Source organism: Virgisporangium aliadipatigenens (assembly GCF_016863615.1).
Taxonomy (GTDB): domain Bacteria; phylum Actinomycetota; class Actinomycetes; order Mycobacteriales; family Micromonosporaceae; genus Virgisporangium; species Virgisporangium aliadipatigenens.
The window spans coordinates 1-56,225 of sequence record NZ_BOPF01000002.1; the positions used below are offsets into that span (position 1 = coordinate 1).

General features: G+C 71.8%; 56 protein-coding genes (1 of these 56 running past the window's edge). 20 read left to right on the plus strand and 36 right to left on the minus strand.

The genetic code is table 11. The features are described 5' to 3' along the window. Positions 1-250 (minus strand): hypothetical protein (locus tag Val02_RS00575; protein WP_203896837.1); only part of this gene is annotated, 250 nt, incomplete at its 3' end. A gap of 1,287 nt (positions 251-1,537) precedes the next feature. Between Val02_RS00575 and Val02_RS00580 the strand changes: the two genes are divergently transcribed. After that, on the plus strand, positions 1,538-2,656 hold the full coding sequence (locus tag Val02_RS00580; protein ID WP_203896838.1) for a Kelch repeat-containing protein: 1,119 nt from the start codon (positions 1,538-1,540) through the stop codon (positions 2,654-2,656). 69 nt (positions 2,657-2,725) lie between these two features. On the opposite strand, the gene Val02_RS00585 is transcribed toward Val02_RS00580, so the two are convergent. Continuing rightward, a complete protein-coding gene (locus Val02_RS00585) occupies positions 2,726-4,183 on the minus strand; it encodes a dynamin family protein (protein WP_203896839.1) in 1,458 nt (485 codons plus the stop codon). Continuing rightward, positions 4,180-6,009, minus strand: coding sequence for a dynamin family protein (locus Val02_RS00590; protein WP_203896840.1), 1,830 nt, complete (start codon positions 6,007-6,009; stop codon positions 4,180-4,182). The genes Val02_RS00585 and Val02_RS00590 overlap by 4 nt, the downstream gene beginning before the upstream one ends. Positions 6,010-6,081: 72 nt before the next feature. Here Val02_RS00590 and Val02_RS00595 point away from each other — a divergent pair, with 72 nt between their 5' ends. Continuing rightward, positions 6,082-6,573, plus strand: a complete 492-nt coding sequence (locus Val02_RS00595; protein ID WP_239151148.1) for a DinB family protein — start codon at positions 6,082-6,084, stop codon at positions 6,571-6,573. Positions 6,574-6,581: 8 nt separating this feature from the next. Here Val02_RS00595 and Val02_RS00600 read toward each other — a convergent pair whose 3' ends face one another. Genes Val02_RS00600 through Val02_RS00610 form a run of 3 tightly spaced genes read right to left on the minus strand, consistent with a single transcriptional unit; the run spans position 6,582 to position 9,503 of the window. Continuing rightward, complete coding sequence (locus Val02_RS00600; RefSeq protein ID WP_203896841.1) at positions 6,582-7,682, minus strand: winged helix DNA-binding domain-containing protein; 1,101 nt, start codon at positions 7,680-7,682, stop codon at positions 6,582-6,584. Between the two features lie 10 nt (positions 7,683-7,692). Continuing rightward, positions 7,693-8,034 (minus strand): DUF1330 domain-containing protein, encoded by a 342-nt coding sequence (locus tag Val02_RS00605; RefSeq protein WP_203896842.1) that lies wholly within the window; start codon positions 8,032-8,034, stop codon positions 7,693-7,695. Further along, on the minus strand, positions 8,031-9,503 hold the full coding sequence (locus tag Val02_RS00610; protein ID WP_203896843.1) for a glycosyltransferase 87 family protein: 1,473 nt from the start codon (positions 9,501-9,503) through the stop codon (positions 8,031-8,033). The genes Val02_RS00605 and Val02_RS00610 overlap by 4 nt, the downstream gene beginning before the upstream one ends. 87 nt (positions 9,504-9,590) lie before the next feature. Here Val02_RS00610 and Val02_RS00615 point away from each other — a divergent pair, with 87 nt between their 5' ends. Further along, positions 9,591-9,950: a VOC family protein gene (locus tag Val02_RS00615; RefSeq protein ID WP_203896844.1), complete on the plus strand. Its 360-nt coding sequence runs from the start codon at positions 9,591-9,593 to the stop codon at positions 9,948-9,950. A gap of 82 nt (positions 9,951-10,032) precedes the next feature. On the opposite strand, the gene Val02_RS00620 is transcribed toward Val02_RS00615, so the two are convergent. Further along, the gene (locus Val02_RS00620) at positions 10,033-10,437 is read right to left on the minus strand and encodes a MerR family transcriptional regulator (RefSeq protein ID WP_203896845.1); all 405 of its coding nucleotides are present in this window, start codon (positions 10,435-10,437) and stop codon (positions 10,033-10,035) included. A 186-nt stretch (positions 10,438-10,623) separates the two neighbouring features. After that, on the minus strand, positions 10,624-12,219 hold the full coding sequence (locus tag Val02_RS00625; RefSeq protein ID WP_203896846.1) for a S8 family serine peptidase: 1,596 nt from the start codon (positions 12,217-12,219) through the stop codon (positions 10,624-10,626). A gap of 286 nt (positions 12,220-12,505) precedes the next feature. Between Val02_RS00625 and Val02_RS00630 the strand changes: the two genes are divergently transcribed. Further along, positions 12,506-12,955, plus strand: a complete 450-nt coding sequence (locus Val02_RS00630; protein WP_203896847.1) for a hypothetical protein — start codon at positions 12,506-12,508, stop codon at positions 12,953-12,955. On the opposite strand, the gene Val02_RS00635 is transcribed toward Val02_RS00630, so the two are convergent. Genes Val02_RS00635 through Val02_RS00655 form a run of 5 tightly spaced genes read right to left on the minus strand, consistent with a single transcriptional unit; the run spans position 12,936 to position 18,583 of the window. Continuing rightward, positions 12,936-13,886 (minus strand): ABC transporter ATP-binding protein, encoded by a 951-nt coding sequence (locus Val02_RS00635; protein ID WP_203896848.1) that lies wholly within the window; start codon positions 13,884-13,886, stop codon positions 12,936-12,938. The two genes, Val02_RS00630 and Val02_RS00635, sit on opposite strands and share 20 nt — an antisense overlap. Before the next feature lie 7 nt (positions 13,887-13,893). After that, entirely contained in the window at positions 13,894-14,874 is a 981-nt protein-coding gene (locus Val02_RS00640) for an ABC transporter ATP-binding protein (RefSeq protein ID WP_203896849.1), read from the minus strand. Then, a complete protein-coding gene (locus Val02_RS00645; protein WP_308439976.1) occupies positions 14,871-15,869 on the minus strand; it encodes an ABC transporter permease in 999 nt (332 codons plus the stop codon). The genes Val02_RS00640 and Val02_RS00645 overlap by 4 nt, the downstream gene beginning before the upstream one ends. Before the next feature lie 18 nt (positions 15,870-15,887). Then, on the minus strand, positions 15,888-17,624 hold the full coding sequence (locus Val02_RS00650; RefSeq protein WP_239151151.1) for an ABC transporter substrate-binding protein: 1,737 nt from the start codon (positions 17,622-17,624) through the stop codon (positions 15,888-15,890). 5 nt (positions 17,625-17,629) lie between these two features. Then, the gene (locus tag Val02_RS00655; protein ID WP_239151155.1) at positions 17,630-18,583 is read right to left on the minus strand and encodes an ABC transporter permease; all 954 of its coding nucleotides are present in this window, start codon (positions 18,581-18,583) and stop codon (positions 17,630-17,632) included. Between the two features lie 111 nt (positions 18,584-18,694). On the opposite strand from Val02_RS00655, the gene Val02_RS00660 reads away from it, so the two are divergent. Then, positions 18,695-18,943, plus strand: coding sequence for a LuxR C-terminal-related transcriptional regulator (locus Val02_RS00660; RefSeq protein ID WP_239151158.1), 249 nt, complete (start codon positions 18,695-18,697; stop codon positions 18,941-18,943). Here the strand turns inward: Val02_RS00660 and Val02_RS00665 are convergent. The 5 genes from Val02_RS00665 to Val02_RS00685 all read right to left on the minus strand — a co-directional run bounded on the left by Val02_RS00665 (position 18,940) and on the right by Val02_RS00685 (position 24,248). Beyond that, complete coding sequence (locus Val02_RS00665) at positions 18,940-19,839, minus strand: hypothetical protein (protein ID WP_203896853.1); 900 nt, start codon at positions 19,837-19,839, stop codon at positions 18,940-18,942. The genes Val02_RS00660 and Val02_RS00665 overlap by 4 nt on opposite strands. A gap of 169 nt (positions 19,840-20,008) precedes the next feature. Beyond that, on the minus strand, positions 20,009-21,031 hold the full coding sequence (locus tag Val02_RS00670; protein ID WP_239151163.1) for a glycerophosphodiester phosphodiesterase family protein: 1,023 nt from the start codon (positions 21,029-21,031) through the stop codon (positions 20,009-20,011). Between the two features lie 76 nt (positions 21,032-21,107). Then, complete coding sequence (gsmA, locus tag Val02_RS00675) at positions 21,108-22,121, minus strand: sporangiospore maturation cell wall hydrolase GsmA (protein ID WP_239151166.1); 1,014 nt, start codon at positions 22,119-22,121, stop codon at positions 21,108-21,110. Positions 22,122-22,204: 83 nt separating this feature from the next. Beyond that, positions 22,205-23,416 carry an erythromycin esterase family protein gene (locus tag Val02_RS00680; RefSeq protein WP_203896855.1) on the minus strand — a complete coding sequence of 404 codons (1,212 nt, stop codon included), beginning with the start codon at positions 23,414-23,416 and terminating at the stop codon, positions 22,205-22,207. Between the two features lie 13 nt (positions 23,417-23,429). Further along, positions 23,430-24,248, minus strand: coding sequence for a hypothetical protein (locus Val02_RS00685; RefSeq protein WP_203896856.1), 819 nt, complete (start codon positions 24,246-24,248; stop codon positions 23,430-23,432). Positions 24,249-24,381: 133 nt separating this feature from the next. On the opposite strand from Val02_RS00685, the gene Val02_RS00690 reads away from it, so the two are divergent. From Val02_RS00690 to Val02_RS00700, 3 genes are all read left to right on the plus strand, one after another. Then, positions 24,382-25,107, plus strand: a complete 726-nt coding sequence (locus Val02_RS00690) for an AAA family ATPase (RefSeq protein ID WP_203896857.1) — start codon at positions 24,382-24,384, stop codon at positions 25,105-25,107. Between the two features lie 174 nt (positions 25,108-25,281). Then, entirely contained in the window at positions 25,282-28,209 is a 2,928-nt protein-coding gene (locus tag Val02_RS00695) for a ricin-type beta-trefoil lectin domain protein (RefSeq protein WP_203896858.1), read from the plus strand. A gap of 138 nt (positions 28,210-28,347) precedes the next feature. Further along, on the plus strand, positions 28,348-28,752 hold the full coding sequence (locus Val02_RS00700; RefSeq protein WP_203896859.1) for an AfsR/SARP family transcriptional regulator: 405 nt from the start codon (positions 28,348-28,350) through the stop codon (positions 28,750-28,752). A gap of 159 nt (positions 28,753-28,911) precedes the next feature. Here Val02_RS00700 and Val02_RS00705 read toward each other — a convergent pair whose 3' ends face one another. After that, positions 28,912-29,601 (minus strand): NUDIX hydrolase, encoded by a 690-nt coding sequence (locus Val02_RS00705; RefSeq protein ID WP_203896860.1) that lies wholly within the window; start codon positions 29,599-29,601, stop codon positions 28,912-28,914. Positions 29,602-29,692: 91 nt separating this feature from the next. Between Val02_RS00705 and Val02_RS00710 the strand changes: the two genes are divergently transcribed. Then, positions 29,693-30,544, plus strand: coding sequence for a 5'-methylthioadenosine/S-adenosylhomocysteine nucleosidase family protein (locus Val02_RS00710; protein ID WP_203896861.1), 852 nt, complete (start codon positions 29,693-29,695; stop codon positions 30,542-30,544). Positions 30,545-30,584: 40 nt separating this feature from the next. Here the strand turns inward: Val02_RS00710 and Val02_RS00715 are convergent, their stop codons facing one another. Both Val02_RS00715 and Val02_RS00720 read right to left on the minus strand, forming a co-directional pair. Continuing rightward, positions 30,585-31,967, minus strand: coding sequence for a glycoside hydrolase family 43 protein (locus tag Val02_RS00715; protein WP_239151168.1), 1,383 nt, complete (start codon positions 31,965-31,967; stop codon positions 30,585-30,587). Between the two features lie 91 nt (positions 31,968-32,058). After that, positions 32,059-32,640, minus strand: coding sequence for a hypothetical protein (locus Val02_RS00720; RefSeq protein WP_203896863.1), 582 nt, complete (start codon positions 32,638-32,640; stop codon positions 32,059-32,061). A gap of 451 nt (positions 32,641-33,091) precedes the next feature. On the opposite strand from Val02_RS00720, the gene Val02_RS00725 reads away from it, so the two are divergent. Next, entirely contained in the window at positions 33,092-34,990 is a 1,899-nt protein-coding gene (locus Val02_RS00725) for a hypothetical protein (protein WP_203896864.1), read from the plus strand. 70 nt (positions 34,991-35,060) lie between these two features. Here the strand turns inward: Val02_RS00725 and Val02_RS00730 are convergent, their stop codons facing one another. Next, positions 35,061-35,651: an NIPSNAP family protein gene (locus tag Val02_RS00730; RefSeq protein ID WP_203896865.1), complete on the minus strand. Its 591-nt coding sequence runs from the start codon at positions 35,649-35,651 to the stop codon at positions 35,061-35,063. Between the two features lie 20 nt (positions 35,652-35,671). Further along, on the minus strand, positions 35,672-36,109 hold the full coding sequence (locus Val02_RS00735) for an Rrf2 family transcriptional regulator (protein WP_203896866.1): 438 nt from the start codon (positions 36,107-36,109) through the stop codon (positions 35,672-35,674). A gap of 118 nt (positions 36,110-36,227) precedes the next feature. Between Val02_RS00735 and Val02_RS00740 the strand changes: the two genes are divergently transcribed. Beyond that, positions 36,228-37,208: a helix-turn-helix transcriptional regulator gene (locus Val02_RS00740; protein ID WP_203896867.1), complete on the plus strand. Its 981-nt coding sequence runs from the start codon at positions 36,228-36,230 to the stop codon at positions 37,206-37,208. A gap of 111 nt (positions 37,209-37,319) precedes the next feature. After that, positions 37,320-39,062: an alpha/beta hydrolase gene (locus tag Val02_RS00745; protein ID WP_203896868.1), complete on the plus strand. Its 1,743-nt coding sequence runs from the start codon at positions 37,320-37,322 to the stop codon at positions 39,060-39,062. On the opposite strand, the gene Val02_RS00750 is transcribed toward Val02_RS00745, so the two are convergent. The 8 genes from Val02_RS00750 to Val02_RS00785 form a co-directional block, all read right to left on the minus strand. Further along, positions 39,049-40,041, minus strand: a complete 993-nt coding sequence (locus Val02_RS00750; protein ID WP_203896869.1) for a hypothetical protein — start codon at positions 40,039-40,041, stop codon at positions 39,049-39,051. The two genes, Val02_RS00745 and Val02_RS00750, sit on opposite strands and share 14 nt — an antisense overlap. Continuing rightward, entirely contained in the window at positions 40,038-40,349 is a 312-nt protein-coding gene (locus Val02_RS00755; protein ID WP_373317844.1) for a PadR family transcriptional regulator, read from the minus strand. Before Val02_RS00755 ends, Val02_RS00750 begins: the two co-directional genes overlap by 4 nt. Positions 40,350-40,441: 92 nt before the next feature. After that, positions 40,442-41,095 carry a VHL beta domain-containing protein gene (locus Val02_RS00760; RefSeq protein WP_203896870.1) on the minus strand — a complete coding sequence of 218 codons (654 nt, stop codon included), beginning with the start codon at positions 41,093-41,095 and terminating at the stop codon, positions 40,442-40,444. Positions 41,096-41,191: 96 nt separating this feature from the next. Beyond that, complete coding sequence (locus Val02_RS00765; RefSeq protein ID WP_203896871.1) at positions 41,192-42,331, minus strand: MFS transporter; 1,140 nt, start codon at positions 42,329-42,331, stop codon at positions 41,192-41,194. Beyond that, positions 42,328-43,119, minus strand: coding sequence for an ABC transporter ATP-binding protein (locus tag Val02_RS00770; protein ID WP_203896872.1), 792 nt, complete (start codon positions 43,117-43,119; stop codon positions 42,328-42,330). The genes Val02_RS00765 and Val02_RS00770 overlap by 4 nt, the downstream gene beginning before the upstream one ends. A gap of 10 nt (positions 43,120-43,129) precedes the next feature. Further along, entirely contained in the window at positions 43,130-43,885 is a 756-nt protein-coding gene (locus Val02_RS00775) for an ABC transporter permease (protein ID WP_203896873.1), read from the minus strand. Next, complete coding sequence (locus Val02_RS00780) at positions 43,882-44,649, minus strand: ABC transporter permease (protein ID WP_203896874.1); 768 nt, start codon at positions 44,647-44,649, stop codon at positions 43,882-43,884. Before Val02_RS00780 ends, Val02_RS00775 begins: the two co-directional genes overlap by 4 nt. After that, on the minus strand, positions 44,646-45,614 hold the full coding sequence (locus Val02_RS00785) for an ABC transporter substrate-binding protein (RefSeq protein ID WP_203896875.1): 969 nt from the start codon (positions 45,612-45,614) through the stop codon (positions 44,646-44,648). Before Val02_RS00785 ends, Val02_RS00780 begins: the two co-directional genes overlap by 4 nt. A 106-nt stretch (positions 45,615-45,720) precedes the next feature. Between Val02_RS00785 and Val02_RS00790 the strand changes: the two genes are divergently transcribed. Genes Val02_RS00790 through Val02_RS00805 form a run of 4 tightly spaced genes read left to right on the plus strand, consistent with a single transcriptional unit; the run spans position 45,721 to position 49,490 of the window. After that, a complete protein-coding gene (locus Val02_RS00790; protein WP_239151169.1) occupies positions 45,721-46,509 on the plus strand; it encodes an IclR family transcriptional regulator domain-containing protein in 789 nt (262 codons plus the stop codon). A gap of 19 nt (positions 46,510-46,528) precedes the next feature. Next, entirely contained in the window at positions 46,529-47,749 is a 1,221-nt protein-coding gene (locus tag Val02_RS00795) for a LolA-like protein (RefSeq protein WP_203896877.1), read from the plus strand. Further along, positions 47,746-48,654 (plus strand): ABC transporter ATP-binding protein, encoded by a 909-nt coding sequence (locus Val02_RS00800; protein ID WP_203896878.1) that lies wholly within the window; start codon positions 47,746-47,748, stop codon positions 48,652-48,654. Before Val02_RS00795 ends, Val02_RS00800 begins: the two co-directional genes overlap by 4 nt. Beyond that, positions 48,651-49,490 (plus strand): ABC transporter permease, encoded by an 840-nt coding sequence (locus Val02_RS00805; RefSeq protein ID WP_203896879.1) that lies wholly within the window; start codon positions 48,651-48,653, stop codon positions 49,488-49,490. The genes Val02_RS00800 and Val02_RS00805 overlap by 4 nt, the downstream gene beginning before the upstream one ends. 6 nt (positions 49,491-49,496) lie before the next feature. On the opposite strand, the gene Val02_RS00810 is transcribed toward Val02_RS00805, so the two are convergent. Together Val02_RS00810 and Val02_RS00815 are read right to left on the minus strand one after the other, a co-directional pair. Continuing rightward, complete coding sequence (locus Val02_RS00810) at positions 49,497-50,276, minus strand: esterase/lipase family protein (protein WP_239151172.1); 780 nt, start codon at positions 50,274-50,276, stop codon at positions 49,497-49,499. A 36-nt stretch (positions 50,277-50,312) separates the two neighbouring features. Then, positions 50,313-51,068 (minus strand): DUF4253 domain-containing protein, encoded by a 756-nt coding sequence (locus tag Val02_RS00815; RefSeq protein ID WP_203896880.1) that lies wholly within the window; start codon positions 51,066-51,068, stop codon positions 50,313-50,315. A gap of 48 nt (positions 51,069-51,116) precedes the next feature. Here Val02_RS00815 and Val02_RS00820 point away from each other — a divergent pair, with 48 nt between their 5' ends. Next, a complete protein-coding gene (locus tag Val02_RS00820; protein WP_203896881.1) occupies positions 51,117-51,662 on the plus strand; it encodes a GNAT family N-acetyltransferase in 546 nt (181 codons plus the stop codon). On the opposite strand, the gene Val02_RS00825 is transcribed toward Val02_RS00820, so the two are convergent. Continuing rightward, the gene (locus Val02_RS00825) at positions 51,635-52,090 is read right to left on the minus strand and encodes a hypothetical protein (RefSeq protein WP_203896882.1); all 456 of its coding nucleotides are present in this window, start codon (positions 52,088-52,090) and stop codon (positions 51,635-51,637) included. The two genes, Val02_RS00820 and Val02_RS00825, sit on opposite strands and share 28 nt — an antisense overlap. Then, complete coding sequence (locus Val02_RS00830) at positions 52,090-53,283, minus strand: pyridoxal phosphate-dependent aminotransferase (RefSeq protein WP_239151182.1); 1,194 nt, start codon at positions 53,281-53,283, stop codon at positions 52,090-52,092. The genes Val02_RS00825 and Val02_RS00830 overlap by 1 nt, the downstream gene beginning before the upstream one ends. A 247-nt stretch (positions 53,284-53,530) precedes the next feature. Between Val02_RS00830 and Val02_RS00835 the strand changes: the two genes are divergently transcribed. From Val02_RS00835 to Val02_RS48085, 3 genes are all read left to right on the plus strand, one after another. Further along, positions 53,531-54,844, plus strand: a complete 1,314-nt coding sequence (locus Val02_RS00835) for a glycoside hydrolase family 16 protein (protein WP_203896883.1) — start codon at positions 53,531-53,533, stop codon at positions 54,842-54,844. Positions 54,845-54,946: 102 nt separating this feature from the next. Further along, positions 54,947-55,075: a hypothetical protein gene (locus tag Val02_RS48080; protein WP_275415526.1), complete on the plus strand. Its 129-nt coding sequence runs from the start codon at positions 54,947-54,949 to the stop codon at positions 55,073-55,075. Then, positions 55,072-55,905, plus strand: coding sequence for a tetratricopeptide repeat protein (locus Val02_RS48085; protein ID WP_203896884.1), 834 nt, complete (start codon positions 55,072-55,074; stop codon positions 55,903-55,905). The genes Val02_RS48080 and Val02_RS48085 overlap by 4 nt, the downstream gene beginning before the upstream one ends. A gap of 81 nt (positions 55,906-55,986) precedes the next feature. Here Val02_RS48085 and Val02_RS00845 read toward each other — a convergent pair whose 3' ends face one another. Further along, a protein-coding gene (locus Val02_RS00845; RefSeq protein ID WP_203896885.1) for a glycosyl hydrolase crosses the window boundary here: on the minus strand, positions 55,987-56,225 show its final stretch. 961 nt of this gene lie beyond the right edge of the window; 239 of the gene's 1,200 nt are visible here — the last part of the coding sequence; the start codon falls outside the window, past its right edge; the stop codon is at positions 55,987-55,989.

The following is a 56,225-nucleotide window of genomic DNA, read 5'->3' on the forward strand; positions in this document are numbered from 1 at the left end:
GGACCAGCGCGGCCAGCAGCCACCCGTCCCGGACCAGCGCGGCCAGCAGCCACCCGTCCCGGACCAGCGCGGCCAGCAGCCGCCCGTCCCGGGCCGGTCCGCCTTCCAGCCGCCTGCTCCGGGACAGCGCGACCCGCGTTCGCAGGCGCCCGGCGGGTCCGGTCAGCAGCCGCCCGTGCCGGGCCGGCCTGACCTTCAGCCGCCGGTGCCCGGTCAGCCCGGCTTCGGACAGCCGGGGGCGCAGGAACAACAGACGTCCTGGCTGCCGACCGCCGGCCCTACGCCACCCGGGCGCACGCCACCCGAGCCGTCCGCGACCTGGCTCCCACCCGTCTCCGAGGCGCCGACGTCACCGACCTGGCTCCCCGTCGGTGCGCAGGACGCGCAGGACGCACCCGTGTGGCTTCCCACCGGCAGGCCGGCCACTCCCGGCACCCCGCCGGCGCCCCTCCCGCCCGCACCGGGCACACCGCCGCAAGCGCCGCCCGCCCAAGCGCCGCCCGCCCAAGCGCCGCCCGCCCAAGCGCCGCCCGCGCACGGGCCGGCCGCCCAAGCGCCGGCCACACAAGGTCCGTCCGCTCACACGCCGCCCGCACCAGGGCCGTCCGCCCACGCGCCAGCCGCGCCGGCGCCTTCCGCCCAAGGGCCAGCTGCACAAGGTCCGTCCGGCCATACGCCGTCCGTGCAGGGGCCGTCCGGCCAAGGGCCGTCGGCGCAGGGCCGCGCATCGGAGTCGGCGCCGCCGACGGGGCCGGTCCAGGCCCGCACCCCGCAGGTCCCCACCGCATCGCAGGGCCGCGCATCGGAGTCGGCGCCGCCGACGGGGCCGGTCCAGGCCCGCACCCCGCAGACCCCTGCCGGATCCCCACCGCCGCCGGAGGAGTTCCCGACCCAACTCCTGACGCCACCCGCGACAGCCCCGATCTCCGCCCCGCCGGCCGCCCGGCCTCCGGCGCAGGACGTGTCCGGATCCCGGCCGACGTCAGGCGTTCCGACGGGCCGACACCCGACCTCCGGGCCGCCGAACGACGGGAACGTGCCGACGGTGCAGTTCCCCACGTCGGCGCCGCCGGGGCCGCAGGGCGGTGGCCGGGTCACGGAGCCGCCGACGGTGCAGTTCCCGACGTCGGCCCCGCCGAGCGGGCAGGCCGCGACGGAGTTCGTGTCGGGGCAACGGGTGGCCGGGCGACCGCTTCCGCCGCCGCCCCAGCAGCAGGCCGCACCGCCGCCTCCCGGCGAGCGACCGCCGCCCCGGGCCGAACGTCCGGCCCCGCCACCCCCTGGTGAGCGTCCGGCGTCTCCGTTGCCCGGCGAGCGACCCGCGCCGCCGCCGGTTCGGGACGAGCGCGGGAATGATTCTGAGAGTGCCGCGCCGCCGAGCGGCGTGCGGGGCAGCGCGCCGGTCGGGCGGTCCGGCGCCACGAGTGTCCACAATGGAGAGAGCCGGGGCAACGATCCGCCCGGGCGGTGGGAAGGCGTTCCGGTGTCGAGTGCGCCGGCGAGTCCGCCCCGGCCGTCCGTCACCTCAGGTGCGCCGATGCTCGTGTGGCCGGTCGCCAACCTTCAGCAGAGCCAGCCGCAGCCGGCCCGGTTCGGGGCCGTTCTCCCGCCGGACCCGTGGGCGCCGCCGCAGCGGTCGCGGGTGAAGAAGACGCTCGTGTGGCTGCTGCTGATCGCCGGCATTCTCATGGTGGTCGGTGCGGCAGCGGTGATCGTCTATGAGAGTTCGACCGGATCCAAGCTCTTTGGCAGTGCGGAACCGACCCGAGCGGCCGCGACCGCGACCTCGCCCTGGACGCGGGTCGCGGATCTTCCGGTCGAACTGGAAAGTGCCGCCGTCACCGCCTACCGCGACCGGGTCTGGGTGGCCGGCGGGGTGGCCAACGACGCCGAGCACACCACGTTGAAGTCCGTGTACGTGCTGGATCCCGTCGCCGGCACCTGGTCGAAGGGGCCGGACCTGCCCGGACCGGTCAGCCATGCGGCGCTGGTGCCCACCCCGTGGGGCCTGTACCTGATCGGCGGCCGGGAGGGCGACACGGTCTCGCAGAAGCTGTTGCGCCTCGACGAGAAGAACGGCGCCTGGCACCGCGAGGCGCAGCTGCCCGCGCCACGGGCCGGCGGCGCGGCGGGATACGACGGCAGCAGCGTCGTGTACGCCGGCGGCGTCGGGCCGGACGGCACCGCGTCGGCGGACGTGTGGGCGTTGCGCGGCAGCAGTTGGACGACGCTGAAGTCGCTGACCCGTGCGCGCGAACGCATGGCGTCGGTGACCGATCCGACCGGCCGGGTGCTGTTCCTCGGCGGGCGGGACCAGACCGGCACGGCGTTCGGTGAGATCGACCGCTACTCCGGCGGCGCACCCGCACCCGCCGCCTCCGGAACGTCCACTGTGGTCGATCCGCCCGTGCACGGCGCCGGCGGTGTCCGGCTGGACGGCATCGGCGTGTGCGTGGTCGGCGGCGAGCGCAACGGCGGGGCGTTCGGCGACTGGTGGTGCGAACGGCCCGGTGCGGCGGCCGCGCTGCCGAAGCTCGACCCGCCGCGGGCCGGCCTGGGCGCCGCGCGGGTCGGCAACACGGTGTACGTGGTCGGCGGCTACGGCCCCGGTTTCACGGGTTCCAGCCGGGTGGAGTCCTTCACGCCGGCACGGTGAAGTTCGGTGCCTCTCCTGTGACGCGACACGCCGATCAGGCCGTCACGGGAGGAGCAACGATCATGAGGGTCAGTACCTGAGCGCGATGACGATCGCTTCGCAGCTGCGGACGGCCGCCCGCGCGGCGTTGCGGAGTTCGCGCTGCGACAGCGGGTGCTCGGCGAGGCGGTTGCACCGGGCGATCGCCTCCCGCGCCGCGTCGGCCAACCGGTGCGGGTGCGCGTCCGGCGGCAGGCCCAGCCGTGCGGAGTGTTCGGCGCCGCTGCCGCCGAGGAGGCGTTCGAGGTCGGCGAGGTGCTCGGCCTTGCCCGGGATCCGGCCGGAACGCAGCAGGTGCAGCAGCCGCACCTCGACGAACTCGTGCGCCGCCGAACGGATCTCCTCGGCCCACGACACCAGCTCCGTCAGGGCGCCGTACTTCCCGGAGCGCACCACGAGGTCCAATGTGGACAGTGCCGAACGGGCCTTCAGCACCTGCCCCCGCGAGACGAACTGCGCCGTGAGCACCTCGTTGAGCCGGTCGAGTCCACTGTGGGCGGTCAGCGCCGCGGCGAGCGCCTGCGCGTTCGGCGCCTGCTTGCCACGGATCAGCTGGACGCTGTGCCGCACGCCGAAGAGCCCGAGGCGGGCGAGGACCGCGCGCCGCGCGGCGACCGGCACCTTGACCGTGGCGTCGGGCGAACCGAACCGGTCGGCCGTCAGCATCAGGTCGATCGCGTCCTCGGTCGGCGCGGCGGCCACGGCGGCCAGCGTGCGGTACTCGTCCTCGCGCAGCGTGGCACCGGCGACGGCGAGCAGCCCGGCGACCGGCACGACGACCGGGCAGAGCCGGCGCATCCGTTCGTCGGACTGGTAGCGGGCGGCCACCCGCGCGGCCGTCTCCATCGAGTCCGGCCGGCAGCTGCCGATCTCGTCGGCGCGCGAGAGCACCCCGACGGTGTTGACCGGCGAGCCCTGCACGATGTCGTCCCCGTGGAACGCCTCCAGGAACCGCACGTCGCCGCTGTGCATGTGCCGCAGCAGGTAGATGACGGCGTCGGCCTGGGCGGCCCGGTCCTGCGCCGCCTCCAGGAACGTCATCGTGCGCAACGACACGTCGGCCGAGATGGAGCCGATTCCCGGGGTGTCGATCAGGGTGCTGGTGCGCAGCCGGCGGCTCGGCACCCGCACCTCGATGTGGTCGACGTCCTTCGCGGGACGGCCGAGGGTGATCCGCAGCGCACCCTGCACCCGGTCGAACGGCCGCGGCTCGACGTTGCCGTCCTCGAGGTGCAGCAGCGCCTCGTAGCGCTGGCCGTCCCGATACCAGGTGACGAGGCGGGTGCACTCGCCGGCGTCCGTGGGGGCCAGCTCCTCGCCGACCATCGCGTTGAGCAGCGTCGACTTGCCGGCCTTCACCTTGCCGGCGATGGCCACGCGCAGCGGCTCGTCCAACCGCTCCAGCGCCAGCGTCAGGGCGGGATCGTCCACAGTGGACACCGCACGCATGAGCAGCCGGCGCACCTGGGTCAGGATGTGATCGCTCATGCGCTGCGTCGTTCCGGGCGGGCCGCCATCTGCGCCGCGAACCGGTCCAGCTCCTGCCACTGCTGATCCAGCACGGCGGTGCGCTGGCGGCGTTCGTGCTCGGGCGCCTCGGCGGCCTCGCGGATCGCCGCGATGGTGAGATTGGCCGAGCGCTCCACCTGCTGCGCCCGCGCCGCGAACTCGTCGCGCAGGAAGCGCTGCGTGCGCCGCACCGCGTCCCGGCAGTCCTTGCCCACCACGAACGCCACCTCGTCGATGTAGCGCCGCAGCTCCGCCTTGGCCTGGTTGCGGCGGTACTCGGCCTGCCGCTGGCGTTCGGTGCCGACGAGCTTGCGGCCCACCACGAGCCCGACCGCCAGCCCGATCGGCGCGGCGAGCGTGAGCCCCAGCAGCGACCCGAACGCCCCGAACATCACGAGGCCACCGAAGGTCATCCGCGCGGCGGTGAACGCGTTGAGGAACTGCTGCATCGACGGCCGGTCGAACTTGGCGTCCAACCCGTGGATGCGCGCCAGCACCAGCTCCGGCGCGGGCAGGTCGACGTCGAGGCCCTCGTAGTCGAGGTCGAAGCGTTCGGCCACGTCGCGGGCCAGCTCCTCGGTGCGCTGCACCAGCTGGAACAGGTTGTCGACCGCCGCCGACGTCGCCTCGCGGGTCACCCACGCCGAGAAGTCGCGCCAGTTGTTCTTCGGGTCGTCCTCGTCCAGCAGGGCTTCGCCGCGGCGCAGCAGCCCACGGAGACGTTCCCGCAAATCGTGGTCGATGTCGGCGGACAGGTCCTGGATCCCGTCGTTGAGGACGGTCTGCCAGCCGGCGCCGGAGGCGGCGAGGGCCTGGCTGCGGCGGCTCTTCTCGGCGACCTGGTCGGCGATCGCCCAGCCGGTGCGCGGGTCGTGCCCGGCCGCGCGGGCGGCGCCCACCTGCTCGCGCAGCTGGCTGAGGACGAAGGCGACCTCCTGGCCGGCCGCCCGGGCCGCGAGCGTGTCGGCCTCCGCGAGGATGTCGCGGCGCAGCATGGTCAGCAGTCGGGGGAACCCGGACTCGGCGTTGAGCGCGTCACTGTTGCGCGCGGCGGCCCGCAGCCGCAGGAACGACGACACCGGCACCATCGGCACCTGCAACCCCGCCTGCGCCAGGTGGGTCTGGTTGAGGCGCACGATGCGCCGCCACTCCGGATACAGGTCGGTCTTGGTGACCACGATGATGACGTGCTCGCAGCGCGCCGCCGTCTTGTTGAGGAACTCCAGCTCCGGCCCGGCCAGCTCCTGCGCGGCATCGGTGACGAACAGCGCCGCGCGGGCCAGCGTCAGCGCGCCGAGCGTGAGATTGCCGTGCGCCGAGTCGAGCCCACCGACCCCGGGAGTGTCCACAAAGGACAGCCCACCGCGCAGCAGCTGCCGGTCGAGCCGCACCTCGACGGCCCGAACGGGCACCTCGTCCCCGGTGCGTTCGGCCACGTAGTCGTGCAGCCGCTTGAACGGCACCGCGACCTCGTCGTCGTTTTCCAGCCGGGCGGTCACCGACGGCGGCTTGCCCCAGCGCACCACGGTCGGCACGGCGGTCACGATGTCCGAGTCGACGGGGCAGACCTCGGTGCGCAGCAGGGCGTTGACCAGAGTGCTCTTGCCCTGCTTGAACTCGCCCACCACGGCCACCGGCACGTCGTCGGAACCCAGGCGGGCGGTGGCCTCGTCGATGCGGGTCATCAGGTCGATGCGGCCGGCCTGCCCGCTCAGGCGCCGCGCCTCGGCGAGGTCGAGCACGGCCCGCGCCACGGCGGCGCTGCGGCCGGCCCGCTGCTGGGCCGGGGAACTCGGATCGGTCACAACGTCCCTACGTCTTTCGGGGGCGATCGAGGCGCCTCAAACATAGTGGGTGCGCGCACGTAGGTTGATGGCATGACGCCGCCGCTCGCACCGGACGAAATGGTCGCCAACGGGAGTGAACGGGATGTTCTAGAGACGTTTCTGGACCTGTACCGCGATATTGCCGTACGCAAAGTCTCCGGCCTCGATGCGAGCCTGGCCCATCGGGAACTGTTGCCGTCCCGCACGACCCTCGCGCGCCTGATCGCCCACCTCGCCTCGGTCGAACGCGAGTGGTTCGCCGGGGTGCTCGCCGGGGACCCCGATCCGGGTACCCGCGCCGACGGCGGGTGGGGCGCCGACGAGAGTCTCGACGCGCTCGTGGCGGACTACCGGGCGGCGTGCGCGCAGTCGCGTGCGGTGGCGGCCCGGTTCGCGCTCGAGGACACCGTGCCGTCGGAACGGCTGGGCCGGGTGTCGCTGCGCTGGATCTACGTGCACCTGATCGAGGAGACGGCCCGCCACGCCGGCCACGCCGACATCCTCCGCGAACTCACCGACGGCGCGACCGGCTTCGACGGCTGACCCGCCGGTCAGGGCCAGCGGAACTCCAGCGGCGCCTCGACGAAGCGGGCGTAACCCTCGAACGCCGCCTCGACCGCCCCGCGCTCCCGCGCCGACACCGGCGCCAGCGGGAAGACGTCGATGCGGGTGCGGCGGGCGCCGGTGACGCGCTTCCAGGTCGCCAGCACCCGGCCGCCACGGGAGATCGTGGACTGGAAGACGCCGTTGCCGCCGGGGATGATCGCCTGCTTGTGCTCCGGCGCCACCATCAGCGACCGGTCCTTGAACCCGAGCAGGAACTCGTCGAAGCCGGGCAACGCGCGCACGGAGTCGTCGGACCCCACGTCGGAGAGCAGCGCGGCGGCCACCACCATCTCCGTGCCGTCCACGGAAACCGTGCTCAACGCGTCCCCGCAGGCCGCGATGCCGCGTTTGACCTCCGCGGCGGTGAGCCCCGCCCAGCCGGCGAAGTCCTTGCGGGTGGCCGGCCCCCGGCCGCGGAAGAAGCGCAGCGTCAGCGTCGCCAGCGCCTCCTCGGGTTCGAGTCGCACCGGGTCGGGCACCCACTCGTCGAGCAGCACGAACGACTGTTCCTTGCCGATCAGCGGCGCGATGCAGGTGACGCTCTTCTGCGCGGAGTACCAGAGCAGGTGGTAGCCGAGCTTGTCCGCGCCGGGAATGCCGCCGTCGACCAGCACCCGCACGCACTCGGTGCGGGTGAGCCGCTTGCCGCCGGCCAGCGCGCTGCCCAGGAGATCGACCGCGCGATCCGCGTCGGCGGAGGACAGGCCCAGGTACTCCCGGCGTTTGGCCGCGCCGGCCAGGGCCCGCACGCCGGTGAACGCCAGCATCCAGTGCGCGTCCCGGGACGGCACCAGGTGCACCGTGCCGCGCATGGGCCAGGTGCGCAGGGCCTCACGGCGTTCGAGCGAGTCATGCACGCCGGAGACGGTCAGGTCGGGCAGGCGGACGCCGAGGGACCACATGGCGCTGGCGTTGTCCTGGGCCTGCATGGCCCCGAGCCAGGTGACCACCCCGGCCACGTCCTTGGGCCGGTCCACGGCGGGGTGGTCGCGCAGCAGCAGGCTCGTCATCCGCAGGGTCAGGGCCTCGGCCGTGGTCAGCTCCATCCCGCGAACGTTACCGGCGGGCGCGCAGCGCGGCGGCCATCGCGGCCGAGTCGTGCGTGTCGGGATCGACGCCCTCGATCATGATGACGTCGCCGTCGAGGTGCTTCGTGCGCAGCGGCAGGATCGCCCGGTACGCGGGGGAGTCGTACCACTCGCGCACCTGTGTCATCGACGGGAACGCGATCGCCACGAGCGTGCCGGGCCAGCTGCCCTCGACCACCGTGACGGGGCCGCCGTGGATGACGAAGCGTCCGCCGTACGGATCGAGCGTGGCCTGGATCCGCTCCAGGTACTCGAGGATGTCGTCGTGCTCGGAGGTGGTCCTGAGGTGGGCGATGCCGTATGCGGTCATGTCCCCGAGTCTGCGGGCTCCAGGGGAGGCGAGTCGATTACGTCGGAGGTAACGGGATCCTCCGCCTTGTCCTCGTCCTTGTCCTCGTCTTGGTCTTCGTCGGAGGAGGAGTCGGAGGAGGGCGGCGAGGCGTCGATCAGCGTGGTCGGCCACAGCAGCGTCCCGGCCGGGAAGTCGGGCATCGGCTCGTCCCCGCCGGCCACCGGCCACGTCGCCGAGACGACCAGATAGCGGCTCAGGAGCAGCCACACCGCCGCGGTCACCAGTGCGGTCAGGCCGGTCAGCGAGTAGACCTCCCCGGCGAGCTTCTCCCCGAGCGAACGCGCCGCCGGGTCCGCCTTGACCGTGCCGAAGTCCGGCCCGATGAGGAAGATCCCGCGCGGCAGCAGCGGCGCCCCCTCGACGAACGTCACCGGCCACGCCACGAACACCGCCACCAGCGCGGTCGGCACCCCGGCGGCCAGCACCTGCAGCGCCCCGCGGTGCCGACGGGTCAGGTCCCCGGCGTACACCAGGGCCGGCACGCACCACACCCAGTGGTGGGTCCACGCGATCGGCGAGATCAACAGGGCGGTGCACGCGCACAGGAGCAGACCCAACGGGTCGCCGCCGCGGCGGTGGCCGGCGCGGGCCAGGGCCATCCCGCCGACCGCCACGCACACCGTCAGCAGCAGGCGGGCGGTGCCGGCCCCGCCGTCGGAGAAGAGCCGCACCGACAGGCCGTGCAACGACTGGTTGTAGATGTAGGTGGGGACGCCCACGCGCTCCGAGCGCAGGAACATCCCGTCGATCCAGTAGTCGACCGAGCCGCCGAAGTCGACGATCCACCCCAGCACCAGCAGCGCCACGAACACGGCGATCGCCGTCAGCGCCGCCCGCAGCCGCCGCGTCAGCACCAGGTACACCACGAAGATCGCCGGCACCAGTTTGATCGCCGCGGCGAGCCCGATCAGCGCGCCGGCGTAGCGGGTGCGCCGCAGCAGCGCGATGTCGGTGACGACGAGGAGCATGAGGAAGGCGTTCACCTGGCCGAGGCTCATCGACATGTAGACCGGCTCCAGCCAGAGGGCCAGGGCCGTGACGCCGGCCGTCAGGCCGACCCGCCCGGCGAGGCCGCGGTAGCCGAGCATGCCGAGGTAGAGGTTCGCCGTGAGGCCGACCGCGGCGCCGATCAGCACGGCGAACACCGGGGTCGCCGTCGCGTGCGGGATCAGCGACAGCAGCGCCATCGGCAGCAGGGTCACCGGCGGGTAGGTGTACTGCAGGTAGGCCCAGGTGTACGTGAGGCGGTACACCTCCTGGTTGTCCCGCCAGGCGCGGCCGCCGGCCTGGTACACCTCCAGGTCGAGGCCGCCGAGGACGGCGCCGCCGTGCGCGTGGACGAGCTGCGCGTAGCAGAGGACCGACGCCACCAGCAGGGCGATACCGGGCAGGAGCAGCCACGGCGGGGTTCTTACTGGCGGGGTCATCGTTCCTGGTCCTCCGGTCGGCTCGCCCGACACGGTACCGGGCGATCGCACCGATGAGTCCGGGCCGGCCGCCCGGTCATAGCGGGTATGACCTCGATCCAACCCATTGTGAGCACGCCGGACCTGCCGCGCCTGCGGGCGTTCTACGCGCAGGTGCTGGGCGCGGAGCAGACCATGCGGGTCCCCGCGGAGGGGCCGGAGTTCTACGTCGAGCTACGGATCGGCGACACGGCGCTCGGTGTCGTGCATCGGGCGGACACGGAGGTGGGTGCGCCGGTGCGGATCATCCTCAGCGCCGCCGTCGACGACGTCGACGCGCTGCTCCCGGTGGTCGAGGCGGCCGGCGGCAAGGCCCCGGACCGGCCCAACGACATGCCGTGGGGGGAGCGGGTGGCGCACGTCCTCGACCCGGACGGCAACATGCTCAACCTCACTCACCGGATCTAGGGCGCGTTTCGTAGACGTCGATGCTGGTTCCCAGCCGTACCGCTGCGCTGCCGCGTCCGCGTGCAGTTCTCAGGTGCCGGTCTCAGGTGCCGGGAGGCGGGAGGGTCGCGGCGATGTCCAGGGCCGTGGTGATCAGGTTGTGGGCTCGCGCGGTGATCGCGGCGAGCAGGCCGTGGGCGTCGCCGGAGGACGTGGCCGCCGCTTCCTGGAGGGCGGCGAGGTCCTCGTTGAGCTTGCCGAGCTGGGTGGACAGGCTGGGGGCGGCCTTGTCGCCGAACGCCTTGGCGATCTCGTCGAGGCTGACGCCCTGGGCCTCCAACTGGCGGATCAGGGCGATGCGGTCGACCGTCGCGGGGGAGTAGAGGCGGAAGTTGCCCGCGGTGCGACCGGCCGGCTCGATCAGGCCGAGCGATGTGTAGAAGTCGACGGTGCGCGGGCTGACGCCCGCCTTCGTGGCGACCTCACCGATCCGCAGCAGCTTTTCCATCGCCGCCTACCGTACAGTGGTACGTGCCGGTGGCGACAGTGCCGTCGTTGCCGGCGATGGAGCGGTCACCTCCCGGTGTCCCGCAGTGCCGCCGTTCGGGGCCTGTGCCCCGCAATGGCGTCGGCGCCGGTACCCCTGGGTCGAGGGGTACCGGCGCCTTCGCGCACCGGGGAGGTGAGGAGTGCTCTAGAGGGTCAGCGTCCAGGAGTTCAGCGTGCCGGTGTCGCCGGTGTAGGCGTCGCTGACCTGGAGCTTCCACACGCCGGCGCGGGCCTCGGCCGACAGGTTCACGGTGTAGGTCGCGCTCAGGTTGGCGACGTTGTCACCGGTGACGGCCTTGCGCAGCGGGTACGTGGTGCCGTCCGGGGCGACCAGGGTCAGGGCGATGTCACCGCGGTCGGCGTGCGTGAGCTTGACGGCGACGGTGCTCGTGGCCGAGGCGGTGCCGGTGCAGGCGACGGTCAGCTTCGACTCGATGGTGGTCTTGTCGGCGACCGGGCGGGCGTAGGAGTTCGTGGTGGTGCACGCCGCCGGGGCCGGGGTGGTCGGCGTGGTGGGGGCGGGCGCCGGCGTGGTGGGAGCCGGCGTGGTCGGGGCCGGGGCGCCGCCGATGAAGCCGATGTTGAGGAGCTTGTTCGCCGAACCCTTCGGGTCGGTCACCTTGTTCGCCACGGCGCCGCCGACGAAGGCTTCGCGCACCTGGGCCGGGGTGGCGGCCGGGTTCGCCGACAGGTACAGGGCGATCGCGCCGGCGACGTGCGGGGTGGCCATCGAGGTGCCGGACATCTTGCCGGTCGAGGTGTTGGAGTTCTTGGTCGAGGAGAGGATGCCCACGCCGGGCGCGAAGATGTCCAGGCAGGCGCCGTAGTTGGAGAAGCTCGCGCGGGCGTCCTTGCTGTCCGTGGCGCCGACGGTGATCGCCTCCGCGGTGCGGGCCGGCGAGACGTTGCAGGCGTCCTTGTTCTCGTTGCCGGCCGCGACGGCGTAGGTGACGCCGGCCGCGATCGACTTCTTCACGGCCGCGTCGAGCGCCGCCGACGTGGTGCCGCCGAGGGACATGTTCACGACGGCGGGCTTCGCGGCGTTCTTCGTGACCCAGTCGACGCCGGCGATGATGCCGCTGTACGAGCCCGAACCGTCGCAGCCGAGCACGCGCACCGAGACGAGGTTGGCGGCCTTCGCGACACCGTAGGTCTTGCCGCCGATCGTTCCGGCGACGTGGGTGCCGTGGCCCTGGCAGTCGCCGGCATCGGCGTCCTTGTCGACGAAGTCGTAGCCGCTGGTGGCCCGGCCGGCGAACTCGCCGTGGGTCAGGCGCACGCCGGTGTCGAGGATGTACGCGGTGACGTTCGCGGCGGTGTTGGGGTAGGTGTAGGCGCCGCTCAGCGGGAGGGCCGGCTGGTCCAGCCGGTCGAGGCCCCACTCCGCTGCGGACTGCGTGCCCTCGGCGAGCGCCACCTTCCGGTCCTGCTCCACACCGGCGACCGTGGGGTCGGCGGCGAGGCGCTTCGCGGCGGCCTCCGACAGCTTTGCGGTGAACCCGGTCGTCAGTTCGGTGTCGACGGTGCCGCCGTAGCGGGCGGCGAGCGCCTTGCCGTTCACGCCGTCCTTGAGCGTCACGATGTACGAACCGGTGATGGCGCCGGCTGCGTTCGCACCCGCGATCGTGCCCTCGGCGGGGGCGGCCTGCGCGGCGCCGGCACCCAGGAAGAGCGCGGCGATCGCGGCGGTGCCGGCGACGATGGTGGACTTGACGGCGAGGTGTGCAGCAGCAGTACGCATGCCAAGAAAGATCCGGGCCGGCCGTGGCACGTCCGGGACCCGTCGCGGTGCCGACCGGTTGCGCGCCCTCCCGGACCCCACGAAACACGCCTGACCTGGGAAAACAACTTTGTTGCGGGCCGGGTGCGGGCGTCCGGTCGCCGTGTTGGTTGTCCGCCGCGCGGGTGAACCCTTCCTGTGCGTAGGTTCGCCCGATCGGCTGGTTCAACCGGAAAGCGCACACACGTGGTTGTGGCAGACTTCTACGGATTGCGAGCAATCTTCGTTCCCCCATAGAGGAAGCGCCATGAGCGGATACACCGTCACGATCGCCCCGCACGAAGGTTCCTCCGGCGCACACACCACCATCGAGGTGGACACCGCCGGTGGACAGCCCCGCGTCACCGAGGTCCGGATCCGGGCCACCGGCACCGACGGGCTCAGCGCACAGCAGCTTCCGGTGTTGGATCTGGTGGCGCTGCTCTCCGCGCTCGGCCCCGCCGGCACTCCCGCACTGCCCGCGCCGCAGCCGGCTCCGGTGAAGGCCGCGCCGCGGCGCGCACGACGTTCGACCAAGGCTCCGGAGAAGAAGGGGCGCGCCTACCGCAAGATGCCCGATCAGGACGAGGTCGTCGCGGCCTGGAACGAGACCGGAAAGGTCTCGGCGGTCGCCGAGCACTTCGGCGTGCCGCGCCACACGGCGACCGGCTGGCTGCGCCGGCTGCGCGGCCTGGGGGTCATTCCGGCCGCTCGTTGACCTCCACCGGGAAGTGACACGCCACGCCGTCCGCCAACGGCGGCTCCTTCTCGGCACACAGATCCCGGGCCTTCCAACAGCGGGTGCGGAAACGGCACCCCGACGGCGGGTCGACCGGGCTCGGCACGTCGCCGCGCAGCAGCACCCGGCCGCGCCGCGCCCGGTCCCGCCGGCCGGGATCGGGGACCGGCACCGCCGACATCAGCGCGACCGTGTACGGATGCCGGGGGTTCGCGTAGAGGGTGTCGCGGTCGGCGATCTCCACGATCCGGCCGAGATACATCACCGCGACCCGGTCGCTGATGTGCCGCACCACCGACAGGTCGTGCGCGATGAACAGATACGCCAGGTTCAGTTCGGTCTGCAGGTCGTCGAGAAGATTCACCACCTGCGCCTGGATCGACACGTCCAGGGCGGAGACGGGTTCGTCGGCGACGACCAGGCGCGGGCGCAGCGCGAGGGCGCGGGCGATGCCGATGCGCTGCCGCTGCCCGCCGGAGAACTCGTGCGGGTAGCGGTTGTAGTGCTCCGGGTTGAGACCCACCAGTTCCAGCAGATCCTGCACCGCGCGGCGCAGCCCGTGGGGCGTCGGTTCCTTCTGGATGCGCAGCGGCGCGGCGACGATGGTGCCGACGGTGTGGCGCGGGTTCAGCGACGAGTACGGGTCCTGGAAGATCATGGCCAGGTCGCGGCGGTACGGGCGGAGCCGACGCGTCGACAGGTGACCGATGTCCGTCCCCTCGAACTCGATGCGCCCGTCGGTGGGTTCGAGGAGGCGCGCCACGAGGCGTCCCGTCGTGGTCTTTCCGCACCCGGACTCGCCGACCAGGCCCAGCGTCTCGCCGGGCGCGATGGTGAAGTCGAGCCCGTCGACCGCTCTGACTCCGCGGAAGTGTTTCTTCAGGCCGGTGACGCGCAGGAGGGGTTCCACGGCGCTCCTACAGGGTGGGTGCGAGGCGGACGCGTTCCGGGTGGGGCAGATGGCACGCGATGGTGCCGGACGGGACCTCTGTGGCGCACGGGATTCCGCCGCGCCCGTTGTAGGGGCAGCGCGGGTGGAACGCGCAGCCGGGCGGGACCCGGATCAGGCTCGGCGGGGTGCCCTTGATGGGTTGCAGCCGGTCGCGCACCGCGCGGTCCAGCCGGGGCATCGAGCCGAGCAGTCCCCAGGTGTAGGGGTGCTCCGGTTTCCGGAAGACCGTCTCGGCGGCCCCGTACTCCACCGCCCGGCCGGCGTACATGACCAGGATGTCGTCGGCGATCTCGGCCACCACCCCGAGGTCGTGCGTGATCAGCACGACCGCCGTGTGGAACTCCTCCTGCAGGTCGCGGATCAGGTCCAGGATCTGCGCCTGCACGGTGACGTCCAGGGCGGTGGTGGGTTCGTCGGCGATGAGCAGCTGCGGGTCGTTGGCGAGCGCCATCGCGATCATCGCCCGCTGCCGCATCCCGCCGGAGAACTGGTGCGGATAGTCGTCCACCCGCTTCGCCGGATGCGGAATGCCCACCCGTGCCAGGAGATCGATCGCGTGCGCCCTGGCGGCCTTGCGGGATACCGGATTGTGCACCCGGTACGCCTCCACGATCTGCCGGCCGACGGTGTACAGCGGATGCATCGCCGACAGCGGATCCTGGAAGATCATCGCCATGGTGCGCCCGCGCAACCGGCGCACCTCCTCGGGATCGGCGTGCAGCAGTTCGGTGCCGTCGAGCAGGACCTCGCCGGACAGCCGCACCGCGGAACGCCGGTGCAGCCCCATCACCGACAGGCTCGTGACGCTCTTGCCGGAGCCCGACTCGCCCACGATGCCGAGCGTCCGTCCCCTGTGGACGGTGAACGACAGCCCGTCGACCGCCTTCACCACGCCGTCGTCGGTGGGGAAGTGCACGTGGAGATCTCTGACGTCGAGGAAGGTCATCCCAGCCGCACCCTCGGGTCGGTCACCGCGTACAGCACGTCGACGATCAGGTTCGCGACGATGATGAAGCAGGCGCCCAGCATCGTCACCCCGAGCACCTTCGGCAGGTCGTTGTTGGTGACGGCGTCGATCGCGTACTTGCCGATGCCCGGCAGCGAGTACGTGCTCTCCGTCAGCACGGCCCCGCCCAGCAACAGCCCCAGATCCAGCCCGAACAGCGTCAGCACCGGCGTCATCGTGGCGCGCAGCCCGTGCGTGACGACGACCGTGCGCTCCGGCAGTCCCTTCGCCCGCGCGGTGCGGATGAAGTCCTCGTTCATCGTCTCCAGCATCCCGGCCCGGGTCAGCCGCGCATATCCCGCCGCGTACAGGAACGCCAACGTGATCCACGGCAGCGTCAGGTCGTACGCCCACGTCGCCGGGTTCTCGGTGAACGGCGTGAACGAACCGCCCGGCGGGAACCAGTGCAGCGTGTACGAGAAGACCGACAGCGACAGCAGCCCGGTGAAGAAGATCGGCAGCGACACGCCCGCCAACGCCGTCGCCATGGCCACCCGGTCGAACACCGTGCCCCGCCGCAGCGCCGACAGCACGCCCACGGCCACCCCGCCGACCAGCCAGATGACCGCCGCGCCGAGCGCCAGCGACAAGGTCACCTGCATCCGGTCCACGAGGTCCGGCCAGACCGGATTGTGCGTGATGAACGAGTACCCGAAGCACGGCGCCGGACAGTGTTCCGTCGTGGGGCCGGTGCTGTAGTCGGCACCGAGCACGAGCCCCTTGGCGAAGCGGCCGTACTGCACGTACAGCGGGTCGTAGAACCCCAGCTTCTCGGTCAGCTCACGGATCTGCTGCTGATCCGCCGTCCGGCCGGCGTACCGGGAGGCGAGATCCTCCGGTGTCGCGCCGGCCAGACGGGGAACCAGGAAGAAGATCGCGAACGTCACCATGCTCACCACGACGAGCATCAGCACGGCCGCGACCAGTCGACGCAACAGGTATCCCAGCAACGGCTACTTCACGCCGATCTGCACGAAGTCGTAGTAGCCGCCGAGGCCCTCGTTGACGTAGATGTTCTTCAGGTGGGCCGGGCGGTACAGCAGCACCTTGGCCCACACGCCGGGCAGGATCAGCGCCTCGTCCATCACCGTCCGGTCGATCTGGCCCCACAGGTCGTTGCGCTTAGCGGTGTCGGTCTCCAGCAGCGCCTGGTCGAGCAGCGCGTCGACCTTCGGCAGCGCGACGCCGAGGTTGTTGTTGCCGCCCGTCGCGCGGATCACCCGGCTGTCGACGATCTGCTGCAGGAAGCCGAAGCCGTCGACCCAGTCCGCCTGCCAGCCGCCGGCCAGCAGGCCGAGGCCCTCCTGCTTCACGAAGTCCGGCTTGCCGGCGTAGAGCTTGAAGTAGTCGCCCTGGGGGTAGCCCTTGAGCGTCAGCTTGATGCCGACCTTGCCGAGCGACTGCTGCATCGCCTCCGCGAGCGCCTTCTCCTTCGGGCGTTCGGTGCGGTAGGACATGTTCGTCTCGAAGCCGCCCGGTTTTCCGCACTCGGCCAGTTCCTTCTTGGCCGCCTCGACGTCGCCGTTCTTCTTCGCCTTGAAGCTGTACGGGTCGTTCTTGGGCGCGCCGGGTACCTGCGGCGGCATGATCGAGGTGGCGATCTCGCCTCCGGCGTCGCCGCCGTAGGCCCGCAGATAGCTGTCATGGTCGGCCGCGAGCAGGACCGCCTTGCGGCAGTGGATGTTGTCGAACGGCGCCACGGACGTGCTCAGGTGCGTGTACCAGAGCCGGGGGAGGGCGGCGCTGTCGGTGTATTTCTTCTGCGCCGGATCGGCGAGCACCTTCCCCTGGGTGGCCGCCTGCACGCCGGTGTTCGCCACGTCGATGTCGAGGTCGCCGGAGAGCAGCCGGGCGTCGATGTCGTCGGCGCTGACGTTCAGCGACACCTCGATGCGATCGGGGAGCGCCTTGCGGTGCGGGTCGTTCGCGGCGCTCCAGTTGTCGTTGCGCACCAACGTGAACCGCTTGCCCAGCTCGTTCGTCTCGAACTTGTACGGGCCGGTGGAGACCGGGTGTTCCTTGTACTTCGTGCCGGTGTCCTTCGCGCGCGGCACCGGGATCGTCGCCGGTTGCATCGCCAGATAGTCGAACGCGGAGAACGGCACCTTCAGCTTGAACACGACCGTGCGCTCGTCCGGTGTCTCGATCGCCTTGAGGCCCAGCTTCTCCGGATCGCTGTCCTGGTACGGGCTGGTGTATCCCTGGGTGTCGAGCACGTCGCCGAAGTACGTCGGCCCGCTCGGGAACGTCTTCTTGTCCAGCGACCGTTCGACCGCGTACTTGACGTCCTTGGACGTGACCGGTGTGCCGTCCTCGAACTTCACGCCGGCCTTGAGCTTGTACGTCCACGTCTTCGCGCCGTCGCTCGGCACACCCAGCGTCTCGGCCAGGTCCGGCACGAGTTTCGTGCCCGCCTCACCCGGCTGCGTGTCGAACATGACGAGCGCCCGGCCGTAGAAGCGCACGAAGTCCCACGAGTAGCCGTAGTACGTGTCGCCGGGGTCGAGGGAGTACCAGTCCCCGGAGTTCGCCATGCGCAGCGTGCCGCCCTTGGTGTCGGACGGGTTGTGCACCTTGCCGACGCCGCCGTTGGCCACGGAGTCGGTGCCGTCGGCGGGATCTACCGCGCCGCAGCCGGACGTCACGAGCGCCAGCGCGATGCCGGCGGCCAGCAGACCTTTCCTGCGCATACCGTTCACCCCTTGAGACGTGGATCGAGCGCGTCGCGCAGGCCGTCACCGAAGAGGTTGAAGGCGAGCACGGTCACGAAAATGGCCAGGCCGGGGAAGAGCATGAAGTGCGGTGCGATCTGGTAGAAGTGCGTGGCGTCCGAGAGCATCGCGCCCCAGCTGGGCGTGGGCGCGCGGATGCCCACGCCGAGGAACGACAGCGCCGCCTCGAACAGGATGTTCGTCGGGATGAGCAGGGTGGCGTAGACGAGGACGGGCGCCACGAGGTTGGGCAGCAGCTCGGTCACGATGATGCGCGCGTGGCCGGCGCCGAGACTGCGGGCGGCGTCGACGAACTCCCGTTCCCGTAAGGAAAGCGTCTGGCCGCGGACGATGCGGCCGATGTACGGCCAGCTGAAGAAGCCGATGATGAAGACCAGCACCGCGATCCGCAGACCGTTGCCGCGCAGGCCGAAGCCGCGGTCCGGGATGACGCCGGCGAGCGCGATGGCGAACAGCAGCAACGGGAACGCGAGGAACACGTCCATGAGCCGGCTGACGACGGCGTCGATCCACCCGCCGAAGTAGCCGGAGACGACGCCGAGCACGGTGCCGATCAGCACCGAGAGCCCGGTGGCCAGGAACGCGATCACCAGCGAGACCCGCGACCCGTAGACGATGCGGCTGAAGAGGTCCCGCCCGTTGACCGGCTCGAGCCCGAAGAGGAAGTCGCCGCTCATCCCGCCGAACCGGCCGGTCGGGATCTGTAACGACGAGTCGATCCGGTCCTGGTGGAACTCGTTGGGCGGATGGCCCAGCAGCGCCACGATCAGCGGTGCGGCGGCCGACACCAGCACGAGCAGCACGACCACGACCCCGCCGCCGAGGGCGATCCGGTCGCGCCGCAGGCGCCGCCACGCGATGCGCCACGGCGACCGGCCGACGATCTCGGGTGCCGTCTGCGCCGGTGCGATCGTCACGGTGATCAGGCTGAGGTTTTCCGGTCATCAAGTCAAGGGGATCAATATCTTCCGCGGCAGGTTGCGGCCAGCTCCATGGTCGTCGGCCGTCGCGCGCGTTCTGATGTGGCCATGGAACGACTGAACGCGCCGTGCCTCTCCGAACGGGAGCGCGCGGCGCTGTTGTGGTGGTTGGCGTCGATGTCGAAGGCCTCGGTGGCCCGCCGCATGGGCATCTCCACGCACACCGTGGACATGTACATCCGGCGGGCCCGGGCCAAGTACGCCCGGGTGGGCCGGCCGGCCCCGACAAAGGCCGACCTGCTGCTGCGGGCGATCGAGGACGGCCTGCTGCCGCTCGCCGTCGGGCGTGTGCGCTAGCGGACCGGGAAGTCCTCCACGCCCACCGTTGCCAGCTCGGTGCCGGGCTGCGCGGTCGGGGGCACGCGCACCGACCGGTTGCCCCCGTTGGCGGTGAGCTCCTGCGCCTTCTCGAACTTCCACAGCCGGCAGTTCGACGTGAAGCCCGCACCGGCCTCGTCCCAATCCGTGCCGGATGCGAGGAACATCCGGTACGTCCCGAACGGCAGCTTCTCGATCTTCGCGCTCGCGCCCGCCTGGACGAACACGCCCGCCGTCGCCACCTTCGGGTCTTCCGCGGCCAGCAGGACCATGAGGTCCTCGGTGCCCCCGTTGCGCACCTCGAGCACCCGCGTGCCCGGTTTCGCGGCCGGCTTCAGCACGGTCCCGTTGGCGGGGCGCGCCGCCGGCGGCGTCACCTTCTCCGGCAGGAACCCGCCGACCACGTAGCCCCGGGACGGGTCGACGGTGCGCAGCGCCGCCGACGCGGTGCGGATCTGCTCGGCCGACGCCGCCCGGCTCAACGCGACGACCCCGGCCGAGTTGGCGCAGATCGGACTCGTCGCCACCGTGCTCAGGTCGCCGGCCAGCTGCGCCAGCCCCTCGGTGAACTGCTTGTGCGCCTCGGCCACCGGGCCCGGTGGGGTCACGCCGGCCAGCTTCTCGCCCGCGGCGCGGGTCGCCTCCGCGGCCGCCAGGGAGGACTGCTTGACGGCGAGCGGCTGGCCGGCCTGGCCGAGCTTGGCGAACAGCGGGCCCAGGTTGGAGTCGACCGCGGCCAGGGTCTCCTGGTAGACGACCTCCGCCGGGGGTGCGGGAGGGCCGGGCTTGTCCGGTTTGTTGGGCTCGACGGAGAGCCACAGGATCCCGCCGACGGGGACGGCGAGCAGGAGCGCCATGACCGCCCCGGTGACCACCCACCGATGGAACGGGCTCCACACCTGCACGGGCGGTGGCGTGCTCGGAGCGGGCGGAACGGGCTGAATCGGGCCATTCTCCGTTCGGCTCTGCTGTTCGATCACGCGCGAAAGTATGGAACACGAACGATCCGTGACGGCCAGCGGGGCACGAAGCGAAGATGAACTTCTACGCCCCGTCCTGTCGATCACGGGCCAGCACGCCCACGTCCGGCTGGTCGGTGAAGATCCCGTCCACGCCCGCCGCGAGGAACGCCCGCAGTTCGTCCACGGCCCGCCCGCGCCCCTGCGGAGCGGCGCCCAGCCGCAGGTCGGCCGGGAGAAACCGGTTCTCCGCCCGGAACGTCCAGGCGTGCACGAACATCCCCAGCGCGTGCGCGCGCTCCACCAGTTCGGTCGGCGCGCCCAGCGTGCCGTCCGGCCGGCGCGGGATCACCAGGTCCTTCTGCGGCCCGATCCCCGCCACGAACGCCCGCAGTTCCCGCAGCCCCGCCGCGCTCAGGTGCTGTTCGTAGGTGCGCGGGTCGCCGACGGGCGTTCCGCTCGACTCGGCGAGGAACACCAGCGGCACCGTCAGCCCCAGCGCGTGGAACCGGACCAGCGACTCCGGGCAGAACGACTGCACGAAGACGGGCGCGTCCGGCGCGTCCAGCCCGTGGCGGCGCAGCGCGGCGACGACCGGTTCCTCGACCGGCACACCGATGCCGCGGTAGTGGTGCGGGTGCTTCGCCTCCAGGTAGACCCCGATCGTGCGGCCGGTCTCGGCGGACAGGCGGGCCCGCAGGTCGAGCACCTCGTCGAAGGTCGCCACCGGGAAGCGGCCGTTGTAGGCGGTGTTCGCCGGGCGCAGGGCCGGCATCCGCTCCACGGCGCGCAGCGTGGCCAGTTCGGCGGCGGTGAAGTCCTCGGCGAACCAGCCGGTGTGCGGCTCCCCGTCGACCACCCCCGCGCGGGAGCGGCCGGCGAACTCGGCCCGGGTGGCCACGTCGGTGGTGCGCGAGAGTTCGGCGTCGTGCCGGGCGACGAGGAGTCCGTCGATGGTGGGCACGAGGTCCGGTTCGATGCAGTCGGCGCCGAGGCGGACCGCCAGTTCGTAGGCGGCGAGGGTGTGCTCGGGCAGGTACCCCGAGGCGCCCCGGTGGCCGATGACCAGCGGTCGTGTGGAGAGCACGGATGCGGTGGAAGTCGTCACGATGACCAGAAACGACAGCACCGGCGGCCGGCCCGGATACGCGGGGCCGACCGCCGGTTACCGCCGGATGAACTTCTTACTTGAGGTCGAACCGGTACAGGTTGTACTTCGCCATGAGGGCGGTCAGCTTCTGGGTGTACAGGGGATCCGTCGCGTAGCCGGCCTTGTGCATCTCGGCGACGAACAGGTCGGGCTGCTTCACGTACTGGAACGCCGGCGCGTACCGGGGCGCCGTCGCCAGCAGGTAGCCGTGGTCGCGGAACGAGTTCGTGACCGTCGCGTACGTGCGGAACGAGGCCGACGTGGCGAAGCACTGGCCGAGCGGCGTGCACTCGTCGGTGTTGTGCGTGCGGCAGCCGTTCGCGAACTTGCCCTGGTTGAAGCACTTCATGCCGAAGTAGTTCTTGTCGAAGTGGCTCAGCGCGCTGCGGCCCCAGCCGGACTCCAGGATCGCCTGCGCGATCGTCACCGACGCCGGCACGCCGAACTCCCGCTGGCTGTCCTGGGCGCCGATCGCGGCGGCCGCGATGAACTCGGCGTTCGTCATGCTGCCGTTGGGCTCGTCGGCGGGCACGATCTCGAACTTCTCCCACGGGCCCACCGCCGTGCGGTTGGCGACCAGCACCCCGTTGCCGGCGTTCTCGGCGACCACGAACATGCCGTTGACCTGCGCCTTGAAGCTCACGCTGCCGTCGCCGTTGTCCAGCATCGTGAACTTCTCCCAGGCGCCCACCGCCGGGCGGTTGGCGATGAGCGGGGCGCGGCCGGCGTTCTCGGCGGCGACGTAGCGGCCGTTCACCCCGGCGGCCAGGCTCACCGTGCCGTCGGCGTTGCCGATCACGGTGAACTTCTCCCACGCGCCGATCGTCTGGCGGTTGGTCAGCATCGACTGGGTGCCGCCGTTCTCGGCGACCGCGTAGCGGCCGTTGGCCCGGGCGCGGATGCCCACGGTGCCGAGCGAGGCGGCCTGCACGACCCCGCTGGACGCGGCGGCGGTGGTCGCCCCGGCCGGCGGTGCGGGCGCGAAGGAGGCACCGGCGAACAGGGCGGCGGCCGTGGCGATCAGACGGGTCAGGGTACGGCGGGACACCGGGCCCTCCAGGGGTGCGGGGTTGCGGACCCGTCAAACGGTCGCCGCGCACCCCTGCACACCCGGGGCCCGAAGAGGTGCGGTCAGGTTGCCGTGAGCTGTTCGGCCGGCGTGATCTCCGGCAGGGTGACGATCAGGTCGTGTCCGTCGAGGAGCGGGGTGCTCAGGTAGTTCTCCTGGAGGCGCATCCGCTCGGGGACGGCGGTGAGTCGCCCGCGGGCGGGGCGCAGGTCGAGCATCCGCGTCTCGGCGAAGCCGGCGAACGCGGCCTCGACGCTGTCCTCGGCGGGCGGGTCGAGGTCGACGCCGACGATCGCGAAACCGGCGGGGCTGTCCGGGTCGAGGGCACGGCCGACCGTGCGGCCGCCGGTGTTGGTCACCGCGACCGAGAGGTACTGCGCGCCGAACGCGCGCGCCAGGTGGTGCCCGAGGCCGGAGACGGTGAAGCCGGGCGCCGCGACCGGGACGCGCTGGATGTGGGTGTTGTGGGCCATGACGACCACGCGCGCGTCGGGGTCACGGTCGAGGACCCACCGCACGGTCTCCGCCATCGCGCGATCCCTCGAGGAGAACGCCGAGAGCGCGGCCTGCCCGCCCAGCCGTGCCGCGTGCCCGCGCAGGGTCTGGTCGAGCAGCGCGGCGAGGCGCAGTTCGTGCCGGGCGGTGGCGTAGGCGTCGTCGCCGGCCGCGTCGCGGTACTCCCACTCGCAGCCGTCGAACCGCGCGCAGAGGTCGGCGTACGCGGCCGTGGCGGCGTCCCGGGCGGCCGGATCCTGCGCGCTGTAGGCGGAGTAGGCCGGGAGCATGTGCTCGCCGGCCCAGGCGTTCGCCCGCTCGACCAGACCGTCCACGATGGACACCGCGGCGGGATCGGCCTTTTCCAGGTAGCGCCGCACGTTGCGCAGCGCGGGAAGCGTCGACGCGGTCGAGCCGGGAACGTCGAGCCCGACGAAGCGGGTCCCGAGCGCACGCGCCTCGGTGAGCAGGTCGCGCATCTGCGCGCAGCGGCCCATGGTGTACGTGATGCCGTTGTCCGCCAGCTCTTTCACGTCGCCGGGCTCCCCGCGCAGCCAGGCGTCGACGGCGAGCCCCTCGCTGAAGCCGGACTCCCACGCCAGCACGGTGAAGCCGCACTCCCGCACGAGGAAGCGCAGCAGCCGCTGGCGCACGGTGTAGAACTCGCGCACCAGGTGGGCGTTCTCCCCGACGGCGACGACCCGGGCGTCTCGGAAGACACCCGGGTCGAGTTCGCCCAGTGGGAACGCGTTGTCTCTGACGTATCCGGCGAAGGTCACGCCGGAAGGATAGCTAGTGCAGCTTCTGCGGCTCGGCGTAGAGGAAGTCGTCCATCGCGACGATGTCCTTCCAGCGGCCGTCCTTGTTGTTCTTGTTCAGCGGGTCGGTGCCGACCGTGAGGCGCACCTCGTAGACGTCGGCGTTCGTCTTGATGCCCAGGAACGACAGGCCCTTGTTCTTCACCGGGGCCTTCGGCACGTAGGCGCTGTACAGCTTCTTGCCGTGGCGGTCGAACAGTTCGATCTTCGAGCTGTTCTTGCGGTCGACGTCCACGAACACCGCGCCGAAGCCCTTGACGGTGGCCCGGTCCTTGGTACCCGGCACGAAGAACTTGACCGTCATCTCCGGCGTCTTCAACGGGGTGAACAGCCGCTGCGGGCTGAACGTCGCGAAGATGTCGTCGTACTGCGGGTTCACGTTGCCGAACAGCGGCTTCGTCTTCGTGGGGTTGTCATTGTCGGCGCTGACCAGGAACTTGTTGCCCTTCTTCGTGGCGAACTCCGCACCCCGCGGCACGGTGGTGTTGAAGAAGTCCGGCGGCAGCAGGTTCGGGTCCGACTGCGCGTCCGGGGTGCCGTCCCAGTTGATTTCCCGGCGACCGGCGGCCGCGGGCGGGTTGGAGCCGTTGTTCGGCTCGCCGAGCAGCGCCCGGTAGTTGTCGACGGTGGCCTGCAGGCCGGCCGCGTCGGCGGCGGCGCCGCTCACTTTCGTGAACTCGTAGCGTGGGGCCGCCGAGGCCGGCGTGCCGAACGAGACCGCGGTGACCGACGCGGCCGCCGCGAGCGCGGCGAACGCCAGGCCGGTGCGACGCAGGGTCCGGAATGAACGCATGGCAAAGCTCACTCTCTATCAAGGGGGATGGAACCTCATTCGCTGGCTCCGACCGACGACACGGGGGCGGGATGCCTTGCGGTTCAGCACTATCGGGTTCTTGACCTTGTTGAACCGCCACTAGGCTGGCCGCATGGGTGGCTTCCTGCGCTGGATCGAACTGGACGAGGACGGCGCCGACGTGGGCGCGTACCCGTTCACGCTGCCGGTCGTGGCGGGGCTGCGGGCGGCCGGCCGGCTCGAGCTGGATCCCGGCGTCACGTTCCTCATCGGCGAGAACGGCACCGGCAAGTCCACGCTCATCGAGGCGATCGCGGTCGCCGCGGGCTACAACGCCGAGGGCGGCACCCGCAACTTCAACTTCAGCACCCGCGCCACGGAGTCGCCGCTCGGCCGGCATCTACGGCTGGTGCGCAACCCCGGCAAGCCGCGCGACGGGTTCTTCCTGCGCGCGGAGGCGTTCTACAACGTCGCCACCGAGATCGACAATCTGGGCGTCGCGCGCTCGTACGGCGGCCGGTCCCTGCACGAACGCTCGCACGGCGAATCGTTCCTCGACGTGGTGCTGAACAGGTTCGGGCCGGGCGGGTTGTACCTGATGGACGAGCCCGAGGCGGCGCTGTCGGTGCGCAGCTGCATGACGCTGATCGCGCGCATGCACGACCTCGTGCGGCAGGGGGCGCAGTTCGTCGTGGCGACGCACTCGCCGGTGCTGCTGGCCGTGCCGGACGCGCGCATCATCGGCATCGACGACGCGGGCACGGCCGGACCGGTGTCGTTCGACGAGGCCGAACCGGTCGCGCTCACCCGCGCGTTCCTCGGCAACCCCGACCGTTATCTCCGGCACCTCCTGTCCTGACCGAACGGCGCCGAAACTAGGGGTGCCAATACATCTGCCGATGTAAGTGCGTTTATGCGAAGGTCGCGGCTTTACCATTCCCCCGCGTCCGACGTCACCCTTCGCCAACCGGGAGTGGTCATCACGATGTTCTCAACACGGCTTGCCCGGCGAGGGTCGACGCGGGTGTGGCGGGTGGCGACGGTGATCGGCGTCGTCGCGACGTTCAACCTGGTCGCCCCGTGGGCCCACGCGGCGACCGCCGACCTCACCGACGACGGCGGGACGCTCACCGCGCAGTCCGGCCGTCCGGACGGCTCGGAGGGCTACGCGAAGCTGATCGACAACAATCCGCGGACGAAGTACTTCGCCGGACGCGATCGGGGCTGGGTGCAGTACGAGTCCAGGACCGCGGCGGCCGTCAACCGCTACACGATCACCTCGGGGAACGACAACCCCGGACGGGACCCGAGTGCGTGGCTGTTGGAAGGCTCGCCCGACGGCACGTCGTGGACCACGCTCGACGTGCGCCGCGACGAGACGTTCGGCGGCCGTGGCGTGACACGCGGATTCCTCGTCACCAACACCGTCGAGTACCGGTTCCACCGCCTCACGATCAGCGCGACGAACGGCTCCGCGGAGTTGCAGTGGGCCGAGTGGGGCCTGTGGACCGGCGACGGTCAACCGGCCGCGCCGAGTGCGCTGACCGCCGTCGCCGGCGCGGGCGGCACCGTCGATCTGACGTGGCGCGACAACTCCGACGTGGACAGCGGCTACCCGGAAACCGGGTTCGAGATCCAGCGTTCCGTCGACGGCGGCGAGTTCGCGACCGTGACCGTCGTCGGGGCCGACGTGACGTCGTACACCGATCCCCGGCCCGGATCAGGCGCGCTCGCCTACCGCATCCGTGCGGTGAGCGACGGAAAGCCGCCCTCCGAATTCCCCGGCTACACCAACGTGCTGCCGAGCGATCCCCCCGGGGAACGGCGCATCACCGACCTTCCCGGAACGGTGACCGATCGGTTCAACCGGACCGGGACCGACGGCGCCGAGAGCGTTGTCGACCACTCGCAGTACACCAAGTACCTCGTCTACGGAACGACCACGACCTGGCTCGGGTACACGACCGAGGCGGACGCGACCGCCACCCGCTACACGGTCACGTCGGCGAACGACGCGCCGGATCGCGATCCGCGGAGCTGGTCGCTGCTGGCCTCGCCGGACGGCACCTCGTGGACGACTCTGGACACGCGCACCGACCAGGTCTTCGCGACCCGATTCCAGACCCTCTCCTACCCGCTCACCAACACCGCCGCCTACCGGCACTACCGCTTGGAGGTGACCGCCAACAACGGATCTCCCGACTTCCAGCTCGCCGAACTGGCGATCTTCGGCGCGGCGGCTTTCGCGCCGATGCCGCCGCCGGCCGCGCCGGACCGGTTGACGGCCGCCGCTGTCTCCGGCGATCAGATCCGGGTCACGTGGCGGGACAACACCCGATGGGAGTCCGCGGTCCGGCTCGAACGGTCCACCGACGGCCTGCGGTGGGACTGGGCCCGGACCCTGCCCGCCGGCAGCACGCGCTACAACGACGTCGGCCTGCCCGGCTCGACGACGTACCACTACCGCGTGCGGGCCGAGAACCCCACCGGCGGCAGCACGTTCACCGCCCCCGCGACCGCCACGACCGGACCCGGCGACCTGCCGGAGACCTGGAAGGAGCACTGGGCCGAACACACCCAGCAGGTCAACCGGGTCTTCTACAACGACCTGCTGGGCGTCTACTTCGACGCCGACATGGAACCGTCCCAGACCTGGCTGTTCGACTACACCGACGCCGTGTGGCGGTACGTGCGCACCACCTACGACGGGCTCAACGGCGCGCGGTTGGCGGCCGTCTACCACAAGGACAAGTACTTCGGCGGTCACCCGGCGACGGTGTTCGACCAGAACCACGACTACCGCAGCGTGATCGACGTCGGCCTCAACAACTGGTCCGAGTCGGACAGCCAGCCGCGCGACATCATCGCCCACGAGATCGCCCATGTCGTGGAATTCAGCTTCGGCGGGGTCGCGAAGTCACCGTCGTTCCCCATCTGGAAGGACAGCAGATGGGCCGACATCTTCATGTACGACGTCTTCCGGAACACCGGACGGATCGCGGACACCGAGCGGTGGCGCGCGTCGCTGACCGCGAAGCGCGACGACTTCCCGCGCGCGGGTACCGCCTGGTTCACCGACTGGTGGGAGCCCATTTACGACAACCACGGCCGGACGGCGGTCCTGCAGCGCTACCTCCGGCTGCTGGCGGAGCACTTCTCGCAGTTCAACGGCGAGTACTCGCGCGACCTGAACTGGGGCGAGTTCGTGTACTTCTGGAGCGGAGCGGCCGGCGTCGACCTGCGCCCCCTCGCCACGTACGCGTTCGGCTGGCCGCCGGAGTGGGAGGAACAGTTCCAGCAGGCCCGGGAGCTTTTCCCGCAGGTCCGGTTCGCCGCCTGCTGCGGTCCGCTGATCGTCAACGACCCCGGGGCGCAGAACACCGTTCCCGGTGACAGCGTGCGGGTCCAGCTGCGCAGCTCCCTCGGGGCCACGGGTCGGTTCACCGCCACCGGACTGCCGCCGGGCCTGACCATCAGCGCGGGCGGCCTGATCTCCGGCACGGTGACCAGGGGCGGCACCTACACCGTCACCGTCACCGCGATCGACGACCAGAACAGGACCGCGTCCAGGACGTTCCCGTGGACGGCCCTCGATCACCTCGGCGAGATCCTGCACGCGGGCGGCAACTGTCTGGACGACGACAACAGCCGCACGGACAACGGCAACCGGATACACGCGGTCGGGTGCAACAAGACCGGCGCGCAGCGCTGGTCCGTCGCCGGGACCCGGTACACCGTTCTCGGCAAATGCCTGACCACCGCACCCGGCGAGGCGAAGCCGGGGACGGCGGTGGTGATCTGGGACTGCGACGGCAGCGCCGGCCAGCAGTGGACCGAACCCGGCGACGGCACGATCCGCCAGGTCTCCAGCGGCCTGTGCCTGACCAAACCCGCGAACGACGATTGGGTCTCGGTCAACACGTGCGACGGTAGCGACACCCAACGCTGGCGACGCGGATAGCGCCACCGGATCGGCAACCCGCGAGGCGGGCGTTCGGTTGCGGGCCGGCGGTTGCGGTTTGCCGGCGGTTGGGTGCCGCTTCGAGGTCGATCCCGCGCGGAACTGTTCCGCCGGGGACAGGTTGCCTACCGTCGATGCGTGGAGTTTCGGATTCTGGGTCCGCTTCAGGTCTGGAACGGCCCGGGCCGCGTCGTCCTCGGGGGAGCGCAGCAGGCGAGGGTTCTCGCCGCGCTGCTACTGGCGCCGGACCGGGTCGTTCCGCCCGACACGCCGACCGTCACCGACGGTCCGGGTCACCGCCTTTCGGTGGAACGCACACAGCTCGACGCCGCCGCGTTCCGGCACCACGCCGGGAGCGGCGACCCGGAAAGGGCCCTGGGCCTCCGGCGGGGACCGGCGACGGCCGGGATCGACGGCACGCGCCTGCGGGCCGGCGTCGCGGCCGACCGGCGACTGTCCGAAGAGGACGGTGCGTCGGTGGTGCCGCTGCTGACACCGCTCGCCGGCAAGGGCGTCACCCGCACGGCGAACACCCTGCCGTAGGACCTGCCGTCTCGCGGATCATGACCTTGGCCTCGCAAGTACTGGGGACATCTCATCGCCCGCTCGTAACCTGCGTACAGCCCCAGTACTTGCGGACCGACTACGTGCGGACACCGATGCCGTACCGTGGCCATGGCGGCGTCCCGCCCGCCCGTCGTCTCAGGAGGCGGGGCGCAGGACCGGCGTCTCCAGCCGCACGGCGCCGCCGCGCCGGAACTCCTGCGCGGGACGGCCGGTGCTGGTCTGCCGGAAGGTGCCGGTCGGCTCGATGAAGCCGGGCACATTGCGGATCTTGCGGTAGAAGTTGCGCGCGTCGAGCGTCACGTCCCAGACCAGCTCGTAGACGCGGCGCAGCTCGCCGATCGTGAACGACTCCGCGCAGAAGTCCATCGCCGCCGTGGAGTCCTCCACCGCGGCGCGCAGGTGCGCGATCGCGTCACGCAGGACGTCGCGATGGTCGAACGCCAGCGGGACGCTGTCGTCGAGGACGCCCGACGCCGGGATCCACCTCGCCGGACCGGCCGCGGTGCCCCTGGGCGGGTCGGGGAGGTCGTGCCCGATGCCGAGGTACGAGACGGTGATGACCCGCTCGCGTGGATCGCGATCGGGTTTGCTGTACACCCGGATCTGTCGAAGGGGCAGCGGATCGAGACCGGTTTCCCCGGCGAACTTGCGGTCGGCGGCCTTCTCGAGGCTCTCCCGGGCGAACACGAAACCGCCAGGCAGTGCGAGCCTGCGCGGCGCCTTCCTGCGGTTGACGACCACGACCCGCAGCGCGTCATCCCTGATTGTGAGCGCGACGATGTCGACGGCGACCGGGAAGCGGGCCCGCTCGGAATCCTCACTCATGCATTGATCCTAGGCATTGTGCCATCTCTGACAAGAAGGTTGTGCCATCCGACGCACTTGGCATGGCGATATTGGTGTCACGACTGACACGATGTCTCCCGTCGGGATCGTGCGCCACCCCACCTCGAAGAAGGGCCGCACCATGTCCAATCCACGAAAGCCACGCGTCGCCAAGAAGCCCCCGACCGTCGTCGTCTCGACGGTACTACCCGTGGCGGCCTGCGCAATGAGCGCGATGCTCCGCAACGAGCGCAGATATGACGCCTACCGCCTGGACAGCGGCGAGCGGGTCGAGGAGGCCCTGGTCGGGCCCGAATCGGCACCGGTGCGGGTGGTCACCATGCGCACGGCCGACCGGGGCCAGTTGGCGGCCGCGCTCGCGCTCGCGCATGTGTGCGGCCTCTTCGAGCCGCGCTTCGTCGCGATGGTGGACGTGGCCGGCTCCATCGACCGCCGGGTCGACGTCGGCGACGTCGTCATCGCCGACAGCGTCATCCACTACGAGCCGCGCCGCGTCACCGCGGACGGCCCGTGCCGCCGAGCGGTCGTCCACGCCGTGACGCCGACCGCCGGCCGGATCGTTCAGGATCTGCTCAGCAGCATGTGGGAGGCGGTGTTCGCGGATCGCGACCACGCCGGCGGATCGATGTTCCGGCTGCACCACGGCGGGATCGGCTCGGGTGACGCGGTGGTCACGGACGCGGAGTCGGAGATTCGCGCGTTTCTGCGGTCCGTCAACGAGAAGACGCTCGCCGTCGACACCGAGTCCGCGGGCTTCACCCACGCCTATCAGGAGTACGCGGAGCGGATGCCCTTCCTCAAGGGGTGGTTCGTGATCCGGGGCATCTCCGATCGGGCCGATCGGGACAAGGACCACGATCGGCACCGGATCGCCGCGGTCCATGCCGCCGACGTTCTGCGGACGCTGCTGCCGTTCCTGTGAGGGGCCGGCCGCACCCCGTTCGGTGCGGCCGGCCGCGCACTCAGTAGGTGACCTTGAACGTGGCGTCCTGCCTGTCGGTCGCCGTCGAGCCGCTCGTGATCGGGTCGATCCGCAGCACGTACCCGCTGTGCCGGATGTACCGGTCGGCGACGTTGTACGAACGGAACGACGTCCAGCTCGAGTCGGCGAAACCCGCCGTCCGGTAGAACGTGGCATCCGCGCGGAACTGCGTCGTGCCGTCGTTCGTGGCGAGCACGAGGGCGTAGTCGGCGTGGCGCAGGTACATGTTCGGGAAGTTCACCGACCGGAACGACACACCCGCCGGGTCGGCCAGCCCAGGCTCCAGCCGCCACTGCTGATCCTGGTACGGATCGAACGGGTACACGTCGATGCGGGCCACGTTGTCGGCGTGCCGCACGTACCGGTCGGGGAAGTTGTACGACTTGAGCCTGTTCCAGGCCGGCGTGCCCCACGCGCCGGTCAGTGCCGACAGTTCTGCGCCGGTGATCGGCGTGAGGCCGGGGTGTTTGGAGTTCAGCGGCTGGGTGTAGGCGCGGTCGCCCAACAGGCTCCACGAGCCGCCGCCCACGTCGGTGCTCTGCCAGCAGAAGAACCGGCCGTTCGGGCTCCAGGTGTCGCCCCACATGTACCAGGTGTCGGCGGTGTTGTGCTTGACGATGTTCGGGGCCTCGACGCCGCGGCCGGGGCCGATCGCGCCGGTGTAGACGCTGAAGCTGCCCGGGTCGAAGCTGCCGGAGCGCGTGCCCAGCAGGGTGCTGTTGGTGTTGTTCTTGTAGTACATGTAGTTGACGCCGTTGACGGTCACGAAGCTGCCGTCGATGGCGTCGTAGCCGGCGTCGAAGAAGATCTGCGGCGCCGACGCCGTCCGGAAGTCGCCGGTCCAGTTGACCATCAGGACGTTGCGGCCGCCGGTCACCGCCGAGTAGACGACGCCGTACCGGCCGCGCGAGGCGTCCCAGAATGCCTCCGGCGCCCAGGCGTGGGTCGCCAGGGAGTGCACCTTCAAAAGGCGGTATCCGGTGAACGACCGGAGGTCGGCCGAGTCCCACACGTGCAGATACTGGCTCTGGTACGCCCAGTCGGTGCCCTTCAGGTCGGTGGCGAGCACCACGAATCCGCCGTTCTGCTTGCGCAGGATGAACGGGTCACGCAGACCGGTGCTGCCGAGCGTGGGGCGGGCGACCGGGTTGTTCTGGTTGAGCGGTGTCCAGTTCAGCCCGTCGGCGCTGACGGCCAGGTGCAGGTTGTAGTCGGCGGCGGCCATGGTGGGCGACTCGGTGAAGTACCCCATGGCGTATCCCGAGTAGGTGGCCGCGGCGGCGGGGTGCGGGGCGGCGAGCGCGCCCGTGCCGGCGGCGACCGCCGAGGCGCCCGCGGCGGAGAGCAGTTGGCGGCGTTTCACGCGTTCCTCCCGGGGGTTGGAGGGCGCCGATGTTAGCGGTAACACCATCGACCGTCAACGATGGATACGACCGCCGTTGTGAACGCTCACGTCACGGCCGGGTGCCCGGTGGAACCTTTCCGCTCGGCACGGCGAAGACGGCCAGGAAGTACTCGGCCGCGAAGCAGGCGGTATTTTCGCCGCCGGTCAGCACGACGAGCATGCCGTCGACATTGATGCTGAGGGTGGCGCCGGTGGCCTGACAGCCGATGCGGGTGAACGCGAACAGCCGCAGCCCGCGCCGCTGGTACGGGCGCACCGCCGTGCGCACCCGGTCGAGCTGCGCCGCGGGGAGGGGCAGCCCGTCGAGCTTCGTCGGATCCGTCACCTCGGTCTGCGGCTCGCCCGCGTCCGCAGGGCTGAGCCTCAGGAAGATCACCAGCGTCGCGTCGGCCGGCGGCGGCGGATCCCCCGATGCCGGCCCGCCGGGCGCACCGGAGGCGGCCGGGCCCGGCGATCCGGGAGGCGAGGCCGGCGCCGTCGAGGCGGCCTGCGCACCCGCCGAGACCGGGGCGGAGACCGAGGGTGCCGTGTCGCCGGCCGGGGAGCCGCCGCCGCCCGACGTGCAGCCGCCGACCAGCCCCGCGACCACCACCCCGCAAACCGCCACCGCCACTCCCGAACCGAACCGCATGCGCATATCGTCTCCGACGCACCGCATCCCGGGGCGGTTCCCGCGTGCCGGCCGCCCGACGTGTGTGAGCTCACGGATATCAACTAGCTTGTTGACCTCCCTGAGCTCACACACGTCAACAGTGAACTCACACCCGTGTGAGCTCGCGGCGGTCGGCGGTGCGCGAGGTGGGATCCGGCCGCCGGAGGCGCCGTGACCGCACGCGGGCGTGGCAGCGTAGGCCCGCCAGGGCCCAGCGGTGCCGCCCGGGAGGCAACGGTCGCGCACCCGACGGCCCGGGAAATGAAGCTCTTCAAGGGTGGCGGCCCGCGATCGGGTCCGTCCTGGCCGGAAATCGCCCTATGAACAAACTCTGATCGCGTTGTCCAACAGTTGGTGGGGCGGATAGTTGACTGTACACAGGATACGGATCGATCAGAATCGGGTTCCGTTCGACCAGGGGAGCACGGCGATGCGCGGCAGTGTGGACACGATGACCCCGGAGCTTTCCGCCGCGGACTACGTGGCCGAGGGAGAACGCGCCCTCTACGACTACGGGAGCCTGCACAACGGTCGCATCTGGTTCGACGCGGCCTACCGGGCGGCGGTGCGCGAGGGGGACGTCGAGGCGACCGCCCGCGCCGCGCTCGGACTAGGCGGCCTGTGGGTGCACGAACACCGCACCGTCGCGAGCGCCTCGCAGGTGCGCGCCCGCCAGCGGCACGCGCTGTCGCTGCTCGACCCGGACTCGCCGCTCGCCCAGCGCCTGCGGGTGCGGCTGGCGGCCGAGGACGACTACCGCGACGGCACCCACGACGACGTGCTCGCGGCCCTCGCGGAGGTGCGCCGCGGCGGGGATCCGGTGGCGCTGGCCGAGGCGTTGAGCACCGCGCACCACTGCGTGCTGGCGCCCGGGCAGGGGCTCCTGCGCGGCGCCCTCGCCGCCGACCTCATTGCCGTCGCCGGCTCCACGGGACGCCGCAGCGACCTGCTGATGGGGCTGCTGTGGCAGACGATCGACCAGTTCCTCGACGCGGACCCGCACGCGGAGCGCTGCATGCGCCAGCTGCGCGACCTCGTCGCCGGGGAGCCGCACCTGGCGACCGGCTACGTCGTCGGCGTCATGGAGGTGATGCTGTGCATCCGGGCGGGGCAGTTCGAGCGGGCGGAGCAGCTCGCGGTGCGCTGCGCCGAGCGGGGCCGGCTCGCCGGGGACGCCGACGCGGACGCGTGGTTCGGCGCGCAGATGGTCGCGATCCGTTGGTACCAGGGCCGTCTGGTGGAGGTGCTGCCGTTCCTGCGGCGCCTCGTGCACGACTCCACGCTGAGTCCCGTCGACAACTCGCTCTTCGGCGCCCTCGCCGTCGCCGAGGCCCTTTCGGGGGAACGTCGTGAGGCCGCGGGGGCCCTCGCCCGACTGTGCGGGCGGGATGTGTCCGCGCTGCCGCGTTCGAGCAGTTGGCTGGTCGCCATGTACGGCGCCGTCGAGGCGGCACACCTGCTGGGCGACGGTGCGCTGTCGGCCCGGGTGTACGAGTTGTTGACGCCGTTCGCGCGGCTGCCCGTGATCGCGAGCCTGGGCGTGGCGTGCTTCGGCTCGGCGGAGCACGCGCTCGGCGTGGCCGCGCTGACCACCGGTGCCCTCGACAGCGCGGTGGCCCACTTCGAGAACGCCGTCCGCGACAACCTAGCCCTCGGCCACTGGCCGGCGGTCGTGCAGTCGCGCACCCGCCTCGCCCAGGCCTACCGGCTGCGCGGCGGCGCCGACGACCCGGCCGCGGCGCGGCTGTCCCTGGCGACGGCCGCCCGGGAGGCTTCGGCGATCGGCATGGCCGTTCCCGCGCAGGCGGCGCCGGCGGAGCCGGTGACGTGCCGCCGTTCGGGCCGGCGGTGGGAGCTGCGCCTCGGCCACCACCGCGCCACGGTGGAGAACAGCGTGGGCATGCGGCATCTGGCCGTCCTGCTCGCCCACCCGGGACGGGAGATCGCGGCGAGCGAACTCGTCACCGGGCCGGAACCGTTGCCGGACCGGGGTTCCGCGCAGCCGCTGCTCGACGACGCGGCCAAACGCGAGTACCGCGAACGCCTCGACCGGCTGGCCGCCGAGATCGACGACGCGGAGTTCGCGAACGACCTGGAGCGGGCCGCCCGCGCCCGGGCCGAGCGGAGCTGGCTCATCGCCGAGCTGGCCGCCGCGACCGGGCTCGGCGGGCGGAGCCGGCACTTCGCCGACGGCGAGGAACGGGCGCGCATCGCCGTCGGCAAGGCGATCCGGCGCGCGTTGGCCCGGGTGGCCGAGGCGGACCCGGTGATCGGGCGCGCGTTGCAGGACTCGGTGACGACCGGCCTGCGCTGCTCCTACACGCCGTAGCGCGCCTTTTGTGGCCGCCCCGCCGCGGCGCCCGCTTCCCGGCGGCCCGGCCGCTTCACGGCCACCAGCGTCAGCGGAGGGCGGAGCGCTCCGTGGGGGTCAGGCGTAGGAGTTCGGCCGCCTGGACGTGTGCCGCGGCCTCGGTCATCGCCGCCACGGTCGGGTAGCGGCGGAAGCTCACGGTGACGGGTTCGCCGGTGCGGACCGGCAGCGCGGGGAAGGTGTTCTCGGCCGGCTCGGTCTCGAACAGGAACTCACCGTCCACAGTGGACGGGTTCACCGCGACGAGCAGGGCCGATTCGGCGGGGCCGTCCCGCCCGGCGGGCTCGGGGAAGCCGTGTGCCGGCGAGAGGGGCCGCAACAGCAGCACGTCGTCGGAGTCGATCATCGTGGCGTTGGCGGCGTCGCGGTGCTCGTTCCACACCGGTCCGCCGTAGAACTCCGCGAGCGACCGCGCCCGCGAGTCCATGTCCGGGAAGCCGCGCAGCCACACGAAGTGGTCCGGCCGGTCGAGGTCGCGGAACTGGCCCACCACGGCCATCCCGCACGCCTCCTGCGTCTCCACGAATTCCCGGTCGAAGAGCGCGATCAGGTCCTCGCGGCGGCCCGGATGCAGCGCGTACTGCCGCAGCTCCACGACCGGGTATCGAACATCCCCCATGTGTGTGCCTCTCGTCGTAACTACTGTTGTTTCACTCGAAGCGTCTCGGCGAGCACATCCGCCACGGTGGTGCGGGCGAGTTCGCGGCGGAGGCCCAGTTCGACGGCGCCGTAGACGTGGCCGAGCGCCGGCCGGATGCCGAACCCCACCGGGCACTCCAGGTTGGGCTCGGTGGCGTGCAGCGCGAAGACCGGTTCGGGGTCGACGGCGTCGTAGACCTCGAGCAGCGTGATCTCCTCGGCCCCGCGGGCGAGTGACCAGCCCGCGCCGGTGCCGCGCCGCACGGTGAGGAGCCCGGCGTCGGCGAGCCGGCCGAGGCTGCGCCGGATCACCACCGGGTTGGTGTTGACGCTGGCGGCGACCTCGTCGGAGGTGAGCACGCCGCGGCCGCGGCGGCGGGCCAGTTCGAGCCACGCCAGTGCGTGCACGGCGATCGTGAGCCGGCTGTTGGCTGCCATTGCAACAGGATCTGTTACAGCCATGGAAAGGTCAAGGTAGGGAAACCCGTGGAGGCGCGACGGAGGGTCACGAACGGCGTGCCGGCCTGGGTAGGCTTTCGCTCCGGGGCTTTCATACATGCTGGACGATTTTCCGGTCGAACCACGGGCGCAACGCGTCTACCGCGATCTGTTGCGCACGGCGCCGGTCGACGAGGACGCGTTCCTCGCCGACCTCGACGATCCCGACGACGGCCGCCGCTGGCTGGACCGGTTCGCCGATCTCGGCCTGATACGCACCGATCCCGACGGGCGGCTGCACGCCGACCCGCCGCGCGACGTGATCGAGGCGTGGGCCACCGAACGCGAACTGGAGGCCGCCCGGGCCCGCCGCGCGGCGTCGGTGCTGACCCGCCTCTACACCGCCGAGCAGGGCATCGGCTCCGGCTGGGTCGAGCTGGTCGCCGGCCACGACGAGGTGCGCCGGCGGGTGCACGACCTGCAGGCCGCGGCCCGTCGCGAGGTGCGCGCGCTGGAGCGCGTTCCATACCCCCGCGGAGGCGGGGGTCAGCCCACAGATCGGGACGAGTGGCCCGATCGGCCCGAGGGCGTTCAGCTCGCCGCGCTCGAACGGGGCGTGCGGTACCGCGTGCTCTACGAGGCGGGCATGTTGCGTCGGGAGGCCGTCCTGCGCAGCCTGCGGGCCGGCGTCGCGGCGGGCGAGCAGGCGCGGGTCTACGCGGACGTTCCGCTGCGGCTGCTGATGTCGGACACGGCGCGCGCGATGGTCGTGCTGCCGCGGCCGCTGACCGGCGACGCCGACGCGTTGATCGTGTACCCGTCGCCGCTGTTCGACGCGCTCGGGCAGGTCTTCGAGGCGTTCTGGCGGCTGGGGGAGCCGGTGCCGGACCGGCCGGGCGACGGGTCCGCCGAGCCGAGCGAGGAGACGCGGCGGTTGCTGTCGCTGCTCGCCGCCGGGTTCACCGACGACGCCATCGCGCGGGACCTGGGCGTGAGCGACCGGACCGTCCATCGCCGGGTGAGCCGCCTGTTGGAACTGCTGGGTGCGCGCACCCGGTTCCAACTGGGGCTGCAGGCGGCCCGCCGCGGCTGGCTCTGACCAGGTTTCTGTCCGCTTTCTGTCATGGCGGCTTCTCGTCATCACACACCTCTCCCATTGATGTCTGTGAACGACCAAGGTGTTCAGCAACCTGTAGTCGAAGGGACACCTATGCGTAGAGCACTCCTCGCGATCGCGCTCGCGACGGTCGGCACCGTCGTCGTGGTCGAGTCACCGGCCGCCGCCGCGCCGCGCGAACCGGACACCGCCGCGCTCGCCGGCCCTCTCACGCGGCAGACGCTCGCCTGGGAGGAGTGCGTCTTCGAGGGCATCTCCGACGCGGCGAAGGAGCTGTTCAAGACCGTGCCGGGGCTGGCCTGCGCCACAATCACCGTGCCGGCCGACTGGCACCACCCGCGGGACGGCCGCACGATGAAGGTGCGCATCTCCAAGACCGCCACCGCCGGCCAGGGTCGGCAGGGCATCGCACTCGTCAACCCCGGCGGGCCGGGCGGGAGCGGCCTGGTGTGGGGCGCCGCGATGGCCACCCGTTCCCCCGAACTGGCCCAGCAGTACGACTTCGTCGGCTTCGACCCGCGCGGCGTCGGCGCCTCCACGCTCGTGCCGTGCCGCGTCGAGTACGACCCCGAGCAGACGTACACGGTGGACCAGGAGACGAAGCTGGTCGTCGACGGCTGCCGCAGCACGCCGCTGTCGGACCTGATCACGACCGAGCAGACCGCCTACGACATGGACTTCATCCGGGTGCTGCTCGGCGAACGGAAGACCAGCTACGTCGGCTACTCCTACGGCACCTGGCTCGGCATGTGGTACGCGGCGACGTTCCCGTCGAAGGTGCACCGGATGCTGCTGGACTCCTCGATCGACGTCTCCCAGCGCACCCTCGAGAAGCTGTGGGACCTGCAGCCGCGCAGCCGCGACCGGGCGTTCCAGGAACAGTTGCTGCCCTACGTGGCGCGGCATCCGCAGGAGTACGGCCTCGGCACCGACCCGATGGAGATCCGGCGCAGGTGGGAGGAGGCCGGCGGGACCCGTTCGCCGATCGGCCTGATCCTCACGGCGTTCTTCATGATCCCGGCCTTCTACAACACGGCGGACTACCCGATCGCGGCGTTCGTGGTGCAGTACGTGATCGAGAACGGCAGCGCCGCCACGCTGAGCGGCGCCGCCGACTTCCTGCTCTCCCGGCCGGGGCTCACCGAGGAGCAGCGCGGCACCGTGCGCGAGGAGCACGCGCGCGCCGCCAACGGCGAGGTGAAGCCGGTGCGCATCTCCGGCGTGGTCGTCGGCCGCACGGCCACCACGGAGATCGTGGAGGTCGACGCGACGTTCGAGCAGATCCGGTGCCAGGACGGGCAGTGGCACCAGAGCCGGCTGTACTGGGAGCTGTGGCGGCGCGACCTGGAGCGCAACGCGCCGTTCATCTACCCGTTCATGACGGCCACCCCGGCGTGCGCCTACTGGCCGACGTCGAACCGGATGCCGGCGTTCGACCCGCGCACGTTCCCGAAGGTGCTGGTGCTCCAGGCGGAGATGGACGCGGCGACGCCGTACGAGGGCGGCAAGGCGGGCGTCGACAAGCTGCCCGGCGCGCGCCTCGTGAGCGTCGACAACGAGGGCACCCACGGCGTCTACCCGTACCTGACGTCCTGTGTGGACGATCCGGTGCACGCGTACTTCCTGAGCGGGTCGCTGCCCCGGGACCGGTACACGGCGTGCCAGGGGCTGCCGCTGCCGGGGGAGCAGGCGACGTTCGACGTGGGAGGAACGATCGGCCCGCGCGGTGACATCAAGATCCGGATGGTGACCGACGACGTGCGCCGGGCCAACCGCATGGTCCGCGAGATCCTCCGTGACCAGGCCGAGGAGGCCGACCCGGTCACGACGAGCTAGATCCAGGGGAGAGATCGTCCGGGGTGGCCCGCCGCGAGGTGGCCACCCCGGACGCCGCCAGGTACGCCACGCCGAACGCCGCCAGCGCCAGCAGCACGTGCGGGTACGAGTCGAGGAACCCGATCGTCATGCGCGCCGAGGCGAAGCTGTGCGCGCCCTCGTCGTGCACCGGGGGACCGAACGCCCGCGGCACCATCCACTGGGCGAACCACTTCCACATCTCCCCGCGCGGCGCGGTGCCGGCCTCGAACTGCACCAGCGTCGAGGCGGTGACCGCGATCGCGGTGACCAGCGCGGCCAGCCCGGCGCCGACCGGCACCCGCCACCACCCCCGGAACCGCCGCACCGCGCCCGCCAGCAGCGCGAACGCCGCCAGCCACACCACCCAGCTGGTGATCATCCCATAGGGCTGCCGGCCGAACTGGTACTGCATGGTCGAGGGCGCCGGCGTCGAGTACCGCCACACCAGCTCGGTCGCGTATCCGGTCGCCTCGAGCAGGAAGCCCGCCCCCACGCAGGCGGCCACGACGGCGAGCAGGATCCCGCCCAGCGGTGCCGCGTCGACGGGTGGGCGCCGGCGCCCGAGCACCCAGCCGAGCGCCGCGGTGCACAGCGCCGGCACCAGCGCCACCGCACCGACCACCAGCCGCTCGGCCGCGGCGGACGCGGGATCGCCGAACTCCTGATACGAGAAGTGCTTGAGCCAGACGGTCTTCGCGACGGCGAGCAGCATCAGGTACAGCACGACCGCGCACGCCACCGTCGCGCCCCGCCCCCACCCGAACGGCAACGGCTCCCGGTGCGGGCGTGACACGGCGAGGCTGACGCTGAAGGCGAGCATCCGCCGGTGCCGGAACTCCGGCTCGCGGTCGATCGTGTCGATCTCGGCGTACCACTCGCGCAGCAGGCCGTCGCGGCTCTCCGCGGGCCAGCGTCCGGCGGCGGCGCGCAGCAGCCACTCGGCGACGGTCCTGATCACCACGCCTCCCGCATCCGGTGCACGGCGGTGTCCTTGCGCAGCGCGGCCAGCGCGGTGCGGGCCTCGGCGACCCCCTCGCCGGTCAGCCGGTAGTAGCGGCGCACCGGCCGGCCCGCCTCGACCGGATCCTCGTCCTCCCACCGGGCCTCGACCCAACCGGCCGCCTGCAGCCTGGCCAGGACGGGGTAGAGCGTGCCGCTGGCGAGGCCGGTGCGCTGCATCAGGCCCAGCCCGTAGTGCTCGTCGTCCGGGTCGGCCAGCAACGTGGCGAGCACCTTCGCCACCGGCACGGTCATCCTCATCCCCATGCCCGGAACTCTACATAGGGTCATATCCGGATGTCTACATAGGGGTAGCGTGCTCGGTCGTCGCGGTGCTCGTGTTGGCCAACCGGGCCGGGCTAGCGCTGGATGATCGCCGCGCCGGGGTACTCGCGTGCGGCGTAGATGCCGACGCAGCCGCCGGCCGCCGTGGCGACCCAGTAGTGCGACAGGTACGTCTGGAGCTTGACCGTCCCGCGCGCCGGCAGGCTGGTCCACGGCCGGCGCTTGCCCTCGAAGTCGAGCCAGTGGATGTCCACCGGCACGTCGAGCTGGTTGTAGAACTGGATCGACGTCACCGCGTGCGTCTGGGCCGATGCGAACCCGGGCTCCTGGCCGCAGGGGAGCGTCGCCAGGCGCGTCTCGTCGGAGGCGATGCGCGGTGCGGCGGGAGCGCCGGCCGTCGTGGCGCCCGGGGCGGGTGCCGCCGTGCCGGACTCCGGGCGGGGTGCGCCCGGCTCGGTACGCGGCGCGCCGGCCGTGGCGGTCGGCCCCGGCGCGCCCGGGAGCTGAGGGTCGGGCGCGGGCACGGCGCGATCGGCGGGTCCGTCCACTGTGGATGGAGCAGTCCCGGAAGCGGCGGCGGGACGCACGATCCGGGCCGCGACACGCGTGTTCTCCTCGGGAAGCGGGCTCCAACCGGCCGCCAGTGCCACGCCGGCCACGCCGAGCACGGTGCTGAGGATCCCGGCGATGACGCCGACCTTGGTCCAGGGGCTTTCCGCTGACGCCATGCACCGATCTCCCGCGTTGAGGTGGACCGGCCTCATCGTAGGTAGCCGGCGGCGGTGCGAGGTCGATCGGCGAGCCCGTCGGCCGAACGACGCGGGTCACGGCCGGCTCGGGTGACCCCGCTCGGGTCGGCCGGCCAGCAGGCCCAGGCCGAGCACCACGACGGACAGCGCCGCCAGCGACGCGAACACCGCCTCGTACCCGCCCGTCGCGGCGCGCAGCACCCCGCCCAGCACCGGCCCGGTCGCCGAGATCAGGTATCCCACGAAGAACGCCATCCCCGACACGGCGGCCGTGTAGCCCGGATCCCGGCCCAGTCCGCTGACGATCGTCAACGCCAGCGCCAGCAAGCCGCCCGCGCCGAACCCGAGCACCGCCACGAACACCCACGCCAGACTGCGCGGCGCGTAGGCGAGCCCGAGCAGCACCGGCGTCGTCGGGACCAGGCACAGCGCGACGAGCGGGCCGGTGCGGCCGAGCCGGTGCGCCATCCAGGGCACCGCGAACGCGGAGAAGACCTGCGTGAGGCTGAACAGCCCGAGCAGCAGCCCGGCCGTCGCGGTGCCGTACCCGATCGCGGTGTACCGGGGCGCGAGCCAGGCCAGTTCGGTGTAGAAGAGCAGCGACTGGGTGCCCATGAACAGCGTCGCCGCCCACGCCCGCCGGTCGCGCCACGGCCAGCGGGTGCGCGTGGCGTTCGTCGGCGGGGCGGGCGGTGCGCGCAGCAGCCAGGCGGTCAGGCCGAGAACCGCCGGCACGCACCACACCGCGAGCGACGCGCCCCAGGACAGGCCGAGTCCACTGTGGAGCGGCCCGGTGAGCGACGCGCCGAGCAGGGCGCCGCCGATCAGCACCGACGTGTAGGCGCCGGTCACCGGTCCCACGCGGGAAGGGAAGCGGGCGCGCACGATCGGCGGCAGCAGCACGCCCGCCACGGCGATGCCGACGCCCGCGAAGAGCGTCGAGGCGTAGAGGACGTGGACGTTCTCGACGATCCGCATCGCGGTGCCGGCGAGGATGAACGCCACCGACACGGCCACCATGCGATCGAGCCGGAAGCGTTGCGTGGCAAGGGGTCCGACCGGTGCGAACGCGCCCATGCACAGCACCGGCAGCGTGGTCAGCAGCCCCACGGCCGGTGCGGAGAGGCCGAGGTCGGCGGCGATCACGTCGGTCAGCGGCGGCACGGACGCGATCGCCGCCCGCAGGTTCAGGGCGACGAGCAGGATCGCTATCAAGAGGCGGTTTTTCCCAGGTCGACGGGCGCCTTCGCGGCGCGGATCTGGGAGTACACCCGGGCCCGCAGCTTGCTGAACCCGGGATCCGACCGGGTGCCGAGCTGGTCGCGCTCGTCCGGCAGGTCGACGGTCAGCTCGTCGAGCACGTGCGTGGGCGACCTGCTGAGCATGACGACCCGCTGGCCGAGGTACACCGCCTCGTCGATGTCGTGCGTCACGAACACCATCGTGATGCGCAGCTGCCGCCACACGTCGCGCACCAGGTCCTCCAGGTCCGCGCGGGTCTGGGCGTCGACGGCCGCGAAGGGTTCGTCCATCAGGAGCACGCGGGGCTCGTACGCGACGGCCCGCGCGATCGCGACCCGCTGCTGCATCCCGCCGGAGAGTTGCCAGGGGAACGCCTCCAGCGAGTCGTGCAGCCCGACCGCCGCCAACGCGTCGTGCACCCGCTTCCGACGCTCCACTGTGGACAGCTTCCGCCGGCGCAGCGGCAGGGCGACGTTGTCCGCCACGCGCAGCCAGGGGAAGAGGCTGCGCCCGTACTCCTGGAACACCACGGCGAGGCCGGGCGGCGGGCCGCTCACCGGCCGGCCGTCGACCCGGATCTCGCCGGCGGTGGCCGGGAGCAGGCCGGCGATGCAGCGCAGGAGGGTGGTCTTGCCGCAGCCCGACGGCCCGACGACGGTGACGAACTCGCCCGCCGCGACGTGGAACGTCAGGTCGCCGATCGCCTCCACGGTGCGGCCGTGTCCACTGTAGACCTTCCGCAGGTGCTTGACGTCCAGCACGGTCGCCTCCTCAACGCTGTCCGTGGTACCACGCGAGCACCCGCCGTTCGACCAGCCGGAAGAGCCCGGACAGGAGAACGCCGAGCAGGCCGAGCAACAGGACGCCGCTCCACATCTCGGGAATCTGGAAGCCGCGCTGGAACTGTACGACGGTGAAGCCGAGTCCGCTGCTCGCCGCGAACATCTCGCTGATCACCATCAGGATGATGCCCACCGACAGCGCCTGCCGCGCCCCGGTGACGATCTGCGGGCTGGCCGAACGCAGCACCAGGTGCCGCAGCCGGTCCGCGCCCCGGATCCCGTACGCCTTGCAGGTGTCCGCCAGCACGGGGTCGATGGCCCGCACACCCTCGACGGTGTTGAGCAGGATCGGCCACACGCAGCCGGAGACGACGACGAGCACCTTCATCAGGTCGCCGATGCCGGCGAACAGGATGAGGATCGGCACCAGCACGGGCGGCGGGATGGCCCGCAGGAACTCCAGCACCGGCTCGACGGCGATCCGCAGCCGGGGCGAGAGCCCGATGAGGACACCGAGCCCGATCCCGAGGACCAGCGCCAGCGAGTAGCCCGCGGCGAGCCGCAGCAGCGACGGCAGAACGTCGTCCCGGATCCGCGACCCGAACCACGTCTCCGCGAACGCGGCCAGGATGCTCGACAGCGGCGGCCGGTAGAAGTCCACGCTGCCGGCGCTGAACACCCACCACGCCGCGAACAGCACCGACGGCAGCCCGAAGACCAGGGCGGTCCGGCGCAGGATCGTCACGCCGCGGCCTCCTTGCGGAACGCCGGATGCCAGGCCAGCACGCGCTTCTCCGCGTCGCGCGTGACGACGTTGGCCACCACGCCGACGAGACCGGTCACCACGATGAGCGCGTACATCTGCGCGACGGCACCGCCCGACTGCGCCAGCGCGATCTCCTTGCCGAGGCCGGGTGTGCCGATGACCAGTTCCCCCGTGACGGTGAGAATGAGCGCGACGGCGGCGGCCAGGCGGACTCCGGTGACCGCGTACGGCAGCGTCGTCGGCCACACCAGCCACCGGATCCGCGCGAGGCGCCCGAGTCCGTAACTGCGCGCGGTGTCCCGGGCCACCGGGTCCACGTCGGTGACCCCCTGCAGCACCTGCACCAGCACCTGCCAGAACGACGCGTACACGACGAGCAGCAGCGTGGCCGTGCGACCCGTGCCGTAGAGCAGAACGGCGAGCGGGATCAGCGCGACCGACGGGATCGGCCGGAGGAACTCCACTGTGGACGCTGTCGCGGCGCGCAGCAGCGGCACCGACCCGACCACCACGCCGACGACGACGCCCGCGCCGACCGCGATCGCCAGGCCGGTGAGCCACGTCCGCAGGGTGTCCAGCAGCGCGGTCCAGAACGCGTCGCGCCCGAACTCCTGCCCGAGCGCGCCCGCGATCCGGTGCAGCGGCGGCAGGTAGACCGCCGACACGACACCGGTGTAGGGCACGACCTCGAGCAGGAGCGCGAACGCCAGCAGGCCCGACAGCGGCAGGAGGCGACGGATCACGGGAGAAGCGTCCCGAGGTCCGGGGCCTTGTCCAGCAGCTTGTCGCCGACGGCCAGGTCGGCGAGGGTCTGCACGGATGCGCGGTTGACCTCGGTCGGCCAGCGCGGCAGCGTGAGCCTCGCGGCGACGTCGGCCTTGATGCTGGTGTAGGTGGTGATGATGCGCCGAACCTCGTCCGGGTGCGTGTCGGCGTACCGCAACGACTCCTTCATCGCCTCCTGGAAGCGGCTCACCAGGTCCTTGTTGGCGGCGATCGTCTGGTCCGAGGTGAAGTAGGTGGCGACGGTGAGGTCGGGTGCCGGTTCGGCGTAGTTGGACGAGACCAGCCGGGCGCCCTGATCCAGCGTCGCCGTCAGGAACGGCTCCACCACGAAGGCCGCGTCGACCCGCCCGCCCTGCAGCGCGGCCGGCATGTCCGGGAACGCCAGTTCGGTGAACTTCACCGCGTCGGGGTTGCCGCCGGCCTTGCGCACCGAGGCGCGGGTCGTGGTGTCGCCGATGTTCTTGAGCGTGTTGACCGCCACGGATTTGCCGGCGAGGTCGGCGGCCGTCCTGATCGGACTGTCGCCCTTGACGACCACGCCGCCGAAGTCCTTGCCGACCACGCCGGTCGACGCGACGCCGTTGCTGACCATCTTGACGCCGATGCCGCGCGAACGGGCCAGCAGCAGCGAGGTCACGTTGCTGAAGCCGAACTGGTACTGGTTCTGCATGACGGCGGGCACGATCGCCGCGCCGCCCTGGCTGGTCGAAAGCGTCAGGTTGAGCCCGCGGGAGCTGAAGAAGCCCTTCTCCTTGCCGAGGTAGATGGGCGCGACGTCGACGATGGCGATGACGCCGACCTTGATGTCGACGGTCTGGCCGGGGGCCGTGGGCGTCTGCGGCGGGGCGGAATTTCCGCCGCACGCGGTGAGGCCGATGAGGGTGGCGGCTGCGAGCAGCGCCCAGGGAAACACCTTTCGCATCTGAACTCCAGGGGGCGGTTGGAGTGGCAGGCGTTCGCATACCGAACGAAAGTTCTCTATGAGAACGTATGATGTGGCGCAGCTCACGTCAATGCGGAGGTGCCGAGTGGGTGGACGCGCCGAGCACGGCCCCGACTTCGTGCAGTCACTCGAACGCGGACTGGCGGTGATCCGGGCGTTCGACGCGGCCCGGCCGGAGCTGACGCTCAGCGAGGTCGCCGTCGCCACCGGGGTCACCCGGGCGGCCGCCCGACGGTTCCTGCGCACGCTCGTGGGGCTCGGGTACGTGCGCAGCGACGGGCGACTGTTCTCGCTCACGCCCCGGGTGCTCGACCTCGGCTACGCCTACCTTTCCAGCGCGTCCCTGCCGGAAGTGGCGGAGCCGCACCTGGAGGCACTCGTCGCGCGGGTCAACGAGTCGTCGTCGGTCTCCGTGCTCGACGCGGGGGAGGTGGTCTACGTCGCCCGCGTGCCCACCTCCCGGATCATGACGGTGGCGATCAGCGTCGGGACCAGGTTCCCGGCGTACGCCACCTCCATGGGGCGGGTGCTGCTCGCCGGGCTCGACGACTGCGACCTGGAGGCCTACCTCGCCGGAGCCGCGCTGGAGGGGCTCACGCCGCGGACCGTCCGCACGCCGGCCTCCCTGCGGGAACGGATCGGACAGGTGCGGGCGCAGGGCTGGGCGCTGGTCGACCAGGAGCTGGAGGAGGGGCTGCTCTCCGTCGCGGCACCCGTGCGCGACCGTTCCGGGCGCACCGTCGCCGCCGTCAACGTCTCCGGGGCCGCCACCCGGTGGGACGCCGGTTCCATCGTGCGGGACCTGGTGCCGCCGCTCCTGGAGACCGCCGCGGGCATCTCCGCCGACCTGCCGCCTGGCAAGACTCGCAGATAGGCGTGGCATCGTTGATCGGATGAGTGTGGCGCGGCGGGAGACGGGGCGCCGGTGGTTCCTGGTCGCGGCGGGTGTGAGTGCCCTCGCCGCGGTGCCCGCCGTGCTCGCCGCCCGCCCGCAGCCGGCCTCCGCGCTCGGTCCCGCCGATCTGGTCGAACGGGTCAGGCGCTCCGGCCGCGTGCCGTTCGAGGGCTACGCCGAGAGCGTGGGCGTGCTCGGCCTGCCGGAGCTGCCCCGGCTCGGCGCCGTCACGTCGCTGCTGAGCAGCAACACGCGGCTGCGGGCCTGGTTCGGCGGGCCGGAACGCTGGCGGGTCGACGTGCTCGAGGCGGGCACCGAACGCGGCACGTACCGCGACGCGGACGGCGTGTGGTCGTGGGACTTCGCGCGCGACGAGATCACCTACGTGCCGGTCTCCGGGGAGGAGCACGTCGCCCTGACACCGGACGGGCGGGAGATCACCATCATGGCGACCCCCGGGGAGTCGCCCGGGCGGCTGCCGCGCGGCGCCGATCTTCTTCCGTCCGACCTCGGCCGCCGCCTGCTCGGCCTCGCGGCCGGCGAACCCCTCGCGGCGCTGCACGGCCGCCGCGTCGCCGGCATCGACGCCGCGGGCGTGCGGATCACCTCCGCCGACGAGCACAGCACCGTCGGGCACCTCGACGTGTGGGCCGATCCCGACACCGGCCTGCCCCTGCAGGTCGAACTGACGGCGCGCAACGCCGAACGGCCGATCCTGGCGACCCGGTTCCTGGACCTGGCGCTGCGCACCCCGGCCGGCAGCGCGCTCGCCCGCCCCGAACGCGCCGCCGACGTGGCCCTGGAGGGCGCCGGCGGCAACCCGGCCGACTTCTTCGACTGGGACCCCGAGGGGATGCCGGGCACCATCGCCGGGAAGTTCGCCAAGGAGCAGCCCACCGTCACCGACCCGTCGGGTCAGCGGTGGACGAGGTCGGACTTCTCGCCGTTCCGCGTGTACGGCACGGGGCTCACGCAGTTCGTGGTGGTGGCGATCCCGGACCGGTTCGGCAACGACGTGTACCGCGCGGCGGCCGACTGGGGGCAGCCCGTGCAGGTGTCGAGCGGGCGGGCCGTCATCCTCGCGACGCCGCTCGTCTCCGTGGTCGTCGCGCAGGGCGAGGGGCGCGGGCGGGGGCGGCCGACGTATCTGGCGACAGGAATGGTGGACGGGGTGTTCATGGACGCGGTCGGCAAGGAGTTGGCGGTGCTGCGCCGGTGATCACGACCCACGGGCTGACCCGCCGGTTCGGGCGCACGCTCGCCGTGGACGGGGTGGACCTCGACGTGCGCGCGGGCGACCGCTACGGCCTCCTCGGCCCGAACGGCTCCGGCAAGACCACCCTCGTGCGCATGCTGCTCTCCCTGGTGTACGCCACGGCGGGCACCATCGAGATCATGGGCAAACCGGTGCCGCGCAAGGCGCACGAGGTGCTGCCGCTGATCGGCGCGATGGTGGAGAGCCCCGGCGCCTACGGGCACCTGTCCGGGCGCACCAACCTGTCGATCTTCGACGCCGCCGGGCCGGGCGGCGGGCGGCGCACCCGCAAGGCGCGCATCGACGAGGCCCTCGAACGGGTGGGCCTGTCCGGCATCGACGGCCGCCCCGTGAAGACCTACTCCCTCGGGATGCGGCAGCGGCTGGGGCTCGCGGGCGCGCTGCTCCGTTCCCCCACGTTGTTGATCCTGGACGAGCCCACCAACGGCCTGGACCCACGGGGGATCCGGGAGATCCGCGACCTGATGACGGAGCTGAACGCCGCCGGCACCACCGTCTTCCTCTCCAGCCACCTGCTCGGCGAGGTCGAACTCTTCTGCACCCGGGTCGGCGTCATGGACCGGGGCCGGCTGGTGATCCAGGACGACCTCGACACCCTGCGCGCACCCACCGGTCGCATCCTGGTCGACACGCCCGACGCGGAGCGGGCGCACGCCCTGCTCGACGGCCGGGTCGAGTCCCGCGTGGGGGACCGCCTCGTCGTGCGGCACGCGGATGCGGCCGCCCTGAACGCGACGCTCGTCGGCGGCGACATCCGGGTCGCCGGCATCGCCCCGCAGCAGCGCACCCTGGAGGAGGTCGTGCTCGAGGCCACCACGTCCAGCGCCGACCGGGTGGACGCGACGTGATCACCGTCGAACTGGCCAAGCTGTTCAAGCGGCCGCGCATGTACGTGATCGTGGCGCTGCTCTGCCTGCTGCCGTTCATCGTCGCGATCTTCCTGGCGACGACGCGCATCCCGCCGCCACCCGGCCAGGGCGGGGCGTTCCTGTCGGCGGTGCTCAGCAACGGCGCGCTCTATCCGGCGGCGGCGCTGGCGCTGGTGCTGCCCGTGTTCCTGCCGGTGGCCGTCGCCGTCCTCGCCGGGGACTCCATCGCCGGCGAGGCGACCGGTGGCACGTTGCGCTACCTGCTGATCCGGCCGGTCGGGCGGACCCGGCTGCTGGTGGCGAAGCTGATCGCGCAGGTGGCGTTCGTGCTGTTCGCCATCGCGGCCGTGGTCGTCACCTCCTACCTCACCGGCGTGCTGATGCTCGGCACCGGCGAGTCAACCACCGGCGGCGTCGTCCTGCTCCCACCGGACGTCACCTCGCTCTCCGGCGACCTGATCAGCCCCGGCGAACTGGCGTTGCGCCTGCTCGGCACGATCGGCTACATCACGATCTCGATGCTCGGCGTGGCGGCGATCGCGCTGTTCCTCTCCACGCTCACCGACTCCGCGCTCGGAGCGGCCATGGGCGCGCTGGCCACGCTCGTCACCAGCCAGGTGCTCGTGACGCTGGACGCCGCCGAGTCGGTCAAGCCGTACCTGCCCACCCGGTACTGGCTCGCCTGGATCGACTTCTTCCGCGACCCGATCCTGTGGCGCGACATTGAACGCGGCGCCGGTCTCCAGTTCGTCTACGTGGCGGTGCTGCTCGGCGCCGCGTGGGCGAACTTCAAGACGAAGGACATCGGTTCGTAGCCGGCCTCAGGCGACGCCGCGCAACGCGTCGCAGTCCTTCGGGACGGCTATCGGGTCGGTGCCGAGGGCCAGCAGCACCAGCGCCTGCACGAGCGGGTCGGTGGGCAGCTGGGAGTGCGCCACCTTCACCCCGGGACACACGCTCTGCAGCGAGACGTTGACGGCGCCGTCGAGGCGGGCGGAGTCCGGCGGCTGGACGGTCTCGTCGTTCTCGGTCCAGACGGACAGCCACGGCACCGGTACCGGCAGGTCGTCGAGGTCGTCGAGGAAGTCGTTCCCGGGGACGAGCTGCTGGCACGCCGTGGGGCAGGAACCGGGCGCCAGCGCGGAGCCGGCGGCCGCGAGCTTCGTGCCGTGCAGCGGCGAACCCAGGGACACCACCCGGCGGGTCGACGTCGCGCGCTCGTGCCGGTCGAGCCACACGCGGGTCACCACGCCGCCGGCCGAGTAGCCGACGACGTCGACGCTGGGGGCGCCCTCGTCGAGGGCCTTCCGGACGGCGTTCTCCAGGGTGTCGGCCTGGGCCCTGAGGTCGCCGGTGCCGTCCCCGGGCGGGGTCACCACCGCGACGGCGCGCCCGGCGGCGGTGAGCCGGGTGGCGAGCTGGGTCAGCGCGCCGGTGCCGCCGCCGTAGCCGGGGACCAGCAGCACCCGGCCGGGCTCACCCTGCGCGGCGGGGGTCTGCCGGTGCCCGTTCCCCCGGAAGAACTGGATGCCGATCACCGCGGCCAGCGCGACCACGGCGACCACGGCGGAGATCATCAGGAACCGGCGGCGCGGAGACATCACCCCATAGTGGCTCAGCGGCGGCGGGCCGGACGGTCAGTCCCACCAGAACCTCCACCCGTCCGCGTCGACCAGACGGTCGGCGTAGGCGGCGAGGGTGTACGGAGACGCGCTCTGCCACACGTTGTCCGGGCAGAACGCGAAGTGCTCCGCCGCCACCCGCAGCGCCGCCGCCCGGTCCCGAGGCGGCTCCGCCACGCTCACGTACAGCGTGGCCGCGCCGGCGCCGAGCACCCGGATCCCGAAGCGCCGCTCCCAGTCCCGCAGAACGGCCGCGATCTCGCCGGTGTCCGTGTAGTTCGCCGGGCCGGTCCAGCCCGCCACGACCAGGGCCTCGGGGCCGCTGCCCGCCGGCACCAGCGCCAGCCGCCATGGTTCCTCGACGAGCAGCCGCGCGGCGTACCCGGCGGCGTGCGCCTCGGGGTCCCGGCCGACCGGCGGGGCCGCCGCGAGCCCGGGCCACCCCGCCCCGAACGGCGCCGTCACGTCGCGCCGCGCGTCGGGGGAGAGCATGTCGTCCTCGTCGACGCGGGTGTGGTCGTGCCACCACGCGGCCAGCAGGCCGGCGGGGTCGTGGCGGGCCGGGTCGGTGGGGTCGCCGGGTCTCAGTTCCTCGGCCCACGGGTCGTTGTCGAGGTGCGGGTCCTCGGCGATGAGCAGCGGCCACAGGCCCGTGTCGGGCTGGACGGCGCGCAGCCGGGCCCACAGGGCGAACGGCACGGGATCGGTGCTGAGCCACAGCTTCGGGTGGGTGCTCTTGCCGGGCGGGAGGTCGAGACCGTCGAGGTGCACCGGAGCACTTTAGACCCACGGTTTCCGATCCTGTGCGGTAATGGTGCGATGACCGCTCTCGTGCTGCCCGCTGTGGAGTTTCACGCGTCGTTTCTGGGCGCGATGGCGGAGTTCCAGGCGGAGGGCCGGGGGTCGGCCGACGACCTGACGATGATCGGCGACGAGATCCGCGAGCACGCTCCACTGTGGACATCGCCGGACGCGTTCCGCGGCTACGTGCTGGGGCTGCGGGCGCAGGCCCTGGAGGAGACGCCGCGTCCGGAGTGGATGGTGCCGGACACCACGCTCTGGTGGGTCGACGGCGTGGTGTATCTGGGGCGGGTGTCGATCCGGCACCGCCTCAGCGAGCGGCTGCGCCTCGTCGGCGGCCACATCGGATACGACGTGCGCCCGTCGGCCCGCCGGCGCGGGCACGCGACCGCGATGCTGCGCGCCGCGTTGCCCGTCGCGCGAGGGCTCGGGATCGACTCGGCGCTGGTGACGTGCGACGTCACCAACGTGGCCTCGCGCAGGGTGATCGAGGCCAACGGCGGCGTGCTCGAGGACGAGCGGGAGGGGACGCTGCGCTACTGGGTCAGCACGTCGCCCAGGTAGCCGTCGATGTCGGGTCCGGCCGGGTTGGCGAGCACCCGCCGGTGCCAGGCCGCCGCCTCGTGGGCGGTGACCGCGAGTTCCGAGGTGCCGCCGATCGTCGCGGTCGCGAGCAGTTCCAGACTCTGGGGGAACCCGGGAAGCGCCGCGAACGACCGCTGATACAACTCGTCCGGGCGGACCCACCAGTTGACCTGGGCCAGCAGGCGGCACGCGGAGACCTCGACCACGAGGAAGCCCACGCCGTACGCGCCCTCGCGGTCGGGTCGCTCGGGGAGCACCTCCACGGCCCGCCGCCGAGCCTGTGCCAGTAGCCCGGACGGGGGCCGGAACCCGGGTGACACCCAGTACGTCTTGAGCCGCCAACCGTCCACATCGGACGTGCCGAGGAAACGGGGCCGCGTCGCGTGCAGGACCGCCGGCGTGCTCATCAGCGCGCCGCCACTGCCGCGTGACTGTGGCTGGCCGGGCGCCGGGAGCGGTACGCGGTCAGCGAGGGGAGCTGGGCCGGCGGGCCGAGCGGGTCGTTGATCTCCCGCGCGTAGCTCGCCATGCCGTCGATGAGGCGGTCGACGTCGCGTTCGGGGCGCACCACGAGCCGCAGGTACTGGCTGGTCATCCCGAGCTTGTTGCCGCACTCGCGCACGTACACGCCGTGCTGGCTGATGAGGTGGTCGCGCATCTCGACGCCGTGCCAGCCCGGGGGCACCTTGATGAGGATGAAGTTGCCCTGGGAGGGGAAGACCGTCAGGCCGGGCACCCGCAGCAGCTTCTCGAACATGATCATCCGGTCGCGGGACAGCAGGCGGAGGCTCTCCAGGTAGTCCTGCTCGTAGTCCTTGATCATGTAGACCACGGCCTCGGCGAGGGAGTTCAGGTTCCACTTTGGCAGCGCCTTGCCGATCTTGCCGGCGATCGACGGGTTGGCGATCATGTAGCCGAACCGGATGCCGTGCAGCCCGAAGTTCTTGCCGAGGCTCTTGAGCACCACCACGTTGGGGCGGATCGTGGCGTCCGGCCCCACCGACGGGTAGCGCTCGGCGTCCACGAAGTCGATGAAGGACTCGTCGATCACCACCAGATCCAGGTCGAGCAGCTGGTCGCAGAAGCGCAGCACGTCGCGGCGCGGCACGAAATTGCCGTCCGGGTTGTTGACGTTGCACAGCACCGCGACGCGCGAACCGCGGGCCCGGATGAACCGCACGTAGTGATCCAGGTTGAGCGCGTAGTTGTCGGCCTCCTGCAGCGGATACATGTCGACCCGCTTGCCCGTCTCCATCGGCTGATCCGTCCACCGGCCGAACGTCGGGATCGGCACCGCGATGCTCTCCTTGACGAGCAGGTGGTCGATCCAGGTGATGAGTTCGGTCGAACCGTTGGACATCGCCACCGTCTGCGGGTGCAGCCCCAGGACGCTGCACAGCTGCTTGGTGATGGTGGTGGAGTCGCTCGGGTAGTACTTGAGGATGTCCTTCAGGCTGTCGGCCAGCTTGTCGAACATCTCCGGGGTGGGGAAGTACGGGTTGCAGGGGATGCAGAAGTCCACCAGGTTCGCGTCCTTGGCGTCGGCACCCATGCTGCGCGCCAGCGCGAAGTACGAAGGGCTGTGTGAACCCGAGCGCAACAGGCTTGTGTCTACCGATCCGTGCGGCACTGAAATCCTCCAGGGGGTCAGCCCTCTAATTCGCCACCACGAGGTACGCACGGATCGACGCAACGCGACGTAACGAGACCGAAACTTGGGCCGTTCCTAAGGTTGATCTTAAGCTGTGCGTCCGCTGTGGAAGTGTGCGAACCGTTGCGCGACTGGCACTTGCACAGGTGGATCGAGCCCTATCATCGGGCGGGTGTTCACGGGGAGATTTAAGTTGATGAGATCGCGCGGGCTCGCCGCCGCGGTCGTCGGGACGTGCCTGCTGGGCTCGGCGGTGCCGGCCTCGGGTGCCGACACCGGGCCGGTGGCGCCCGTCGCCGACACGACGTTCACGCAGGTGAGCGCCGACGGGGACAACTCGACGAAGACGACGCTGGCGACCTGCCCGCAGCTGTGCGACGGCAACGCGGACGGCCGCCGCGACGCGGTGCTGGAGTTCGGCGTCACGGGGGTGCCCGCCGGCGCGCGGGTCACCCGGGCCGTGCTGGAGCTGTACTCGTGGAACGCCTACGCGGCAACGGTCACCGCCTACGCCGCCACGGGCACGGCGGCCGACCCGGGCACCTGGGCGGCCCGGCCCGCGCTCGGCGGCGCCCTGGCCACCCGCACGGCCGTCACCGCCGGGTACAACGCCTTCGACGTGACCGCGGCCGTGACCGGCAACGGCACGAAGACGTTCGCGCTGCTGCAGGAGACCTACAACACGCGGGTGTACTGGGCGTCGAAGGAGAACGCGAGCGCCGCGATCCGCCCGCGGCTCACCGTCACCTACGGCGCGCCGGGCGGGGACTGGCAGCTCGTGTGGGAGGACAACTTCGACGGCCCCACACTGGACACCGCCAAGTGGACCGCCCGCCCGCTGGACTACCTCGACTTCGACAAGGCGTGCATCACCGACCGCCCGCAGAACGTCTTCGTCAGCGGCGGCAACCTGACCCTCCGCGCCCAGCGGGAGCGCCTCACCTGCTGGAGCGAGACGAACGACTACACGACCGCGTACCTCGACACGATCGGCAAGGCGACGTTCGGCTACGGCCGCTTCGAGACCCGTGCGAAGTCACCCGGCACGCCGACCGGTTCGAAGGGCCTGTGGCCGGCGTTCTGGCTGCGGCGCTCGTCGGTGGCCGGCGGCGGCGACCCGAACGACGGCAACGGCGAGCTGGACGTGATGGAACTGCCCGGCGGCGCGCAGTACTACGACAGGAGCACCACCGCCGTGTTCCAGAAGTACAGCCCCCAGGTCAAGAACGACTACCGGGTGCCGTGGCCGGCCGGCACCTATCCCGGCGACGGGTTCCACGTGTACGCGGCCGAGTGGGAGCCGGGCGTCATCCGCTTCTACGTCGACGACCGTCTGGTGTGGACGGTCGACCCGACGAACACCCCCTGGTTCGGCGACGTGTTCAACGGCGACGCGCGCTACCACCTGCGGCTGACGTTCCACGTCGGCGGCTGGCTCGGCGACCCGGACGCGACGACGCTCCTGCCGGCCGACTTCGTCGTCGACTACGTGCGGGTGTATCAGCGCTGACGCGCCGTGTCGCGGGGGATTCATGGAACGGGATGGAACGCCCTGTCGGCGGGGGCTGTCGCGCACCGGGCGCGGCACGATCCGTGGTCGAGAGGGAACGCCATGCGGGTGAAGCGGTGGATCGCCGTCGTCCTGGGGACGCTGGCGGCGGCCCTGGTGAGCGGCGCCGGACCGGCGTCGGCGGAGGTCGTGGAACGCGTCGCCACCAACCACAACCAGGTTCTTCTGTGACGTTGTCGCTGGAGGGCACGTTGTCCGACGAGGGCCTGCGCGCCGGACTGGCGCAGGCGCGCCGGCGGATCCGGGAGGGCGCCTACCCCGAGGCGGGCGCCCTCCTGCGGCACGCGCTCGCCGAGGCGGAGGCGCGGCTCGGCCCCGACCATCCGGCGCTGGTGCCGGCCCTGAACGAGTGCGGCATCCTCGGCAAGTACACCGGCGACTTCGAGGCGGCCGAGTTCGCCTACCTGCGGGCGCTGTCCATCGACGAACGCCACGGCGGCGCGGACCCCGCCGTGGCGGCCGGCATCCTGCACAACCTGGGCGGCCTCGCGCACGCCCGGGGCGACGCGGCGGCCGCGCAGGAGTGGGCCCGGCGGGGCCTGGCCGTGCGCACCTCCACCGCCGTCGACCCGCTGCTGGTGGCGGCCGACCACGCGGCGTTGGCGGCGATCCTGGTGGACCTCGGCAAGGCCGCGGAGGCGCGGGCCGTCCTGTGGGGCGTGCTGGCCGTGTACCGCCAGGACCCGCGCCGGCACCGCTACGAGATCGCGGCGACGCTGCACAACCTCGGCGCGCTGCAGTTCCGCACCGGGGACGCGGCCGGCGCGGCGATCACGCTGCGGCGCGCCCTGCGGATGAAGCGTGCGGCGCTCGGCCGGCGCCACCCGGACCTCGGCGTCACGCTCTACAACCTGGCCCGCTGCCTGCAGGAACAGGGGCGGCTGCGCGCCGCGCGGCGTTACACGCGGCGCGCACTGTCCATCTTGGAGGGTGTGGTCGCGGAGGATCATCCGACGCTGGCCGCGTGCCGGCGCCGGACGGCCGCCCTGCGCGGACTCTGAACGGCCACCGCTGCATCATCGCGTACACGGGCGGCGCCCCGGACCGGGAGCAGTGCGTACTTTCCCGGTCCGGGGGTCCGGTCAGCAGCGGCCGAGGTCCTCCCACTGCTGGGTCCAGCCCGGTTCGGAGCCCTGGGTCCACCAGCGGGCCCGCCACAGGTGCTTGCCCTGGCCCGACGGTGCGCCGTTCGGGTCGCCGTTGGCGCTCTTCTCGTGCTTCACCAGCGCGCCGGTGTTGTACTGGGCGCTGATCGACCACTCGGGGGCGTTGTTGCATCCGGTGGCCGGCGGCTGGGACGTCGGCGGGTTGGACGGCGACG

Bases quoted from the DNA above. Each gene is read 5' to 3' on its own strand.
- Val02_RS00580 (WP_203896838.1), top strand. From the start codon at position 1,538: ATGCTCGTGTGGCCGGTCGCCAACCTTCAGCAGAGCCAGCCGCAGCCG.
- Val02_RS00585 (WP_203896839.1), bottom strand. From the start codon at position 4,183: ATGAGCGATCACATCCTGACCCAGGTGCGCCGGCTGCTCATGCGTGCG.
- Val02_RS00595 (WP_239151148.1), top strand. From the start codon at position 6,082: ATGACGCCGCCGCTCGCACCGGACGAAATGGTCGCCAACGGGAGTGAA.
- Val02_RS00600 (WP_203896841.1), bottom strand. From the start codon at position 7,682: ATGGAGCTGACCACGGCCGAGGCCCTGACCCTGCGGATGACGAGCCTG.
- Val02_RS00605 (WP_203896842.1), bottom strand. From the start codon at position 8,034: ATGACCGCATACGGCATCGCCCACCTCAGGACCACCTCCGAGCACGAC.
- Val02_RS00610 (WP_203896843.1), bottom strand. From the start codon at position 9,503: ATGACCCCGCCAGTAAGAACCCCGCCGTGGCTGCTCCTGCCCGGTATC.
- Val02_RS00615 (WP_203896844.1), top strand. From the start codon at position 9,591: ATGACCTCGATCCAACCCATTGTGAGCACGCCGGACCTGCCGCGCCTG.
- Val02_RS00620 (WP_203896845.1), bottom strand. From the start codon at position 10,437: ATGGAAAAGCTGCTGCGGATCGGTGAGGTCGCCACGAAGGCGGGCGTC.
- Val02_RS00625 (WP_203896846.1), bottom strand. From the start codon at position 12,219: ATGCGTACTGCTGCTGCACACCTCGCCGTCAAGTCCACCATCGTCGCC.
- Val02_RS00630 (WP_203896847.1), top strand. From the start codon at position 12,506: ATGAGCGGATACACCGTCACGATCGCCCCGCACGAAGGTTCCTCCGGC.
- Val02_RS00640 (WP_203896849.1), bottom strand. From the start codon at position 14,874: ATGACCTTCCTCGACGTCAGAGATCTCCACGTGCACTTCCCCACCGAC.
- Val02_RS00650 (WP_239151151.1), bottom strand. From the start codon at position 17,624: ATGCGCAGGAAAGGTCTGCTGGCCGCCGGCATCGCGCTGGCGCTCGTG.
- Val02_RS00660 (WP_239151158.1), top strand. From the start codon at position 18,695: ATGGAACGACTGAACGCGCCGTGCCTCTCCGAACGGGAGCGCGCGGCG.
- Val02_RS00685 (WP_203896856.1), bottom strand. From the start codon at position 24,248: ATGCGTTCATTCCGGACCCTGCGTCGCACCGGCCTGGCGTTCGCCGCG.
- Val02_RS00690 (WP_203896857.1), top strand. From the start codon at position 24,382: ATGGGTGGCTTCCTGCGCTGGATCGAACTGGACGAGGACGGCGCCGAC.
- Val02_RS00705 (WP_203896860.1), bottom strand. From the start codon at position 29,601: ATGAGTGAGGATTCCGAGCGGGCCCGCTTCCCGGTCGCCGTCGACATC.
- Val02_RS00710 (WP_203896861.1), top strand. From the start codon at position 29,693: ATGTCTCCCGTCGGGATCGTGCGCCACCCCACCTCGAAGAAGGGCCGC.
- Val02_RS00720 (WP_203896863.1), bottom strand. From the start codon at position 32,640: ATGCGGTTCGGTTCGGGAGTGGCGGTGGCGGTTTGCGGGGTGGTGGTC.
- Val02_RS00725 (WP_203896864.1), top strand. From the start codon at position 33,092: ATGCGCGGCAGTGTGGACACGATGACCCCGGAGCTTTCCGCCGCGGAC.
- Val02_RS00730 (WP_203896865.1), bottom strand. From the start codon at position 35,651: ATGGGGGATGTTCGATACCCGGTCGTGGAGCTGCGGCAGTACGCGCTG.
- Val02_RS00735 (WP_203896866.1), bottom strand. From the start codon at position 36,109: ATGGCAGCCAACAGCCGGCTCACGATCGCCGTGCACGCACTGGCGTGG.
- Val02_RS00740 (WP_203896867.1), top strand. From the start codon at position 36,228: ATGCTGGACGATTTTCCGGTCGAACCACGGGCGCAACGCGTCTACCGC.
- Val02_RS00745 (WP_203896868.1), top strand. From the start codon at position 37,320: ATGCGTAGAGCACTCCTCGCGATCGCGCTCGCGACGGTCGGCACCGTC.
- Val02_RS00755 (WP_373317844.1), bottom strand. From the start codon at position 40,349: ATGGGGATGAGGATGACCGTGCCGGTGGCGAAGGTGCTCGCCACGTTG.
- Val02_RS00760 (WP_203896870.1), bottom strand. From the start codon at position 41,095: ATGGCGTCAGCGGAAAGCCCCTGGACCAAGGTCGGCGTCATCGCCGGG.
- Val02_RS00785 (WP_203896875.1), bottom strand. From the start codon at position 45,614: ATGCGAAAGGTGTTTCCCTGGGCGCTGCTCGCAGCCGCCACCCTCATC.
- Val02_RS00795 (WP_203896877.1), top strand. From the start codon at position 46,529: ATGAGTGTGGCGCGGCGGGAGACGGGGCGCCGGTGGTTCCTGGTCGCG.
- Val02_RS00810 (WP_239151172.1), bottom strand. From the start codon at position 50,276: ATGTCTCCGCGCCGCCGGTTCCTGATGATCTCCGCCGTGGTCGCCGTG.
- Val02_RS00820 (WP_203896881.1), top strand. From the start codon at position 51,117: ATGACCGCTCTCGTGCTGCCCGCTGTGGAGTTTCACGCGTCGTTTCTG.
- Val02_RS00825 (WP_203896882.1), bottom strand. From the start codon at position 52,090: ATGAGCACGCCGGCGGTCCTGCACGCGACGCGGCCCCGTTTCCTCGGC.
- Val02_RS00835 (WP_203896883.1), top strand. From the start codon at position 53,531: ATGAGATCGCGCGGGCTCGCCGCCGCGGTCGTCGGGACGTGCCTGCTG.
- Val02_RS48080 (WP_275415526.1), top strand. From the start codon at position 54,947: ATGCGGGTGAAGCGGTGGATCGCCGTCGTCCTGGGGACGCTGGCGGCG.